The 56,868-nt window shown below is 41.7% G+C and carries 60 protein-coding genes and 2 tRNA genes (1 of these 62 only partly in view); 56 read left to right on the top strand and 6 right to left on the bottom strand.

What is annotated here, in order from left to right; all coding sequences use genetic code 11:
- Positions 1 to 185: hypothetical protein (locus JZO70_RS14925; RefSeq protein WP_207674470.1), on the top strand; the 185-nt coding region annotated here is incomplete at its 5' end.
- Positions 186 to 373: 188 nt separating this feature from the next.
- On the opposite strand, the gene JZO70_RS14930 is transcribed toward JZO70_RS14925, so the two are convergent.
- The 3 genes from JZO70_RS14930 to JZO70_RS14940 form a co-directional block, all read right to left on the bottom strand.
- Positions 374 to 841, bottom strand: coding sequence for a TetR/AcrR family transcriptional regulator (locus JZO70_RS14930; protein WP_207674471.1), 468 nt, complete (start codon positions 839 to 841; stop codon positions 374 to 376).
- Positions 842 to 1,105: 264 nt separating this feature from the next.
- Positions 1,106 to 2,782, bottom strand: coding sequence for a ribonuclease J1 (gene rnjA / locus JZO70_RS14935; protein WP_207674472.1), 1,677 nt, complete (start codon positions 2,780 to 2,782; stop codon positions 1,106 to 1,108).
- Between the two features lies 1 nt (position 2,783).
- Positions 2,784 to 2,996, bottom strand: coding sequence for a DNA-directed RNA polymerase subunit epsilon (locus JZO70_RS14940; protein ID WP_207674473.1), 213 nt, complete (start codon positions 2,994 to 2,996; stop codon positions 2,784 to 2,786).
- Between the two features lie 365 nt (positions 2,997 to 3,361).
- On the opposite strand from JZO70_RS14940, the gene JZO70_RS14945 reads away from it, so the two are divergent.
- The 8 genes from JZO70_RS14945 (at position 3,362) to secG (ending at position 9,638) form a co-directional block, all read left to right on the top strand.
- The gene (locus JZO70_RS14945; RefSeq protein WP_207674474.1) at positions 3,362 to 5,092 is read left to right on the top strand and encodes an ABC transporter ATP-binding protein; all 1,731 of its coding nucleotides are present in this window, start codon (positions 3,362 to 3,364) and stop codon (positions 5,090 to 5,092) included.
- Positions 5,089 to 6,849 (top strand): ABC transporter ATP-binding protein, encoded by a 1,761-nt coding sequence (locus JZO70_RS14950; RefSeq protein WP_207674475.1) that lies wholly within the window; start codon positions 5,089 to 5,091, stop codon positions 6,847 to 6,849. Before JZO70_RS14945 ends, JZO70_RS14950 begins: the two co-directional genes overlap by 4 nt.
- A 133-nt stretch (positions 6,850 to 6,982) precedes the next feature.
- Positions 6,983 to 7,855 (top strand): fumarylacetoacetate hydrolase family protein, encoded by an 873-nt coding sequence (locus tag JZO70_RS14955; RefSeq protein WP_207674476.1) that lies wholly within the window; start codon positions 6,983 to 6,985, stop codon positions 7,853 to 7,855.
- A 22-nt stretch (positions 7,856 to 7,877) separates the two neighbouring features.
- Positions 7,878 to 8,375: a gamma carbonic anhydrase family protein gene (locus JZO70_RS14960; RefSeq protein WP_207674477.1), complete on the top strand. Its 498-nt coding sequence runs from the start codon at positions 7,878 to 7,880 to the stop codon at positions 8,373 to 8,375.
- Positions 8,372 to 8,698 carry a hypothetical protein gene (locus JZO70_RS14965; RefSeq protein WP_207674478.1) on the top strand — a complete coding sequence of 109 codons (327 nt, stop codon included), beginning with the start codon at positions 8,372 to 8,374 and terminating at the stop codon, positions 8,696 to 8,698. The genes JZO70_RS14960 and JZO70_RS14965 overlap by 4 nt, the downstream gene beginning before the upstream one ends.
- Positions 8,699 to 8,769: 71 nt before the next feature.
- A complete protein-coding gene (locus JZO70_RS14970) occupies positions 8,770 to 9,039 on the top strand; it encodes a (4Fe-4S)-binding protein (RefSeq protein ID WP_207674479.1) in 270 nt (89 codons plus the stop codon).
- A gap of 2 nt (positions 9,040 to 9,041) precedes the next feature.
- Positions 9,042 to 9,317 (top strand): GNAT family N-acetyltransferase, encoded by a 276-nt coding sequence (locus JZO70_RS14975; protein WP_207674480.1) that lies wholly within the window; start codon positions 9,042 to 9,044, stop codon positions 9,315 to 9,317.
- A gap of 84 nt (positions 9,318 to 9,401) precedes the next feature.
- Positions 9,402 to 9,638 (top strand): preprotein translocase subunit SecG, encoded by a 237-nt coding sequence (secG, locus tag JZO70_RS14980; protein WP_010760007.1) that lies wholly within the window; start codon positions 9,402 to 9,404, stop codon positions 9,636 to 9,638.
- A gap of 50 nt (positions 9,639 to 9,688) precedes the next feature.
- On the opposite strand, the gene JZO70_RS14985 is transcribed toward secG, so the two are convergent.
- Complete coding sequence (locus JZO70_RS14985; protein ID WP_242703967.1) at positions 9,689 to 10,114, bottom strand: hypothetical protein; 426 nt, start codon at positions 10,112 to 10,114, stop codon at positions 9,689 to 9,691.
- Positions 10,115 to 10,288: 174 nt separating this feature from the next.
- Here JZO70_RS14985 and JZO70_RS14990 point away from each other — a divergent pair, with 174 nt between their 5' ends.
- The 25 genes from JZO70_RS14990 (at position 10,289) to JZO70_RS15110 (ending at position 30,156) form a co-directional block, all read left to right on the top strand.
- Positions 10,289 to 11,038, top strand: a complete 750-nt coding sequence (locus tag JZO70_RS14990) for an alpha/beta hydrolase (protein WP_207674481.1) — start codon at positions 10,289 to 10,291, stop codon at positions 11,036 to 11,038.
- Position 11,039: 1 nt separating this feature from the next.
- The gene (gene rnr, locus JZO70_RS14995; RefSeq protein ID WP_207674482.1) at positions 11,040 to 13,388 is read left to right on the top strand and encodes a ribonuclease R; all 2,349 of its coding nucleotides are present in this window, start codon (positions 11,040 to 11,042) and stop codon (positions 13,386 to 13,388) included.
- A gap of 7 nt (positions 13,389 to 13,395) precedes the next feature.
- Complete coding sequence (gene smpB, locus JZO70_RS15000; protein ID WP_207674483.1) at positions 13,396 to 13,860, top strand: SsrA-binding protein SmpB; 465 nt, start codon at positions 13,396 to 13,398, stop codon at positions 13,858 to 13,860.
- A gap of 288 nt (positions 13,861 to 14,148) precedes the next feature.
- Complete coding sequence (atpB, locus tag JZO70_RS15005) at positions 14,149 to 14,868, top strand: F0F1 ATP synthase subunit A (RefSeq protein ID WP_207674484.1); 720 nt, start codon at positions 14,149 to 14,151, stop codon at positions 14,866 to 14,868.
- Positions 14,869 to 14,903: 35 nt separating this feature from the next.
- Complete coding sequence (atpE, locus tag JZO70_RS15010) at positions 14,904 to 15,119, top strand: ATP synthase F0 subunit C (RefSeq protein WP_010760001.1); 216 nt, start codon at positions 14,904 to 14,906, stop codon at positions 15,117 to 15,119.
- Positions 15,120 to 15,191: 72 nt separating this feature from the next.
- Positions 15,192 to 15,713, top strand: coding sequence for a F0F1 ATP synthase subunit B (gene atpF / locus JZO70_RS15015; protein WP_207674485.1), 522 nt, complete (start codon positions 15,192 to 15,194; stop codon positions 15,711 to 15,713).
- Positions 15,703 to 16,248, top strand: coding sequence for an ATP synthase F1 subunit delta (gene atpH / locus JZO70_RS15020; protein WP_207674486.1), 546 nt, complete (start codon positions 15,703 to 15,705; stop codon positions 16,246 to 16,248). The genes atpF and atpH overlap by 11 nt, the downstream gene beginning before the upstream one ends.
- Positions 16,249 to 16,263: 15 nt before the next feature.
- The gene (gene atpA, locus JZO70_RS15025; RefSeq protein WP_207674487.1) at positions 16,264 to 17,790 is read left to right on the top strand and encodes a F0F1 ATP synthase subunit alpha; all 1,527 of its coding nucleotides are present in this window, start codon (positions 16,264 to 16,266) and stop codon (positions 17,788 to 17,790) included.
- An 18-nt stretch (positions 17,791 to 17,808) separates the two neighbouring features.
- A complete protein-coding gene (locus JZO70_RS15030) occupies positions 17,809 to 18,711 on the top strand; it encodes a F0F1 ATP synthase subunit gamma (protein ID WP_207674488.1) in 903 nt (300 codons plus the stop codon).
- Between the two features lie 22 nt (positions 18,712 to 18,733).
- The gene (atpD, locus tag JZO70_RS15035; protein WP_207674489.1) at positions 18,734 to 20,134 is read left to right on the top strand and encodes a F0F1 ATP synthase subunit beta; all 1,401 of its coding nucleotides are present in this window, start codon (positions 18,734 to 18,736) and stop codon (positions 20,132 to 20,134) included.
- 13 nt (positions 20,135 to 20,147) lie between these two features.
- Complete coding sequence (locus JZO70_RS15040; protein WP_207674490.1) at positions 20,148 to 20,576, top strand: F0F1 ATP synthase subunit epsilon; 429 nt, start codon at positions 20,148 to 20,150, stop codon at positions 20,574 to 20,576.
- Between the two features lie 200 nt (positions 20,577 to 20,776).
- Complete coding sequence (locus JZO70_RS15045; RefSeq protein ID WP_207674491.1) at positions 20,777 to 21,010, top strand: DUF1146 family protein; 234 nt, start codon at positions 20,777 to 20,779, stop codon at positions 21,008 to 21,010.
- Between the two features lie 65 nt (positions 21,011 to 21,075).
- Entirely contained in the window at positions 21,076 to 22,377 is a 1,302-nt protein-coding gene (murA, locus tag JZO70_RS15050; protein WP_207674492.1) for a UDP-N-acetylglucosamine 1-carboxyvinyltransferase, read from the top strand.
- Between the two features lie 11 nt (positions 22,378 to 22,388).
- Positions 22,389 to 22,565 carry a DNA-directed RNA polymerase subunit beta gene (locus JZO70_RS15055; protein ID WP_207674493.1) on the top strand — a complete coding sequence of 59 codons (177 nt, stop codon included), beginning with the start codon at positions 22,389 to 22,391 and terminating at the stop codon, positions 22,563 to 22,565.
- Between the two features lie 440 nt (positions 22,566 to 23,005).
- Positions 23,006 to 23,269 (top strand): membrane protein insertion efficiency factor YidD, encoded by a 264-nt coding sequence (yidD, locus tag JZO70_RS15060; RefSeq protein ID WP_207674494.1) that lies wholly within the window; start codon positions 23,006 to 23,008, stop codon positions 23,267 to 23,269.
- Between the two features lie 364 nt (positions 23,270 to 23,633).
- A complete protein-coding gene (locus JZO70_RS15065) occupies positions 23,634 to 24,812 on the top strand; it encodes an ABC transporter substrate-binding protein (protein WP_207674495.1) in 1,179 nt (392 codons plus the stop codon).
- A gap of 69 nt (positions 24,813 to 24,881) precedes the next feature.
- The gene (locus JZO70_RS15070; protein ID WP_207674496.1) at positions 24,882 to 25,760 is read left to right on the top strand and encodes a branched-chain amino acid ABC transporter permease; all 879 of its coding nucleotides are present in this window, start codon (positions 24,882 to 24,884) and stop codon (positions 25,758 to 25,760) included.
- A gap of 9 nt (positions 25,761 to 25,769) precedes the next feature.
- Positions 25,770 to 26,744 carry a branched-chain amino acid ABC transporter permease gene (locus JZO70_RS15075; protein ID WP_207674497.1) on the top strand — a complete coding sequence of 325 codons (975 nt, stop codon included), beginning with the start codon at positions 25,770 to 25,772 and terminating at the stop codon, positions 26,742 to 26,744.
- Positions 26,725 to 27,501: an ABC transporter ATP-binding protein gene (locus JZO70_RS15080; RefSeq protein WP_207674498.1), complete on the top strand. Its 777-nt coding sequence runs from the start codon at positions 26,725 to 26,727 to the stop codon at positions 27,499 to 27,501. Before JZO70_RS15075 ends, JZO70_RS15080 begins: the two co-directional genes overlap by 20 nt.
- Positions 27,501 to 28,202 (top strand): ABC transporter ATP-binding protein, encoded by a 702-nt coding sequence (locus JZO70_RS15085; RefSeq protein WP_207674499.1) that lies wholly within the window; start codon positions 27,501 to 27,503, stop codon positions 28,200 to 28,202. The genes JZO70_RS15080 and JZO70_RS15085 overlap by 1 nt, the downstream gene beginning before the upstream one ends.
- 3 nt (positions 28,203 to 28,205) lie before the next feature.
- The gene (locus JZO70_RS15090) at positions 28,206 to 28,850 is read left to right on the top strand and encodes a CBS and ACT domain-containing protein (RefSeq protein WP_207674500.1); all 645 of its coding nucleotides are present in this window, start codon (positions 28,206 to 28,208) and stop codon (positions 28,848 to 28,850) included.
- Positions 28,851 to 28,948: 98 nt separating this feature from the next.
- Positions 28,949 to 29,179 carry a DUF2969 domain-containing protein gene (locus JZO70_RS15095; RefSeq protein ID WP_207674501.1) on the top strand — a complete coding sequence of 77 codons (231 nt, stop codon included), beginning with the start codon at positions 28,949 to 28,951 and terminating at the stop codon, positions 29,177 to 29,179.
- 116 nt (positions 29,180 to 29,295) lie between these two features.
- Positions 29,296 to 29,379 (top strand) — tRNA-Tyr (locus JZO70_RS15100).
- 1 nt (position 29,380) lies between these two features.
- Positions 29,381 to 29,452: transfer RNA gene (locus JZO70_RS15105), tRNA-Gln, on the top strand.
- A 527-nt stretch (positions 29,453 to 29,979) separates the two neighbouring features.
- Positions 29,980 to 30,156, top strand: coding sequence for a hypothetical protein (locus JZO70_RS15110; RefSeq protein ID WP_207674502.1), 177 nt, complete (start codon positions 29,980 to 29,982; stop codon positions 30,154 to 30,156).
- A gap of 44 nt (positions 30,157 to 30,200) precedes the next feature.
- Here JZO70_RS15110 and JZO70_RS15115 read toward each other — a convergent pair whose 3' ends face one another.
- Positions 30,201 to 30,809 (bottom strand): TetR/AcrR family transcriptional regulator, encoded by a 609-nt coding sequence (locus tag JZO70_RS15115; RefSeq protein WP_207674503.1) that lies wholly within the window; start codon positions 30,807 to 30,809, stop codon positions 30,201 to 30,203.
- A gap of 178 nt (positions 30,810 to 30,987) precedes the next feature.
- Between JZO70_RS15115 and JZO70_RS15120 the strand changes: the two genes are divergently transcribed.
- Positions 30,988 to 35,238 (top strand): 2-hydroxyacyl-CoA dehydratase, encoded by a 4,251-nt coding sequence (locus JZO70_RS15120; RefSeq protein WP_207674504.1) that lies wholly within the window; start codon positions 30,988 to 30,990, stop codon positions 35,236 to 35,238.
- A 106-nt stretch (positions 35,239 to 35,344) separates the two neighbouring features.
- The gene (locus JZO70_RS15125; protein WP_207674505.1) at positions 35,345 to 36,049 is read left to right on the top strand and encodes a GntR family transcriptional regulator; all 705 of its coding nucleotides are present in this window, start codon (positions 35,345 to 35,347) and stop codon (positions 36,047 to 36,049) included.
- 9 nt (positions 36,050 to 36,058) lie between these two features.
- On the opposite strand, the gene JZO70_RS15130 is transcribed toward JZO70_RS15125, so the two are convergent.
- Complete coding sequence (locus tag JZO70_RS15130) at positions 36,059 to 36,703, bottom strand: YigZ family protein (RefSeq protein ID WP_207674506.1); 645 nt, start codon at positions 36,701 to 36,703, stop codon at positions 36,059 to 36,061.
- A gap of 74 nt (positions 36,704 to 36,777) precedes the next feature.
- Here JZO70_RS15130 and JZO70_RS15135 point away from each other — a divergent pair, with 74 nt between their 5' ends.
- The 20 genes from JZO70_RS15135 to hprK form a co-directional block, all read left to right on the top strand.
- On the top strand, positions 36,778 to 37,074 hold the full coding sequence (locus JZO70_RS15135) for a DUF7662 domain-containing protein (RefSeq protein WP_207674507.1): 297 nt from the start codon (positions 36,778 to 36,780) through the stop codon (positions 37,072 to 37,074).
- Positions 37,075 to 37,118: 44 nt separating this feature from the next.
- Positions 37,119 to 38,429 (top strand): DEAD/DEAH box helicase, encoded by a 1,311-nt coding sequence (locus tag JZO70_RS15140; protein ID WP_207674508.1) that lies wholly within the window; start codon positions 37,119 to 37,121, stop codon positions 38,427 to 38,429.
- Positions 38,416 to 39,084 carry a ComF family protein gene (locus JZO70_RS15145; RefSeq protein WP_207674509.1) on the top strand — a complete coding sequence of 223 codons (669 nt, stop codon included), beginning with the start codon at positions 38,416 to 38,418 and terminating at the stop codon, positions 39,082 to 39,084. Before JZO70_RS15140 ends, JZO70_RS15145 begins: the two co-directional genes overlap by 14 nt.
- A gap of 139 nt (positions 39,085 to 39,223) precedes the next feature.
- Positions 39,224 to 39,772, top strand: coding sequence for a ribosome hibernation-promoting factor, HPF/YfiA family (hpf, locus tag JZO70_RS15150; RefSeq protein WP_207674510.1), 549 nt, complete (start codon positions 39,224 to 39,226; stop codon positions 39,770 to 39,772).
- A gap of 266 nt (positions 39,773 to 40,038) precedes the next feature.
- Positions 40,039 to 42,570, top strand: coding sequence for a preprotein translocase subunit SecA (gene secA, locus JZO70_RS15155; protein WP_207674511.1), 2,532 nt, complete (start codon positions 40,039 to 40,041; stop codon positions 42,568 to 42,570).
- Between the two features lie 94 nt (positions 42,571 to 42,664).
- A protein-coding gene (gene prfB, locus JZO70_RS15160; RefSeq protein WP_207674512.1) for a peptide chain release factor 2 occupies positions 42,665 to 43,775 on the top strand; the annotation gives its coding sequence in 2 pieces (ribosomal slippage) (positions 42,665 to 42,736 and positions 42,738 to 43,775; 1,110 coding nt in all).
- A 94-nt stretch (positions 43,776 to 43,869) separates the two neighbouring features.
- Positions 43,870 to 44,559 (top strand): cell division ATP-binding protein FtsE, encoded by a 690-nt coding sequence (gene ftsE, locus JZO70_RS15165; protein WP_207674513.1) that lies wholly within the window; start codon positions 43,870 to 43,872, stop codon positions 44,557 to 44,559.
- Complete coding sequence (gene ftsX / locus JZO70_RS15170) at positions 44,552 to 45,436, top strand: permease-like cell division protein FtsX (protein ID WP_207674514.1); 885 nt, start codon at positions 44,552 to 44,554, stop codon at positions 45,434 to 45,436. The genes ftsE and ftsX overlap by 8 nt, the downstream gene beginning before the upstream one ends.
- A gap of 128 nt (positions 45,437 to 45,564) precedes the next feature.
- A complete protein-coding gene (gene cls / locus JZO70_RS15175; protein WP_207674515.1) occupies positions 45,565 to 47,016 on the top strand; it encodes a cardiolipin synthase in 1,452 nt (483 codons plus the stop codon).
- A gap of 70 nt (positions 47,017 to 47,086) precedes the next feature.
- Positions 47,087 to 47,935, top strand: a complete 849-nt coding sequence (locus JZO70_RS15180) for a phosphate ABC transporter substrate-binding protein PstS (RefSeq protein ID WP_207674516.1) — start codon at positions 47,087 to 47,089, stop codon at positions 47,933 to 47,935.
- Positions 47,936 to 48,180: 245 nt separating this feature from the next.
- Entirely contained in the window at positions 48,181 to 49,149 is a 969-nt protein-coding gene (gene pstC / locus JZO70_RS15185; RefSeq protein WP_207674517.1) for a phosphate ABC transporter permease subunit PstC, read from the top strand.
- Positions 49,142 to 50,029 carry a phosphate ABC transporter permease PstA gene (pstA, locus tag JZO70_RS15190; protein WP_207674518.1) on the top strand — a complete coding sequence of 296 codons (888 nt, stop codon included), beginning with the start codon at positions 49,142 to 49,144 and terminating at the stop codon, positions 50,027 to 50,029. Before pstC ends, pstA begins: the two co-directional genes overlap by 8 nt.
- A 10-nt stretch (positions 50,030 to 50,039) precedes the next feature.
- A complete protein-coding gene (gene pstB, locus JZO70_RS15195; protein ID WP_207674519.1) occupies positions 50,040 to 50,840 on the top strand; it encodes a phosphate ABC transporter ATP-binding protein PstB in 801 nt (266 codons plus the stop codon).
- Between the two features lie 17 nt (positions 50,841 to 50,857).
- On the top strand, positions 50,858 to 51,613 hold the full coding sequence (gene pstB, locus JZO70_RS15200; protein WP_207674520.1) for a phosphate ABC transporter ATP-binding protein PstB: 756 nt from the start codon (positions 50,858 to 50,860) through the stop codon (positions 51,611 to 51,613).
- A gap of 37 nt (positions 51,614 to 51,650) precedes the next feature.
- The gene (gene phoU, locus JZO70_RS15205; protein ID WP_207674521.1) at positions 51,651 to 52,328 is read left to right on the top strand and encodes a phosphate signaling complex protein PhoU; all 678 of its coding nucleotides are present in this window, start codon (positions 51,651 to 51,653) and stop codon (positions 52,326 to 52,328) included.
- 211 nt (positions 52,329 to 52,539) lie between these two features.
- Positions 52,540 to 53,922, top strand: a complete 1,383-nt coding sequence (locus JZO70_RS15210) for an MATE family efflux transporter (RefSeq protein ID WP_242703968.1) — start codon at positions 52,540 to 52,542, stop codon at positions 53,920 to 53,922.
- Between the two features lie 255 nt (positions 53,923 to 54,177).
- The gene (gene liaX / locus JZO70_RS15215; protein ID WP_207674522.1) at positions 54,178 to 55,716 is read left to right on the top strand and encodes a daptomycin-sensing surface protein LiaX; all 1,539 of its coding nucleotides are present in this window, start codon (positions 54,178 to 54,180) and stop codon (positions 55,714 to 55,716) included.
- A gap of 25 nt (positions 55,717 to 55,741) precedes the next feature.
- On the top strand, positions 55,742 to 56,044 hold the full coding sequence (locus JZO70_RS15220; protein WP_207674523.1) for a PspC domain-containing protein: 303 nt from the start codon (positions 55,742 to 55,744) through the stop codon (positions 56,042 to 56,044).
- Positions 56,044 to 56,406, top strand: a complete 363-nt coding sequence (locus JZO70_RS15225; RefSeq protein ID WP_207674524.1) for a phage holin family protein — start codon at positions 56,044 to 56,046, stop codon at positions 56,404 to 56,406. Before JZO70_RS15220 ends, JZO70_RS15225 begins: the two co-directional genes overlap by 1 nt.
- A gap of 119 nt (positions 56,407 to 56,525) precedes the next feature.
- Positions 56,526 to 56,868: the beginning of an HPr(Ser) kinase/phosphatase gene (gene hprK, locus JZO70_RS15230; RefSeq protein WP_207674525.1), read on the top strand. The gene runs 599 nt beyond the window's last position; 343 of the gene's 942 nt are visible here — the first part of the coding sequence; its start codon is at positions 56,526 to 56,528; the stop codon falls past the right edge of the window.

Consider the following 56,868-nt stretch of genomic DNA (forward strand, 5'->3'; position numbering starts at 1 on the left):
GTCCGCCGGAGGATCAATCCATAGCGATGGTCGAGGAAGCCGAGGAAGAACCCGCAGAAGAAAAACGCGGCTGGTTCCCAAAACGCAAAAAAGGCACCAATCCGTTAGCTGGATTTTCTGCCGATAAACGGAAACGCAAAAAAGCCATCAACCGTTGGAAACGGGAGAAAAATAAAGAGAACTAGCTTATTCTGTACTTCAACTAAAGGAAAACGATCGATTCCTTTAGTTGAAGCAGACAGCTAAGTGTTCACAAAGGATACTTATTTGGACGTGGGAAATTAAGCAGGGTTGAGGTAGAATAAAGCTTCAAGGCTGAACAAGTTTGCGAAGGCACGCTTATCCCGTTTGACTGCCTGCCAATAGTTGGAAATCATCGGTTGTTGGGGTTGTCTTCTGGAACTAAAACTGCTAGTGCGGCTTTGCCGAGGCAATAGGGCCAATAAACAGCAAAAAGTGCTTCGCTATTGGACTGCTCCAACGTACTGAAGATAGTTGAAGTGACTTCCTTGGCCAGTTTAATCGTTTCATCATCCTGCAGGAAAAAGCGATGGAATTCTTCAGGATAATCTGTTGCATAGTCAACGATGAAACGTGTCAGCTGATCGACGGTGCTAGGATTTTGATCCTCAAGAAAATCTTTATATTTGGCAATCACTCTTCTAACCATGATCATTTTAAAATTGGTCATATTTTCAAATTCACGATAGATAGGTTGGGTTGAACAATTAATTTGTTTAGCCACATTGCGGGCATTGAATTTCGAAAATCCTTGTTCAATAATCAGTTGGTAGCTACCTTTAATGATATGCTCTCTTTGGATACGGATACTTCTTACCATAATAATCTTCCCCTAATTGAATTTAATGGGATCAGTGATGTTATAAATAACAACAGTGATTAAACCCTGGTTTTTATTATCCTTATTGTGCAAATTTTTTTTAGTTTTGTCAATCGTCTCTTCACAATTAATCATTGAAAAAAGCCCGTGAACTCGATGGAAATAAGTATTTATAGGGTTGTATCCAATGTTTTTATTTTTTTACTAAAAAATATAGGGAATAATAAAAAAACACTTGCCCAAATTAGAGCAAGTGTCTATTTCTTATTGATCTGGTGTCATAATCATTGGAATAATCATTGGATGACGTTCCGTTTGATCAAACAGGAATGGCTGCAAGGCTGAAACCATCGCATCCTTTAATTTAGCTTCGGTGCAGGCTTTATCGTTTAAAGCTTCCCGCAATGCGTGGAATAAGATACGCTGACCTTCACTAATCATGTCACCGGATTCTCGCATATAAACGAAACCACGGGACAAGATATCTGGACCTGCTAACACTTCTTTTTTATCAATATCAATCGTAGCAACGGCTAAGACCAATCCTTCTTCAGAAAGAATCCGGCGATCTCGTAAAACGACGTTGCCGATGTCTCCAATGCCACTTCCGTCAACATAGACATCGTGGGCATTGAAGTGGCCGGCTGGACGAGCGCTGTCAGCTGTTAAAGCCAATACATCGCCATTTTCCATAATGAAGCAATTTTCTTCTGGGACTCCAGTGTCTTGAGCTAAGCCAGCGTGAATTTTCAACATCCGGAATTCACCATGAATGGGTACGAAATATTTTGGCTTCATTAGACGCAGCATCAATTTTTGTTCTTGTTGGCTGCCGTGTCCAGAAGTATGAATATTGTTTACTTTACCATGAACGACATTAGCGCCAGCTTCTGACAATTGATTGATCAAGTGGTTTACACTGGTCGTATTGCCAGGAATTGGTGAGCTGGAAAAAATCACCGTGTCATCTGGTTGAATTTGAATTTGACGGTGCGTACCGTTGGCAATCCGTGATAGGGCAGCCATTGGTTCCCCTTGAGAACCAGTACATAGAATCAATAATTCGTTGGCTGGAATGCGATTAATCTCATGAGAATCAACAAAGGTTTCATCTGGAATAGTAATGTAGCCTAAGTTTCGACCATTAACAATCGCGTTTTCCATACTGCGGCCGAATACCGCAATTTTACGGCCAGTTGCTACAGCAGCCTCGGCTGCTTGCTGCAAGCGGGAAATGTTGGAAGCGAAGGTAGCGAAAATGATCCGGCCTTCGACTTTTTCAACGATGCGTTGAATCGATATCCCAATATTTTTTTCAGATTTCGTAAAGGTTGGCACTTCCGCATTGGTACTGTCGGATAAAAGACAAAGTACGCCTTCTTCACCAATTTTTGCCATCTTGTGCAAGTCGGCTGGTTGACCGACAGGTGTAAAGTCAAACTTGAAGTCGCCGGTTTCAACAATATTTCCTGAAGGTGTTTTGACTACTACACCTAATGGATCGGGAATACTGTGGGTGGTACGGAAGAAGCTGACAGATGTCTTACGGAAACGAATGATCGTATCTTCATTGATTTCGTGCAATTCAGCATCCCGCAACAAGCCATGCTCGTCTAGTTTGTTTTTGATCAATGCCAGGGCCAAGGCACCTGCATAGACTGGAATATTTGCTTGCTTCAATAAATAAGGCACGCCCCCAATGTGGTCTTCGTGACCATGGGTGATGACGACGGCTTTTACCTTATTAATGTTTTGAATGACATAGCTGTAATCGGGAATCACATAATCAATTCCTAAAAGATCATCTTCCGGGAACTTGATCCCAGCGTCGATGATGATAATCTCATCTTGGAATTGAACCCCATACATATTTTTCCCGATCTCGCCTAATCCGCCAAGTGCAAAAACGCCGGTTTCGTTATTTTTCAGCGAGAGTTTCATATTAAAACTCCGTTAGCTTGAAGTCAGCATTTTCTTTTTCATAAGCTAAATGATTGCCGTCCAATGCTTGGATGTATTCGACATTATATGGGGTGTTGTCACGCATCAAAGTATGAACTTCTTCTTGGTCCTTCGCTTCTACATAAAGTGAAAGAGTCTGTTCACGTTTTGGGTTGCGTTCTTTGCTTTCTTGATAATAAACTTTAAAAATCATAAAAAATCTCCTTTATCTGCTTCCGCAGTTTTTTCCTTTTTTACACAACAAAATGAGGGGGCTGGGCCACCTGAAAATTTATGCTCGAATGCTAGCCAATCTAGCATCGCGAGAGGAAGCCTCGACTTTGCTTCCTGATCTTACAATTATTTTCACCGTACGTTGTGTTGTGAGTACAACAATTACTAGTAGTTTATCACAGAATAAGAAAGAAGTATAGAAACTAGAAAAGGGAAATGTCATGCACTTGAAAATGTTTCAGAAAATTAAATAAAAAGCGATGAGAAATTCAGTAGAAGTACGAGCAAAGCCTATTAATTTATGCTATATTGGAGACATTACGGTATAGAAAGAGGCGAGATTAAATGAAGTTGATGTGGCGTTATACGTTGCGCTATAAAAAGCTCTTATTCTTTGATTTTATCAGTGTTTTTGGATTTATCCTCATTGAATTAGGACTGCCAACTATTTTGGCGAGAATGATCGACCAGGGAATTGGCGATCGAGACTTTGATTATGTGAAAAGAATGGGTATTTTGATGATTGTGATTACAGTAGTGGGGATCATTATGAGCATTTCGCTGCGCTATTTTAGTTCTCAGATCACATCCCGGATGGTAGCTGAAATTCGTGACGACCTGTTCGCGAAAATTCAGTCTTTTTCTCATACTGAATATGAGAGTATCGGAGTATCTTCCTTGATTACTCGTACCACCAACGATGCTTATCAAATTATGCTTTTTATGCAAAATATTTTGACGGCGGGCTTTATGACACCGATGATGTTTGGGATGAGCTTGTACCTAGTTGTTCGTACCAGTCCTAGTTTAGGTATTTATGTGTTGGGGGCTTTGCCGGTCTTGATGCTGGCGATTGCCTTAATTGCTAAATATTCCGAACCACTTTCTACGAAGCAGCAAAAAAATCTGGACAATATCAACAGCATCCTGCGGGAGAATCTTTCCGGTTTGCGAGTGATTCGGGCTTTTGTAAATGAAAAATTTGAAGAAAGCCGTTTCCGTAAAGTAAACAATGATTATGCCAACAGTTCTAAGAGTCTATTTCACTTGATGGCTGTGGCCCAACCAGGATTTTTCTTCCTATTTAATATAGTCATGGTTTTAATCATTTGGAATGGGACGATTCAAATTGACAGCGGCCAGCTGGAAGTTGGTACCTTGATTGCTTTCATTGAATACATTTTCCATGCACTGTTCTCATTTATGATGTTTGCTACGGTGTTTATGATGTACCCACGGGCGAACGTTTCCGCTTTGCGGATTCAAGAAGTCTTCGACCGCGATCCTGAAATCAAGGACAATCCTAAAGGTATTACGATGCCTGCACAAAAAGGTTATGTTGAATTCAAGAACGTCACTTTTGCTTATCCAGGACATTCAGAAAGTCCGGTGATTCGCAATGTCAGCTTTACGGCTAGTCCTGGTGAAACAGTGGCCTTTATTGGGAGTACCGGTTCTGGGAAATCGACGCTGATTCAATTAATTCCGCGGTTTTATGATGTCACAGAGGGCGAAGTACTGGTGGACGGTGTCGATGTTCGGTCGTATCAATTGAAGGACTTACGGGCAAAGATCGGTTACATTCCCCAAAAAGCTCAATTGTTTACGGGGACAATTGCTGAAAACCTGCGTTACGGGAAAGAAGATGCGACACCTGCAGAAATGCGGGAAGCGGCGGACATTGCCCAAGCCTCTGAATTTATTTCGCAAAAAGCGAAGGGCTATGATGAACTATTATCAGAAGGCGGCAGCAACTTCTCAGGCGGTCAAAAGCAGCGTTTAGCAATTGCGCGGGCGATTATTCGTCGACCTGAAATTTATATTTTCGACGACAGCTTTTCCGCATTGGATTACCAAACCGATGCGAAATTACGCGCACGTTTGAAAAAAGAAACCACGGAATCAACTGTGATGATTGTGGCTCAACGGGTTGGAACCATTATGCATGCCGATAAGATTGTCGTCTTGAACGAAGGCGATGTCGTCGGTATTGGAACCCATCGTGAATTATTGGAAACTTGTCCAATTTACTACGATATTGCCGCATCTCAATTATCAGAGGAGGAATTAGCATGAAAAAGACCCTTTCTTCCTTAAAACGCTTGATGCATTATGTCGATCCATACAAAGGCACGTTTGCCTTAACGTTATTTTTAACCTTGCTTACCTTGATCATGAATACGCTGATGCCCTATCTGTCGGGGTTGCCAACGACAGAAATTACCCGCAACCTGCAGCAAGGCGAGGCAATTAATTTCGATTATGTCTTTAAATGCTTAGTTGCGATTATGATCGTCGGCGTCGTTTATTGCGGGGCTCAATTAGGTAGCGGCTGGCTGATGGCCAATGTCGTCCAAGCAGCGATGCGGGATTTGCGGGAGGATATTGAAACCAAGATCAATCGTTTGCCGGTTTCTTACTTTGACCGCAATCAGCAAGGGAATATCTTGTCACGGATTACCAATGACGTGGATGCCGTCAGCAATGCGCTGCAGCAGGCCATTGTGAAATTGGTTAATGCGGTATTGGGAATTATTTTTGCTGTCAGCATGATGTTCTATATCAACCCGCTGATGGCCCTGATTTCGATGATTATGATTCCGGCTTCTCTGTGGATTTCCCGCAAGATCGTTCACATCTCGCAGAAGGATTTCCAATCGATGCAAAATGCTTTAGGGGACATGAACGGTTTTGTTCAAGAAAATATGACGGGCTTCAGTGTCCTGAAGCTTTATGGCCGTGAAGAAGAAACCTTAGACGGCTTTAAGAAAGTGAACCATACGTTACGCCGATACGGCTTCCGGGCTTCTTTTGTATCCAGCTTAATGCAGCCGCTAGTTCAGTTAACGGCTTATGCCACTTACATTGCGATGGCTGTGCTGGGAAGCTGGAATGTCATCACCGGCATTATCGTAGTGGGTCAGCTGCAGGCCTTCATTCAATACATTTGGCAAGTTAGTCAGCCAATGGGTGAAATTACACAGCTGTCTTCCATGATTCAAAGTGCTTCAGCTTCGGCTAAGCGGGTATTTGAAATTTTGGATGAACCAGAAGAGATCGAAAACGCGGTAGATGAAAAACTGCCAGAACCTGTTTCAGGGGATGTCGTATTCGACCATGTGAAATTCAGCTATGATCCGAAGAAACCACTGATTGAAGACTTGAGCTTTGAAGTCAAAGCGGGTGAAACCGTCGCGATCGTTGGACCAACCGGTGCGGGTAAGACTACCTTGATTAATCTGCTGATGCGTTTTTATGACATCGACAGCGGCCGCATTTTGGTTGACGGTGTCAATACGCAAGACATGAATCGCTCGGATGTTCGGGCGCAATTTGGGATGGTTCTGCAGGATGCCTGGTTATATGAAGGAACAATTGCTGACAATATTCGTTTTGGTCGTTTAGATGCTACTGATTACGAAGTAGTTGATGCTGCTAAGACGGCGAATGTGGATCACTTTATCCGCACCATGCCGGGCGGCTACGAAATGTATATCAACTCTGAAGGCGACAATGTTTCCCTAGGACAAAAGCAGCTGCTAACGATTGCTCGGGCGATCATCTCTGATCCGAAAATTTTGATTCTTGATGAAGCGACTAGTTCAGTGGATACTCGACTAGAAGGCTTAATTCAAAAAGCAATGGATCGCGTGATGCAGGGGCGGACCAGCTTTGTAATTGCTCACCGTCTGTCTACGATTCGTGATGCCGACCTGATTTTAGTCATGAAAGACGGTTCAATCATTGAACATGGCACACATGAGAGCTTGTTGGAACAAGGCGGCTTTTACGAAAAACTATACAACAGTCAATTTTCAGAAGAAACCGAATAAAAGTAAGGCTTGCGGAATTTTTCGCAAGCCTTTTTTCCTGCTGTGAAAACCGTACTTGTTGAAAGTTCCGTTTGACACGTCTATCGTAAGCGAATACACTAAATGATAACTACTACGTGAAGGAGCTGAAGGCATGAAATTTTGTACATTTCGTCAACAGGGAGAAGAACAAGTCGGCTTAGTATCCGCTGATGAACAAACTGTTTTTGCTTTAAAGGAGTTAGATGCTTCAATTACTAAAATGGAAGAACTGATTGAAAACTATTCTAGTCTCAAGGAAAAGTTGGAGAAACAAGCCGATCAGCTGACACCTATTCCAATAGATAGAGTCGAGTTGTTAGCGCCAATTCCTCAGCCAAAGCATGATTTGCTGTGTGTGGGACTGAATTATCGGTTGCATGCGCTGGAATCGGCAAAGTTTGCTGGCAGAGAGTACCAAGCTCCTAAGCATCCAGTCTATTTTTCTAAACGGGTGAATCGGGCAGTTGGTCCTAACGGTACGATCCAAGCTCATGGAGATGTTACCGAAAAGCTGGACTATGAAGTTGAATTAGCTGTTATTATCGGCAAGAAGTGTTCCAAGCTTTCTCCCGATGAAGTATTTGATGCCATATTTGGCTACACCGTGGGCAACGATGTCTCGGCGCGGGATATTCAATCCGCGTATGGTCAATTCATGTTCGGCAAAGGCTTGGATGACTTTGCACCATTGGGCCCATGGATTGTTACGAAGGATGAGCTGTCTCAACCACCTCACCTGAACTTGAAAACCTATGTGAACGGCGAGCTGCGCCAAGACAGCAATACGTCAGACCTGATTTTTGATTTGCCGTACATGATCAGCGAGCTGTCTCAAGGAATGACCTTAGAGCCAGGTGATATACTATTGACCGGCACGCCAGCTGGAGTGGGGATGGGCTTTCAGCCGCCTAAGTTTTTACAAGCCGGTGATGAAGTCATTTGTGAAATTGAAGGCATCGGCCAGCTGAAGAATACCATTAGTTAAAGAAAATGATTGAGGTGAAAAAATGACACAATTTATAGCAAATAGTGCCGATGTGTACGGCGATGTTACGTTAGGTGAAGGATCAACCGTCTGGTTTCAGTCGGTTCTCCGCGGCGACAGCAACTCGATTACCATTGGCAAGGTGACCAATATACAAGATGGAACAGTAGTGCATGTGGATCATGATGCACCGGTAGTCATCGAAGATTATGTAACGATCGGTCATGCGTGCATCATCCATGGCTGTACGATTCATTCAGGTGCGTTGATTGGAATGGGAAGTACGATTTTAAATTATGCCGAGATTGGTGAAAACAGCTTAATCGGTGCCGGGTCATTGGTGACTGAAAACACGGTGATTCCGCCAAATTCCTTAGCCTTTGGATCACCGGCTCGAGTGGTCCGGTCTTTGACTCCTGAAGAGATCGAAAGCAACCGCCAAAATGCCCTGCATTACCAAGAACAAGGGGCTGATTATTTAGCCGGGAAGTTTCTCCAGTATGAAGGTCACAAGTCATGAGTGAGGATGGATTTCTCCGCCTTTACTGTGAACTGCAGAAGATTTTTACCGAAGATGATTTGCAAGAACTGCTTATTTATCAAGACAACCAGCAGCGCTTTTTAGTTTTCCATGAAAAGGGTATGTATGTCTTAGAAAATACGACCGAGAAACCTTTTCGCTATTATCCAACACGATTGTTGAAGCCTTGCAGCGTTCATTCCAGTGACGGTCAGTTCCAATTAGTCATTGAAACGATTGGCTGCCAGCAATATAAACTGATTTTTGATGAACAGTCAAAAGCCTATCAAGTCCTGACCGCATTAATGGAAATATTGCACTGATCGTGTCAGCAGACACTTTAGTGTATCTTTTTTGGAATCATTGTTATACTTTAAAAAAAGGGGTGTACGTAATGGATGGCGCTAAATTAAATGGTAAACCTGTAACGCAAGAAACGTTAGAGGAAAAAGGCTACAAACGATACCACGGTGAAGGCATCGACATTTACTACAGTAAAGATATCTGTGCCCACATCGGCAACTGTGTTCGCGGCAACCCAGAGATTTTTGAAGTGGGACGCCGACCTTGGATTATTGCAGACAACGGCACTGCCGAAAATGCTGCTTATGTAGTGGATACTTGCCCAAGTGGTGCGTTGAAATACATTCGAAAGGGAGAATAATCATGGAAATGAAAGAAGAAAAGAATCGATTGGTTCTATTGAACGATGAAGGTCAAGAAGCAGGCGAAATGACTTGGTCTAATGCTGGTGAAGACATCATGATCATCGATCATACTTTTGTGGATCCTGCTTATCGCGGCCAACAATTAGCAGAAGGCTTAGTTCGCAAGGGTGTGGAAATCGCTCGTCGTGACCACAAGGAAGTCATTCCTTTGTGCCCATATGCAAAACGCGAGTTTGAACAAAAATCGGAATACAGCGATGTGTTAAGAAAATAAACAAAAAGCGACTCCCCCTAGTCAAACGCTCAGAATTATGCTAAAGTTATTCTGAGATAGTTTGGGATAAAGGAGGAGCTTTTTTTGTATAATATTATTTTAGGCGTGATTTTGGTATTGTCTGTGATTATTATCATTACGATCATGATGCAGCCAAGCAAACAAAACAGTGCAGCAAGTGCATTTACTGGGGGAGCAGATCAGCTGTTCGGTAAGCAGAAGGCACGCGGTTTTGAAGCGGTTATGCAACGATCAACTGCCATCTTAGGTGCAGTTTGGATGATACTTTTATTCGTATTGATGTATTTATCAAGCAAATAAAGCAAACAAACCTCTCGCTTATTGAGAGGTTTTTTTATTGCGATAAACGGTTAATCTGCCACTAATTCTACTTTTTCGATCGAGTTGCCGGGGATTTGCGGCGGAATGGACATCGTCATAATCGGCAGGCCTTTGAGCGTGCAGGTAACGGTACTTCCAACAGTTAATGCGTCCGGCTCCGTTGACAGTTTCTCGATCGGGACATTTAGAACTACACCGTCTGTTTCAAAAGCCGGTACAATCTTTTCAGAATCGGCAATCGCTTGAACGGATTGCAGAGTGAGTTGAAGAATGGACGAATCTGCTTCGCTGATGACTGATTGCGTAATTTCACCGGTAAAAACTGTTTCCATAGCTTTTTCCTCCGTAGTTTGGTTAGTAGATGATGCAGAAGTAGCACTGGTTTGGTCCTCAGCTGGTCTGCTGCAGGCGGTTAAAAGGGTCAAGGATGCTAACAATAAAAATAGCTGTTTCATAAAAATGGGTTCCTCCTATAGGAATAAAGGTAAGATTTAGTATACGTAATTACTTTACTAAATGACAAGTAAAACCGCCAATAATTAAGAAGCTGTTTAGCATTTTTATTCCCTGAACAGTGAAACTCTAGTATGATCAAAGATATGATAAAATGAAGCGAGGAGTTGATGAACATGAGCCAAACGAAAGCACCGAAACCGATCTTTTTACCTCATGGACCGAAGGCAGTTTTATTGTTGCATGCCTATTCAGGCAGTCCTAACGATGTAAGAATGCTTAGTCGAGCCTTGGAAAAGCTGGATTATACGGTTTATGCACCAATGTATGCCGGGCATGGAACCAGTGACCCTTTAGATATTTTGAACCAAGGACCTGAAATCTGGTGGGAAGAAACCCAGCAGGCCGCTGCTTTTTTACGGGAAAAAGGCTATGAACAAATTGCGGTGTTTGGACTTTCAATGGGTGGTGTGTTTGCAACTCGTTTGTTGACCGAGCAAGAAACAGGCATCATCGGAGGTGGATTTTTCTGTTCACCGATCAGTCCAGTAAAAACGACTGTGGTGGAAAGCTTCCTATTATATGCTAAGCAGGTTTTGGAACAAAGTGAAGCAGCCGAGGTAGAGGAGCGAGTCGCCTCTTACCGTTCGCTGGTGCAAGAGCAGCTTGATCAAATTCAGGAGCAAGCAGGTTTAGCTTATCAGAAATTGCTGGACTTGCAGCAGCCTTATTTTATGGCTCAGGCTGCCAAAGATCGCATGATTGATCCAGCAGGTGTATTCATGACAGCTGAACGACTTAAAAATACCCGGTTCCAATTAAATTGGTACCCAAAAAGTGGTCATGTAATCACTGTCGGACCGGAAAGAAGACAATTAGAGCAAGATGTGGCTGACTTTTTAGCCAGTCTTGATTGGAGAGAATAAAATGACAAGAAAAACAATTAAGGAAGAGATTCTGAACTTCTTGCAAGATGCTAAGAAGAAGAGCTTTTCCATGGAAGAATTAGCCCAGCATTTGGGCATGCAAAATAGCACTGATTATAAATTATTGGTGCAGACAATCGCTCAAATGGAGCGGGAGAAAAGTGTCGAGTTTAACAACAAAGGGAAAATTAAACTGCCCTTTAAGCCTGCAACGGTGGAAGGGATTTTCCGCATGAACGAACGAGGCTTTGGCTTTGTGACGATTGATCCAGAAGAACCGGATGTTTATGTTTCCAGCGATGCCACGAACTATGCCATGAATGGCGATACAGTTATGATCGATATCGTGAAAAATGCTGACCCCTTTGGCGGCAAAGGAGCTGAAGGCCGGGTCGTTTCAATTAAAGAGCGAGCGGTTCAGCAAGTAGTAGGTGAATTTACTGCCTATACCCCGGATGAGGTTGAAGAAACCGATCTGTACGGCGTGGTTACACCAAAGGACAAAAAGAATGCACCCTTCAAGGTGTTTGTAGCTGCTGATGGAATTCAGCCAGTTGACGGCAGTATTGTGGTAGTGGAATTGACTCATTATCCAGAAAAAGGCTATGCCTCAAGTTTAGAAGGTTTAGTTAAAAAAGTCGTGGGACATAAAAATGACCCGGGTATGGATATTTTATCGGTGGTAGTTGCTCAAGGCATTCCTACTAGTTTTCCAGAGGAAGTCTTAGAAGAGGCCGATCAAGTGCCTGATCAAATCACAGAAGAAGATTTAGTTGGTCGTCGGGATTTAAGAGATCAAACAATCGTGACGATTGATGGCGCTGATGCCAAAGATTTAGATGATGCGGTAACGGTTCGCAAGCTGCCAAACGGCAATTACTTTTTAGGCGTTCATATTGCCGATGTTTCTTACTATGTGACTGAAGGCAGCCAATTGGACAACGAAGCTGCTGAACGAGGCACCAGTGTCTATTTGACTGATCGGGTTATCCCGATGATTCCACAGCGCTTGTCTAACGGGATTTGTTCCTTGAATCCCCATGTACCTCGCTTAGCCATGAGCTGTGAGATGGAAATTGATACTAACGGAACCATCGTTGCCCATGAGATTTTCTCAAGTGTCATTCAAACAACCGAACGAATGACTTATTCGGCGGTAAATGGCATCTTGGAAGAAGGCGATACGGAATTAATCCAACGCTATGAACCATTAGTTCCGATGTTTACTTTAATGAAAGAACTTCACGAAATTCTAGAAAGCCGCCGTACCAATCGCGGGGCGATTAATTTTGAAGATCGGGAAGCAAAGATTTTAGTCGACGAAGAAGGCGCACCTTTAGCGATTGAATTACGTTCTCGCGGTGTCGGTGAACGCCTAATTGAATCCTTTATGCTGGCCGCCAACGAAACGATTGCCAAGCATTACAGCGATTTGAAGCTTCCTTTTATTTATCGGATTCATGAACAACCGAAAGAAGAAAAAATGCAGCGCTTCTTTGATTTTGCTGCTGCGTTGGGGATTTTGGTTAAGGGAACAAAAGAGACGATCACACCAAAGGATTTACAACAGGTCATAACGGATGTGGAAGAAAAGCCGGAAGCTGCTGTGATCAATACGATGTTATTGAGAAGTATGCAGCAGGCACGCTACTCTGAAGACAACTATGGGCATTACGGATTAGCTGCGGAGTATTATACGCACTTTACCTCGCCAATTCGTCGCTACCCAGACTTGATTGTCCATCGGCTGATTCGGACTTATGAAGAAAGCCGCAGTGAAAAGGTTCAGGAGAAATGGGCCGAAGCGTTACCGGAAATTGCTAAACACAGTTCTGATATGGAACGGCGAGCGGTTAATGCTGAACGGGAAGTGGACAGCCTGAAAAAAGCCGAATATATGGCTGATAAAGTCGGAGAAGAGTATGATGGGATTATCAGCTCAATTACTAAGTTCGGTATTTTCGTTGAATTGCCAAATACGGTGGAGGGCTTGATCCATCTGAACGAATTAAAGCAGGATTATTTCCACTTTATTGAAAATCAGCTGGCATTAGTTGGTGAACGCACCCGTCAAACCTTTAAAATCGGACAAAAGGTGAAAATAAAAGTAGCCAAGGCAGAACCGGAAACACGGGAAATCGACTTTGAATTATTAGATGCTGAGGAACTTCCAGAGCTGGAAGCACCTGTTCGCAACCGACGCAGAGAGAAGTCTTCCTATAAAAAGGATAAACCCGATAAAAAGAATAAACCTGAGCGGACTAAGCCAGGCAAGAATAAGAAAAAACCAAAAGGCAAAAAGCCTTTTTATAAATCAGTAGCCAAGAAGAAAAAAGGCGGCAGAAAGTAGGGAGAATATGCCAAAAGGTGAAGGTAAACTAGTTGCACAAAATAAAAAAGCCCGTCACGATTATACGATCATCGATACGGTTGAGGCGGGGATTGTTTTACAAGGAACCGAGATCAAGTCGATCCGCAACAGTCGGATCAACTTGAAGGATGGATTTGCCCGGGTTCGTAATGGCGAAATGTACCTATATAATGTACACATCAGTCCATACGAACAAGGGAATATTTTCAACCACGATCCTTTAAGAACGCGCAAGCTGTTGCTCCACAAGAAACAAATCGAGCGTTTAGTGGGAGAAACAAAGAACACCGGCGTTACGATTGTACCGCTTAAAGTCTATTTGAAAGATGGTTATGCAAAGGTGCTGCTGGGGCTGGCTAAAGGTAAGCATCAGTACGATAAACGGGAAGCTTTGAAACGTAAAGACGTGGATCGTCAAATCAGTCGTACACTGAAGAATTACAGCCGTTAAGTGAATATCCTTTTTCGCATATTTGATAAGATTCTCTTTACTTAATTATGAATTTTGATACGATTAGTAATTATCATAATAGCTCTTTGCGGGCTAAAATGCTTGAGGTTATCACCTTTTTTCGCAGGTTGATTTCTATTAGAAAAAGGAATATAAATTATTCGGTTTTTTTCATGAAAATCCTTTGAAATTTGCGAGTGATGGTGGTAACATACGGTAGTATTTTGCCTGGTATGCCAAATACGACGAATACAAGCATCAGGTTACTGGGAAAAGAGGTGAAATGGATTGGATGAGAAATCTTGGGTTTTTCATATTGGTCCAATATGGTTTGACGGAACTGTAACAACAATGATTCTGTTGACTTGTTTGATCGTTTTTCTTCTCGTGTTTTTCTTCACGAGAAATCTTCAAATGAAGCCGACAGGCAAACAAAATGCTATTGAGTGGTTGATCGATTTTACCTCGGGAATAGTTAGCGACAATATGCCGCGAAAAGAAGTGCAGAATTTTAGTCTTTTATCTTTTACACTATTTCTATTCATTTTTGTTGCCAACCAAATCGGTTTGGTCACAAAAATCGTTACACCAAACGAGGTATCCTTATGGAAAAGTCCAACGGCTGACCCCTTCGTTACAATGGGTTTAGCTATGATGGTTTTAGTATTATCAAACCTCCTGGCGTCAGAACGCTTTGGCCTGGCTGGCTATGTTAAGAATTCCTTCTTATCGCCGATGCCAATGCTGTTGCCGATCAAGATCATGGAAGAATTCACGAATGTTATTACGTTGGGACTTCGTCTTTACGGAAACATTTACGCTGGTGAAGTATTGCTGACGTTGATTGCCAGCATGGTAACAAGTCTCGGCTGGATCGCAATTCCGATAGCTATTCCGTTGGAAATGATCTGGATTGCATTTTCATTATTTATTGGTAGTATCCAAGCATTTGTCTTTACCACTTTATCTATGGTGTACATTGGTCACCAGATTGAAGTCGAAGAATAATCAAGAAAACAAACATTTTAGGAGGATTTTTAATTATGAACTTTATCGGTGCGGGAATCGCAATTTTAGGAGCAGCAATTGGTGCTGGCTATGGTAACGGGAAAGTTATTTCAAAAGCAATTGAATCAATGGCACGTCAACCAGAAATGTCTGGTCAAATTCGTTCAACGATGTTTATCGGTGTTGGTCTGATTGAAGCTGTGCCAATCTTGGGTGTCGTATTAGCGATGTTGATGGTCTTTAATGGCTAAGAGCAACGAATTTCGTTGCTACTTTTTTATGTAGTAATGTGAATACTATATATTCAGAAAGGAAGACCGAGTATGCTGAATCTAGTTATCGCTGAAGCTCCCAACACGACGCTCGGTAATTTAATCGTTGTCACAGGAGCATTTTTGATCCTGTTGCTGCTATTAAAGAAATTCGCTTGGAAGAGCGTTATCGAGATTTTAAAGAAACGGGAAGATAAGATCGCCAACGATTTAGACTCTGCTGAACAATCAAGGATCAAAGCAGCTCAATTAGCGCAGGAACGTGAAACGCAATTGCAAAGCTCCCGCAGTGATGCAGCAGATATTATCAAAAGTGCCAAGGAAAACGGCGAATTAAGCCGCCAAAATATCATTAAAGATGCGAAAGAAGAAGCAACTCGCTTGAAGGATCGAACAAAAGTTGAAATCAAAGAAGAGCGGGAAAATGCGTTAACTTCAGTCAAAGATGATGTGGCAGACCTTTCCTTGCAAATCGCTGAAAAACTTTTGAACAAAGAGTTGTCAGGCGATGCGCACGAAGAGTTAATCAATCAATATATTGATAGACTAGGAACAACCAAGCATGAAGCTTGATAAATATACAGTTGGTAAACGTTATGGAAAAGCTTTGTTTGAATTGGCGGTCGAAAAACAGGCAATCGATGACATTTATCAAGACTTATTAACCATCCGTCAAATCTTTAAAAAAGTACCAGACTTAGGCAATATTTTGTCTGATGTCCGTTTGACCGGAGATGAAAAAGAAGCGATTATGCAAAAATTCGCCCAAGGCTTTGAAGGAGTTGTGAATAACTTCCTGTGGGTAGTTTATGAGTACAATCGCGTGGACGACCTTTTATTTATGATTGATGAATACGAGCGCCGTTACGACAGCTTAAATCAAGTTGCTTTAGGGACAATTACCACAGCGGTACCTATCTCTAAAGAAAAACAACAAGAGATCGAAGCGAAAGTCGCTGATATTTTTGGCTACAAAACGGCCAATTTAACCCCCGTAGTCGATGAATCGATTATTGGCGGTGTCATTGTTGAAGCCGATCATCAAGTGATCGACGGCAGCCTCGCCAGCCAATTAAATGGCCTACGAGCAGCACTTAGCAAAAAGTAAGAAGAGGTGAAATGAATGGCCATCAAAGCAGAAGAAATCAGTGCATTGATCAAAGAACAGATCGAAAACTATGATAATAAATTGTCTGTGGAAGAAATTGGCACAGTCACATACGTAGGGGACGGGATCGCTCGTGCCCACGGACTAGAAAATGCAATGAGCGGAGAGCTGTTAGAGTTTTCTAACGGTTCATACGGAATGGCCCAAAACTTGGAAAGCAATGATGTCGGTATTATTGTTTTAGGAGAATTTGAAACCATTCGTGAAGGCGACAAAGTAAAACGTACGGGTAAAATCATGGAAGTCCCTGTTGGCGATAACATGATCGGACGAGTGGTAAACCCACTTGGTCAACCAGTCGATGGACTTGGTCCAATCGAAACCAGCAAAACACGTCCAGTGGAAGCATTAGCTCCCGGCGTTATGCAGCGTAAGTCAGTCAATGAACCAATGCAAACCGGTTTAAAAGCAATTGACGCACTAGTTCCAATCGGACGCGGCCAACGGGAATTAATCATCGGTGACCGAAAAACCGGTAAGACTTCCATTGCGATTGATACTATTATCAATCAAAAAGGTCAAGATATGATTTGTATCTATGTCGCAATCGGTCAAAAAGAATCCACGGTTCGTTCGCAAGTTGAAACGTTGCGTAAATACGGTGCCTTGGATTACACCATCGTAGTTACAGCGGGTGCTTCTCAACCAGCACCACTATTGTATATTGCACCTTACGCTGGAACAGCGATGGGTGAAGAATTCATGTACAACGGTAAACACGTACTAGTTGTTTTTGATGATTTGTCAAAACAAGCCGTGGCTTACCGTGAACTTTCTTTACTATTACGTCGTCCGCCAGGTCGTGAAGCGTACCCAGGGGATGTCTTTTATTTGCACTCACGTCTATTAGAACGTGCAGCCAAATTATCTGATGAATTAGGCGGCGGTTCTTTGACTGCCTTGCCGTTTGTTGAAACACAAGCTGGTGATATTTCAGCGTATATTCCAACCAATGTAATCTCTATTACCGATGGACAAATCTTCCTGGAAAACGACTTGTTCTATTCAGGTATTCGCCCAGCGGTTGATGCCGGCTTGTCGGTTTCTCGGGTTGGTGGTTCTGCGCAAATTAAAGCAATGAAGAAGGTTGCCGGTACTTTGCGTCTTGACTTGGCCAGCTTCCGTGAATTAGAAGCCTTTACTCAATTTGGTTCAGATTTGGATGCGGCTACCCAAGCAAAATTAAATCGTGGACGTCGAACGGTTGAAGTATTGAAGCAAAAATTACATGATCCGCTGCCCGTTGAAAAACAAGTAGTGATTCTGTACGCTTTGACTCATGGCTTCTTAGACAGTATTCCAGTGAATAATATTTTGAATTTTGAAGATCAATTATTTGAATACTTGGATGCAAACAACCAAGAGTTGTTTGACACGATTCGTGAAACGAAGGATTTGCCTGATACGGATCAATTGGATCAAGCAATCCAAGCCTATAAAGACATTTTTGATGCAGCAGCACCGCAACAAAACCCAGCATAAACGAGGTGAGAAAGCTAAATGGCATCCTTAAATGAAATCAAGACGCGCATTGCGTCTACAAAAAAGACCAGCCAGATCACTAATGCGATGCAAATGGTATCAGCTGCGAAACTAACTAAATCGGAAGCCTATTCTGCCCGTTTTCAAATTTATGCCTCAAAGGTGCGGGAAGTACTGACACACTTAACTGCCAGTGAGCTAGAAGAAATTGCGACTTCTGATCATGATATTAATGGGATTAACTACCATAGTATGCTGATTAATCGTCCGGTCAAAAAAACCGGCTACATCGTCATTACTTCTGACGGTGGTTTAGTGGGCGGCTACAACAGTTCTATTTTGAAACAAACAATGACAATGTTAGAAGACGATCATGACTCCCAAGATGAGTATGTTTTATTGGCAATTGGTGGTACTGGAGCCGATTTTTTCAAAACTCGTGGCGTGAAATTAGCCTACGAATTGCGAAATTTATCTGATCAGCCCAGCTTTGATGAAGTACGCAAGATTGTATCTATGACAACCAGCATGTATGAAAACGAAGTGTTTGATGAACTATACGTTTGTTACAATCATCATGTGAATTCGTTGTCTAGTCAATTTCGCGTGGAAAAAATGCTGCCGATTTCGGACTTGGATCCGGATGAAGCAGAAACATATACCCAAGAGTATATTTTCGAACCTTCCAAAGAAGCAATTTTGGACCAATTATTACCGCAATATGCTGAGAGTTTGATTTATGGAGCGATTGTCGATGCCAAAACAGCAGAACATGCTGCCGGAATGACGGCGATGAAGACGGCGACAGATAATGCCAAATCGATTATTGGTGATTTGACCATTTCTTACAACCGGGCACGTCAAGCGGCGATCACTCAAGAAATAACGGAAATTGTCGGCGGGGCTTCCGCATTAGAATAATTTCGAGATTGGAGGAAAAAACATGAGTTCAGGCAAGATTGTTCAAGTAATTGGTCCCGTTGTTGACGTGGAATTTTCATTAGATCAATCCTTACCAGACATCAACAATGCGTTGATCGTCTATAAAAATGATAAAAGCAAAGTCGTACTTGAAGCGGCATTAGAACTCGGCGACGGAGTCATTCGGACCATCGCAATGGAATCGACAGATGGTTTGCAACGAGGCATGGAAGTTGTGGATACCGAAAAACCAATCTCAGTCCCAGTTGGAACCGAAACATTAGGTCGAGTCTTCAACGTCTTAGGTGAAACTATCGATAACGAAGAACCATTTCCTGAAAATGTTGTAAGAAGCGGGATCCATAAAAAGGCACCAGCTTTTGATGAATTAAGCACAAGTAATGAAATTCTGGAAACAGGAATCAAAGTTATCGACCTTTTAGCTCCATATTTAAAAGGTGGTAAGGTTGGTTTGTTCGGTGGTGCCGGTGTTGGTAAAACCGTATTGATTCAAGAATTGATTCACAATATCGCCCAAGAGCATGGTGGTATTTCAGTCTTTACCGGTGTTGGTGAACGTACCCGTGAAGGGAATGACTTGTACTTTGAAATGAAGGAATCAGGCGTTATTGAGAAAACAGCCATGGTTTTTGGTCAAATGAATGAGCCGCCAGGTGCCCGGATGCGGGTTGCCTTGACTGGTTTGACTTTAGCTGAGTATTTCCGTGATGAACAAGGACAAGACGTTCTGTTGTTTATCGACAATATTTTCCGTTTCACTCAAGCTGGATCAGAAGTATCAGCCCTTTTAGGCCGGATGCCATCTGCCGTTGGTTACCAACCAACACTAGCAACAGAAATGGGACAATTGCAAGAACGGATTACTTCTACTAAAAAAGGTTCGATTACATCGATTCAGGCGATTTACGTGCCGGCCGATGACTATACTGACCCGGCTCCTGCTACGGCCTTTGCCCATTTGGATGCGACAACCAACTTGGAGCGTAAATTGACAGAGCAAGGGATTTATCCAGCGGTAGACCCATTGGCTTCTTCTTCTAGTGCCTTAGCTCCAGAAATCGTAGGCGATGTGCATTACCAAGTAGCAACTGAGGTTCAACGTCTTTTACAACGTTACCGGGAATTGCAGGATATTATTGCTATTTTGGGGATGGATGAATTATCTGATCAAGAGAAGGTCGTCGTGTCTCGCGCACGTCGGATTCAGTTCTTCTTGTCACAAAACTTCCACGTAGCTGAACAGTTCACTGGTCAGCCAGGATCTTACGTACCAGTTGAAGATACGGTCAGAGGCTTCAAAGACATTTTAGAAGGAAAATACGATGACCTTCCAGAGGATGCCTTCCGTAACGTAGGGAAAATCGAAGAAGTAGTCGAAAAAGCAAAATCTTTAGGCTACTAGAAAGAGGTGCCCTATGGAAAATAAAGAAGTACTTCATGTAAACGTAGTGACGCCCAACGGACTAGTCTACGATCACCATGCGACAATTGTGGTTGCTAAGACAGTTTCCGGCGAACTAGGGGTTTTACCGAAGCATGCACCGATTATTGCACCATTAGCGATTGATGAAGTGCGTATTCGACGAACCGATGCAGATACTCACGTTGACTGGATTGCAGTCAACGGTGGTATCTTAGAAGTTCGAGACAATACGGTCACAATCATCGCTGACTCGGCTGAACGTGAACGCGACATCGATGTTTCACGAGCAGAACGTGCGAAGCAGCGCGCCGAGCAACGAATTCGAGAAGCCAAAGAACAGCATGACAGCGATCAGCTTCGTCGTGCCGAGGTTGCATTGCACCGGGCTATGAATCGAATTAAAGTATCAAAACATACGTAAAAAATGAAGCACAAATTCTCTTGGCAGAATTTGTGTTTTTTTCTTTTCACATAACCTTCATTTTTGTTTAAAAAAGTAAGAAGAAAAGATTTCTACTTTCTAAAAGTTTTTTTAAAGTCTTATAGGACCGCAAACCATTCTACTTTCTTGAAATCTGTGCTATAATCCGTTTGTTGATTTTTTTTGAAAGGAAGACATAAATGCAAGTATATGGTATAGATGCAATCATTCGAATTGTTTCACATTTTGCTTTTATTTATTTGGCTTTTTGGGCATTGCGCTCGTTAAGGACAGAAAAGCTGTTTAAAGCACACTATGAAACACAGATCCGTATGACGATTATGATGGCTTCTGTAGCACTGGGATTTACATTTAGTACTTTCTTTTTAGAGATCATCGCTATGTGTAAAAATATCTTTTTGAGTTATCAATAATTACAAAAAACTATGTACATATAAAATGTGTAAATCGGTTATAGCGATTTTTTGGAGGGAACGTAATGGAAGAGATCATCGTTCGAGGTGGCAGAAAATTAAACGGTACAGTCAAGATTGAAGGTGCGAAAAATGCGGTGTTGCCGATCTTAGCTGCAAGTTTATTGGCTGAAGAAGGAACAACCAAATTGAGCAATGTACCGATCTTATCTGATGTATTTACGATGAATCAGGTGATTAGTTACTTAAACGCAGAGGTTGAACTAGACGAAACAACGAAAGAAATTACGATAGATGCAACAAAACAATTAGAAGTAGAAGCTCCTTATGAGTATGTCAGCAAAATGCGGGCATCCATTGTTGTTATGGGACCTTTATTGGCCCGTAATGGACATGCAAAGGTAGCTTTGCCAGGCGGATGCGCCATCGGTAAACGCCCAATTGACTTGCACTTAAAAGGATTTCAAGCGTTAGGCGCGAAGATTATCCAAAAAAATGGTTATATTGAAGCAATTGCTGACGAATTAACCGGCAGCAGCATTTATTTGGACTTCCCAAGTGTCGGTGCGACTCAAAACATTATGATGGCTGCTGTAAAGGCTAAGGGAACAACGGTCATCGAAAACGTGGCTCGCGAACCTGAAATTGTTGATTTAGCAAACTTCTTAAATAAGATGGGTGCACGGGTATACGGTGCCGGTACAGAAACAATGCGTATCGAAGGCGTATCTCAATTACATGCAGTATCACATCCAATTGTTCAAGACCGTATTGAAGCTGGTACTTTCATGGTAGCCGCTGCGATGACTGAAGGCAATGTATTAATTGAAGAAGCCATTTCAGAACACAACCGTCCATTGATTTCAAAATTGATGGAAATGGGTGCTGTGATTACTGAAGAAGAAATGGGTTTACGGATTGTCGGTCCTAAACACATCAAAGCAACCGACGTGAAGACCATGCCGCATCCAGGTTTCCCTACTGATATGCAAGCACAAATGACGGCTATTCAAACAGTTGCTGATGGAATCAGCACAACAGTGGAAACAGTTTTCGAAAATCGTTTCCAACATTTAGAAGAAATGCGCCGCATGAACGTTGATGTTAAAATCGATAATAATGTAGCAATTATTAAAGGCAACACAAAATTACAAGGGGCAGAAGTATACGCAACTGACTTGCGGGCAGCAGCAGCTTTAATCTTGGCTGGCTTGCGCTCTGAAGGCATTACCCGTGTGCGCAACTTGAAATACCTAGATCGTGGATACTATCAATTCCACCGCAAATTACAATTGCTGGGTGCGGATGTTGACCGAGTAGACGGCGAAACTGGTGAAACAGTAGAACAACCTACAGTATTTGCTTAAGGAGTGAGACTATGAGTTCAAGTGATCATATTTTACGCAGTTTAATCAAGGTTGTCGGCGTCTTATTAGCAGGAGTCATTCTGTTTATTGTCGGCAGTATGATCGGCTATGGAGTCATGGGTGGCGGCAATCCTTTTGGTGTACTGCTTCCAGATGTTTGGCGTCATATTTTAGATTTTGTTCAGTAAGGAACTGCGAGAGACACATTCTTGATAAATAAGTATCCGGACTACATTAGTATTGCTCCTGCGTTCTTCAGGTGTGTTACTTCAGGTCCGGATATTTTTGTTAGAATGAGCCACAATCCTTTTCACTTTTTAGTAAAGAAAGTATAAGATATTCATAATTAGAAAGCTGATTAAACCAGTTCTAATGGTGTCCAGCTTTACAAACTAGCTTTGTCGGCAATAAGCGAAAATTTTGAGAAACTTGAGGAACACCAAGTAGGTACCAATCAACATCAGCTCCTGCGATCGCTGTGTTTCTTGGCAGTTTATCAAAATTTTAGTCTTATTGCTTTGATACACAACGACTGCCTTAGCAGAGTTGATGTAGAACAGTACCTAATCGGTGCTCCAAAGCTGAGCGAGTTTGCAAAGCTTTTCTTATTGAAAGGAAGTTTAGTTGTATGATTAAGAATGGCTTGATTTTACTTGTGAGAGGCTATCAACGCTTTATATCCCCCTTATTTCAGCCCTCTTGCCGTTATTATCCATCCTGCTCCAGTTATATGATTCAGGCGTTGCGGGTTCATGGAGCCATTAAGGGGCTTTTAATGGGTACTTCACGTATCCTGCGCTGTAATCCTTTTGCTCGCGGGGGTATTGATTACGTGCCGACGCATTTTTCGTTAAAGAAAAATCTAGTGGACGAAGATCCGCCAAACTATTAGAAGAAGAAAACGTGATTCGATTTTTGTACTCTTCTGGAAACTGTTTATGGAATTTGCGGCTGGCGATCCAGAAAATAAGACAGTGGTAGACTATAGTCACATATTGGTTGCTGAAGGTTACCAAGAGCCGATTTATGAGGGTGACAAACAATGAAAAGACCAAATATTTTCAAAGAAATCAGTACATATGCTCCAGCAATGTACCGGTTTCTTTTTTTGTTGCGACGGACTGTAAGCGTTATGAATTATTCAATGTTCGTGAATTATTAAAATATTCAGAAAATTTAATTGACAGTGAGAAAGAAATCGGCTATATTGATACTTATCTTAGCGTTCTATCATTATTTTATTAGGGGGAAATAGGATGAAAAAAAGTGTATTTGTTGCGCTAGCAGCAGGACTATTCTTGTTTGGCGCGTGCGGCTCGCCTTCAGCGAATTCTAACGGAGACAGCGGTGGCGGCAACAGCGCTGACAGCGATACAATCAAGATCGGCGGGAACTTCGAATTATCTGGAGCAACTGCAGCATATGGGGAAGCAGAAAAAGAAGCAGCTGACTTAGCAGTTGAGGAAATCAATGCCGACGGCGGTATTTTAGGCAAACAAGTTGAATTTGTTGCGAAAGACAATAAATCAGACAACAATGAAGCCTCTTCAGTAGCAGCGAACTTAACAACTAACGATAATGTAGTAGCAGTTGTTGGACCTGCAACTTCTGGAGCAGTTAAAGCAACCTTGCCAAACTTGACGAAATCACAGGTTCCAGGCGTAACACCATCCGGAACAGATGACGGAATCACTGTTCAAGGGGACAACGTTCAGCCTTATATTTTCCGTGCCTGCTTCCAAGACAGCTTCCAAGGAATTGTTTTAGCGAAATACGCGCAAGACAATATGGATGCTGATAAAGCAGTTATCTTTGGCGATAGCGCCAGCGACTACGCAGACGGCTTGACTAAAGCCTTCAAGAGTACTTACAAAGGTGAAATCGTTGCAGAAGAAAAATTCACTGCTGGAGACAAAGACTTCCAAGCAATGTTAACAAAAGTAAAAGATCAAGATTTTGACGTAATCTTCATTCCTGGTTACTACACAGAAGCTGGTTTGATTATCAAACAAGCACGTGAAATGGGTATCGAACAACCAATCGTTGGAGCTGACGGATTTGGTGATGAAAAACTAGTTGAAACAGCAGGCGCTAGCAATGTGTCTAACGTTTACTATACTGGTCACTTCTCAACTAAAGCACCAGCAACTGACAAAGTTCAACCATTTATCGACGCATTCCAAGAAAAATATGGTCGTCAACCATCTTCATTTAATGCACTAGGCTATGATGCTGTTTACATGATCAAACAAGCAATTGAAGATCAAGGTGAAGCAACACCAGCTGCAATTACTGAAGGTTTGGCTAACTTGAAAGACTTCGAAGGCGTTACAGGTAAAATTACGATGGATGAAGAACATAACCCAGTGAAATCAGCTGTAGTTCTTGGTCTTACTGATGGAAAAGAATCTTCTGCTGAAACTGTAAATCCTTAAGCGTTTAAGCAGGCAAGGCAAGACAAGCATGCTTGTCTTGCCTTTATTATTTGAAAAGAGAGTGATTAGATGGAAATATTCATCCAGCAATTGGTAAACGGCCTGTTTCTAGGCAGTATTTATGCATTGATGGCTTTGGGATATACCATGGTTTACGGGATTATCAAATTGATCAACTTTGCCCACGGGGATATTTATATGATCGGGTCGTTCATCGGCTATTTTTTGATTAACCAATTTAACATGGGCTTCTTCCCGGCTTTGCTTTTATCGATGATCGGCAGTGCGATTTTAGGAGTTGTTATTGAATTTCTAGCCTACCGACCATTAAGAAATTCTACTCGGATTGCAGCATTAATTACCGCAATTGGGGTATCGTATTTATTGCAAAACACAATGATTTACTTCTTCAGCTCTACGACAAGACCGTTTCCGCAAGTTATTCCGTTGCAAACGTATCGAATCGGTTTCTTGCAAGTATCGAATATTCAATTGCTGATTTTAGGTTTGTCTTTATTATTAATGATCTTATTGAATTTAATTGTACAAAAGACCAAAATGGGAAAAGCAATGCGGGCAGTGAGTGTGGATGCTGACGCGGCCCAATTGATGGGGATTAATGTAAACCGCACCATTTCCTTCACCTTTGCACTAGGCTCAGCTTTGGCTGCTGCTGGTGGGATGATGATTGGGCTTTACTATAACTCAATTGAACCAATGATGGGTTATATTCCAGGTCTTAAATCATTTATCGCGGCCGTATTAGGCGGGATCGGTTTGATTCCAGGTGCGGCAATCGGCGGTTTTGTTATTGGCTTGATTGAGACGTTGACTACAGCATTAGGATTCTCAGATTTCAAGGATGCGGTTGTATATGCGGTCTTGATTCTGATTTTATTAGTACGTCCGGCCGGGATTTTAGGCAAGAACATCAAAGAGAAAGTGTAGGTGAATCAAATGAAGAAGAATTTAAAATACAATTTGATTTGGCTCGCTTTGATTATTATCGGCTATTTGGCTTTGTACATTAGTTATTCAGCGGGAATGGTCAATCTATTTTTGGATAATATCATCATCCAAATCGGTATCAACATTATTTTAGCAGTTGGTTTGAATTTGATTATTGGTTTTGCTGGACAGTTCTCATTAGGGCATGCTGGTTTTATGGCCATTGGTGCCTATGCAGCAGCTTTGATTTCCATGAGCAACCCAACCTATGCCGGATTTTTCCTTGGTATGGCAGTAGGTGTTGTGATGGCAGGTGTAGTAGCGGTCATTGTCGGGATTCCAACGCTGCGTTTAAGCGGAGATTATTTAGCGATCGCGACATTAGGTGTTGCTGAGATTATTCGGATTTTAATCATCAACATGCGAGACATTACAAACGGACCGACTGGTTTGTTTGGTATCTTGCCGTTTGTTGATTGGCAGATGGTTTATGGTTTTGTAGCAGTAACAACATTAATCGTTGTAAACTACATTCATTCAGGAGCTGGTCGTGCAACAACAGCGATTCGTGAAGATGAAATTGCTGCTGAATCTATGGGTGTAAACACCACTAAATATAAAGTTATTGCGTTTGCGATTGGTGCCATGACAGCAAGTGTGGCAGGTGCCCTTTACGCTGGTTACTTGCAAACCATCGCACCAAAAGACTTTGCTTTCACTAAATCAATCGACATTTTGATCATGGTGGTATTGGGTGGTATCGGAAGTGTCACCGGCAGCTTTATTGCAGCTATTCTTTTAGGGATTATTAACATGTACCTGCAGGACTTCGGTGCCTTACGGATGATTATCTACGCTTTGGCCTTGATTATTTTAATGATCTTCAAGCCAGGTGGTTTATTAGGCACGAAAGAATTGTCTGTGAAGAAGCTCTTCAACAAGTTTAAAAAAGGAGATGACCAAAATGCCTCTATTGGAAATTAAAGATTTAACCAAAAATTTCGGTGGGCTGGCGGCCGTCTCTAATGTTAATATGCATCTGGATGACAATCAGCTAATCGGCTTGATCGGTCCTAACGGCGCTGGGAAAACCACCCTCTTCAACTTAATCACTGGTGTCTATGAACCAAGTGAAGGTGATGTACTACTTGAGGATAATGGGCAAGCGGTCCGCTTAAATGGCAAAAAGCCTTATAAGATTGCTGATCTAGGCTTAGGCCGAACCTTTCAAAATATTCGTTTGTTTAAAGATTTAACCGTATTAGATAATGTGCTGATTGCTATGAACAGTAAAAACAGCGAAAACTTCTTTTCAAGTGTGTTTCGCTTGCCTAGCTTTTACAAAAAAGAAGAAGAATTAAGAAAAGAAGCGATGGAATTATTAGCTATTTTTGACCTGCAAGGTAAAGCCGACAATTTAGCTCGCAACTTGCCTTATGGTGAACAGCGTCGCTTAGAAATCGTTCGTGCGTTAGCTACTCATCCGAAGATTTTATTCTTAGATGAACCGGCAGCGGGGATGAACCCGCAGGAAACGGCCGAACTGACTGAATTAATTCGTAAAGTCCAAAAAGAATTCCAAATTACTATCCTTTTGATTGAACATGATATGAGCTTGGTTATGGAAGTATGTGAACGTATCTATGTACTAGAGTACGGCCGGGTACTAGCCGAAGGTACACCTGAGGAAATCAAATCCAACCCTGAGGTAATCAAAGCGTATCTTGGAGGTGACCTATAATGCTGAAAATCGAAAATCTATCTGTGCATTATGGCGTGATTCAAGCCGTCCGTGATGTGAACTTTGAAGTAAACGAAGGCGAAATTGTTTCCTTAATCGGAGCCAATGGTGCAGGGAAAACAACAATCCTGCGGACGATTTCCGGATTAATCCAGCCTTCTGGCGGTAAAATTACCTTTGAAGGTGAAGAAATTCAAAAACGTCAGCCGCAAAAAATTGTTGCTAAAGGAATTTCTCAAGTTCCTGAAGGCCGTCATGTTTTTCCAGGTTTAACCGTTCAGGAAAACTTGGAAATGGGCGCTTTCTTGCGCAAAGACGGCAACCTAAGTGAAGAATATGAAGCAATCTTCCAAAAATTCCCGATCTTGAAGGAACGTCGCGGACAAGATGCAGCTACATTGTCTGGCGGCGAACAGCAGATGCTGGCGATGGGCCGGGCTTTAATGTCTAAACCACGCCTGCTGTTGCTAGACGAGCCTTCTATGGGGTTAGCACCGATCTTTATTAAAGAGATCTTTAACATCATCCGAGAAATTCAACAACAAGGCACCACTGTCTTATTGATTGAGCAAAACGCCAAAATGGCTTTGTCGATTGCTAATCGCGGTTATGTGCTGGAAACAGGTAAAGTTGTTTTACAAGGTACGGGTGAGGAACTCTTGGCTAGTGACGAAGTGAAGAAAGCATACTTAGGAGGATAAAAAATGAGCGTAAAAGATTTTATGTCCGCTAATTTAGTTGTGGTTGATCCAAAAACCAAGATTTTTGATGCAGTGGATTTAATGAAGCAGCACGATATTCATCGTCTGCCAGTCGTAGAAAACAACAAATTGGTAGGCTTGATCACTGAAGGAACCATCCAAGAAGCATTGCCGTCAAAAGCGACTTCTTTAAGTGTTTATGAAGCAAATTATTTGTTGAATAAAACCGTGGTTGCAGATGTAATGATCAAGGATGTTAAAACGATCCATCCAGAGGCTCAGCTAGAAGATGCGGTCTATGCGATGCGTCAAAACAATATTGCGGTATTGCCAGTGCTGGATAATGACCAAATCATTGGAATCATCACCAATAATGATATTTTCGATGCCTTCTTGAAGCTAGCTGGCTACCACGATGGCGGCAGCCGCATTCAGGTTCGCATACAAGAGGACAAAAAGGGCGTCTTGGCAGAAATCGCTAAAGTCTTGGCTGATAACGACTACAGCATTCTAACTGTGATTATTGACCACGTAGATGGCGCTGCTATCGTCGAACTGCAAATGCAAGCGAAGGAACCAGAAAAAATTAAAGCTTTGCTGGAACAAGCCGGATTTAATGTTACGGCAGCTGTTTTAACAAACCCATAAATCATATAGGGCTGAACCACCAGAAGTTTATTTGCTGGTTCAGTCCCTTTGTTTTCGTGGGTAGGTTATGCTACAATGGATTTCGCGAGGTGAAAACAATGGCTAAAAAGAACAAAGACATTCAAGTACAAATTCAAGAAGCTCAAAAACAAGTGAACGGAAAAAATATCGAAGTCGTTCAAGTGATTATCGGCAAAAAAACGATTGGCGAGCTAATTCCTGATGGAAAAAATTTCCAAATGTTTGCTGGCGGTAATTCTTTAGGCGCTGCAAAGTCCCTAGATGACGGTGTTGAAGCGATAATTCGCAATTGGAATCTTCACGATTAAAAAAATGAAGAAAAGTACTTGCATTTTTTTTTGAAATTCGGTATTATAACTGAGTCGGGTTTTTAAGAAACCTTTCGAAGAATGCAAGTTCTACTATTGGAAGTTGTATTAAATATGGAGGAGTAGCGAAGTGGCTAAACGCGACGGACTGTAAATCCGTTCCTTAGGGTTCAGTGGTTCGAATCCACTCTCCTCCACCATTGGGGTATAGCCAAGCGGTAAGGCAAGGGACTTTGACTCCCTCATGCGTTGGTTCGAATCCAGCTACCCCAGTATTTTTAGTCAGACAATTGTGTCTGGCTATTTTTTTTGTCATTCCTACTTTTCGCAGTTTATAAAGATAGAAGACAATTCACCAATTATTTCAACTGCAAAATGATACGAAACGTCTAGTAGGATGATATGCGTACGAAGATAAGACTCATTTTTCCTGTACTTGGAAAAATGAATTCCTAAAAAGGAGTTAGCTGCCAGTTATGCTTTTCGCAGTTTGTCGGAAGCAAAGGAATTTCTATGATTTATCACCTAAACATAGAACGTAAGGTTTAGCATAATGGTATGCGTACGAGAATAGAGTTGATTTTTCGCGGTCTTGGAAAAATCAATTCCAAAGAAGGAGGTAGCTGTCATTCCTACTTTTCGCAATTCACCTAACTGCAAATTCTCGCAGATTCTGCATTCTTCCTCAGTCTTTCTAAATCTCAGCCAATTCCTAGGCTTTAATCGCAAAATTATAGTAGAATAATAATAGAGAGTATATCTCCAGCAATTATTCTTTAAACGATACAGGAGGCGATTATATGGAGAGAGCGAAACGAGTAAAAGATATGGTGACCGAAGCAGCTGAACGTGTATATGACTTGCTTAAAGATAATCAAGTGGAAGTTTCAGTGGATACCAAGGATAAAAAAGGAGTTAAGGTGCGCAAGATGCGTCCAACTCAGCATACCATCAAATGGAAAGCTAAAAATCATTAAACAAAAGTGTCGAACGCCGTAATTGGTGTTCGACACTTTTTTTCTCAATGTTCGATTTCAATTCCCAAAATAGTCAAATGGCCGTTGCCGACAAGTTTAACAACCAATTTTGCTAAATGATCGGCAGGCATCTGCGTATCGCTGGTGATCCACCAATGCAAGGTGCCGACGAAAATGGAGGTCATGTACTCCAAAATAAAATCCATTGGAACTTCAATATCATTTTCGGTAATTTTTAAGCGGTTGAAGATATGAGCATATTTCTCGTCTAAAATTTCTTCGATTTGTTTCCGCAGCATTTCATTAGCTGATCCATCCATGATGGTCAAAAAGAATTTTCGGTTTTCTTGAATCCGTTTGTAGATGTTGGTCAGGACGATTTCGATTTGTCTAACTTTTAGACGATTACCCTGAACAATTTGGTCTGGGTCCAACACAGAAGCGAAGGCTTCAACGGCATTTCGGAAGATAAAATCGTATAAATCTTGTTTGTCTTTGAAATGAGCATAAAAGGTTGCTCGGTTAATCATGGCTTCATCGGCGATCTCTTGTACGGTGATATTTTCGTACCCTTTTTGTTCAACTAAATGGACAAAAGCTTCAACAATCATCTTATGAGTACGCTTTACTCGTAAATCTAATTTTTTTACCATTGAATTTCCTTTCATTTTTAGCGACATGTGACAGCAAACTGTTGCTTATCTCACGAATGTGTAAGTTTTGCTTGTTGCTTTCTAATCAAAATCTTTTTAGAATATACGTGAGTAGTATAACAAACACAATGTAAGATAATCAACATGTGTCGTAAAATAAAGAAGGTAGGAAATAAAAATGACATTACGTGCCGGGATCGATGTTGGCTCAACTACAGTCAAACTGGTCGTCCTAGATGAAGAGAATCGGAGCTTGTTTTCAAAATATGAACGTCATTTTTCAGATGTGAAAGCTGCTACAGAACGTATATTGAGAGAAGCACAGCCAATTGTTGACCAACGGCCACTGAAGATGAACATTACAGGTTCAGGAGGAATGGGTTTAGCTGATGTGCTGAGAATTCCTTTTGTTCAGGAAGTCATTGCTTGTACCCGCACAGTTGAAGAAGTCATTCCGCAAACCGATGTAGCAATTGAGCTAGGCGGGGAAGATGCCAAGATCACCTTTTTTGAAGGTGCAATGGAACAGCGGATGAACGGCAGCTGCGCAGGCGGAACCGGCGCTTTTATCGACCAAATGGCCTCTCTACTGAAAACAGATGCTAATGGTGTTAATGAGCTGGCTAAAAATTATAAGACTCTTTATCCAATTGCCTCTCGGTGCGGCGTGTTTGCTAAGACAGACGTTCAACCTTTAATTAATGAAGGTGCAGCTAAAGAGGACATTGCAGCGAGTATTTTCCAAGCGGTAGTGAATCAGACGATTGCTGGATTGGCAGCGGGACGGAAAATTAAAGGCAACATTGCCTTTTTAGGCGGCCCTTTATTTTTCATGTCAGAACTTCGCAAACGATTTATCGAAACGTTGGATATCGCGCCAGAAAATATCGTTTTCCCTGAGAATCCACAGCTGTTTGTTGCTATGGGAGCAGCATTTTATTCAGAAGATGCCGAAGCAACGACTCTGGAAGCGTTGATTGATCATTTAACTTCAGCCGATGAAGGGCATCTATCACCATCAGATACCTTGGAACCTTTATTTAAAGATGATGCGGATTTAAAAGCTTTTCGAGAACGTCATAATCAGGCGCAAGCTGAAGAGAAGGATTTGCAGCAGCACCAAGGAGTAGCCTTTTTAGGTATCGACGCTGGATCAACCACGACAAAAGTAACCTTGATCGATGATAGTGGTCGCTTAATGTATTCTTTCTACGGAAATAATCAAGGGCAGCCATTGGAAACCACTATGACTGTTTTAAAAGACTTGTATCAAAAGCTGCCTGAAGGTGTCTTCATCGGAAAAGCAGCGGTGACCGGTTACGGAGAACAGCTGATCCAAAATGCCTTGAAGGTGGATATTGGTGAAGTGGAAACGATGGCCCATTACAAAGCAGCCAATCACTTCCAGCCGGGAGTTGACTTTATTTTAGATATTGGTGGTCAGGATATGAAGGCTATGACCATCAAGGATGGTGCGTTGTCTTCGATTCAATTGAATGAGGCTTGCTCTTCAGGATGCGGCTCATTTATTGAGACCTTTGCTAAATCTTTGAACTATAAAGTAGAAGATTTTGCTCAGGCCGCGGTGAAATCACAAGGACCTGTTGATTTAGGCTCTCGTTGTACCGTCTTTATGAACTCTAAGGTTAAACAAGTCCAAAAAGAAGGCGCATCAGTAGGGGATATCTCTGCCGGTCTGTCTTACTCAGTAATTAAAAATGCTATCTATAAAGTAATCAAAGTTCGGCGGCCAGAAGAATTGGGGGCAAAGATTGTCTGCCAAGGCGGAACGTTCTACAACGAAGCTGTGCTGCGAGCGTTTGAACTGGTGGCTGGCCGGGAAGTCGTTCGTCCATCAATCGCCGGATTGATGGGAGCCTATGGAGCTGCTTTGATCGCGTTAGAAAACTATGAAGTTGGCGAAACAAGCAGCACGCTCTCTCTAGCAGACTTGAACAGTTTTACTGCTGAAAAAGAATTCACTCATTGTGGTCTGTGTGAGAACAACTGCATGATGACAGTAACAATTTTCTCAGATGGTCGTGAGTTTATCACCGGTAACCGTTGTGAGCGTGGTGCGCGAATCAAAATTAAGCGGGAAGACCGCAAAGTGAATCTGATTGACTATAAATATCGTCGGCTGTTTAAGTACCGTCCACTACGTAAAAAAGACGTCACTAGAGGAACCGTTGGGATTCCAAGAGTTCTGAATATGTATGAGAATTATCCGTTATGGCATACTTTCTTTACTGAGTTAGGCTTCCGAGTTGAATTATCACCACGATCCAATAAAGAATTGTATGAACAAGGGATGGAAACTATTCCAAGTGATACAGCTTGCTATCCAGCTAAAATTGCCCACGGGCATATCCAAGCTTTAATCAATGAAGGGATTCCGATGATTTTCTATCCTGGAGTTGTGTTTGAGCGAGAAGAATCAAAAAATGCCGATAATCATTTTAACTGCCCAATTGTTCAAAGTTATCCCGATGTTATTCGCAACAATGTGGATGATATTCGCGAAGGGAAAGTAGATTATCGTAATCCATACTTGAACTTGGCTAACGAAGCATCAGTTGCTAAGGTGCTGAGTCGCACGTTCAAAGATTTAGGCATTACTGAAGCAGAAATTACAGAAGCCCTGCATCATGGCTACGAAGAATTAGAAGCTTTCAAACAGGACATTCGTACCAAAGGCGAAGAAACCTTGATGATGTTAAATCAAACGGGTCAACGTGGTGTGGTATTGTCTGGCCGTCCGTATCATTTGGATCCTGAAATCAATCACGGAATTGCCGATGTTATTACCCAAGAAGGCTTCCACGTACTGACTGAGGATAGTGTTTCCCATTTAAGTGATGTTGGCAATCTGCGAGTAGTAAATCAGTGGGTTTATCATTCACGTCTATACGCAGCAGCTCGCGTCGTAGCTAAAAGCAAGAATCTTGAACTGGTACAATTGAATTCCTTTGGTTGCGGTTTAGACGCAGTAACCACTGACCAAGTAGAAGAAATCATGGATCAGTACGGAAAAATTTATACGGTACTAAAAATCGATGAAGGCTCAAACTTAGGGGCGATTCGTATCCGCCTGCGTTCATTGAAGGCAGCCGTGAATGAACGGGTTAAATCAAACTATGAACCGGTTCAGCATCTTGAAGAACCAGCCAAAATTACTTTTACTAAAGATATGCGTAAAAAACATACCTTGCTATTACCAATGTTGAGCCCGATTCACCAAAGTGGACTATTCGATGTGGCGTTAGAGGCTTCTGGCTATAATGTTGTCTGCTTGCCTGCAATGGACCGGGAAGCTGTAAATGTCGGTTTGAAATATGTGAATAATGATGCCTGCTATCCAGCGATCATTTCCATCGGTCAATTGGTGGAAGCATTGCAAAGCGGTGAATATGACTTAAACAATGTCAGTGTGATGATGAGTCAGACTGGTGGCGGCTGTCGGGCAACCAACTACATTCCATTGCTGCGTAAAGCTTTAGCAGATGCTGGCTTTGGCCATGTACCGGTCGTTTCGGTTTCATTAGGAAATAAAGGGGTCGAATCGAATCCAGGCTTCAAATTTACTTTACCAATGATCAAACGCGCGGTGGTAGCGATTCTTTATGGGGATCTGTTCGAACGAGTGGTTTATCGTACGCGACCTTATGAATTAGAAAAAGGCCAAATTGATGCGCTGCATGAAGAATGGTTGAAGAAAGTGGAAAGTAATGTCCGCAACGGGTCCTTAACCCAGTTCAATCGCAACATGAAAAAGATTGTAAAAGATTTTGATACTGTGCCGATTTCTGATGAAGTGAAGCCTAAAGTCGGTGTCGTAGGTGAAATCTTAGTGAAATATTCACCGACGGCTAACAATGATATTGTTCGTTTGCTGGAAGAAGAAGGTGCCGAAGCAGTCGTACCAGATTTAGTCGGTTTTATGAACTATTCTCTATACAACCAAATTTGGAAGTACGACAATATGGGCATGCCGAAGAAAAACAAGAGTATCGCTGAGTTTGTGATCAAATTGATTGAGGTAGTGGAAAAACCGATGGACAAAGCGCTGCGCAGTTCAGAACGTTTTACCGGTATTCACTCAATTTATCAATTAGCCGAAGATGCTAGTAAAATTCTTTCCATCGGTAATCACACTGGTGAAGGTTGGTTCTTGACTGGTGAGATGATTGACTTACTGAAAAATGGTGTGAACAATATTGTCTGCATGCAGCCGTTTGGATGTTTGCCGAACCATGTGGTAGGTAAGGGTGTAATCAAAGAATTGCGTCATCAATATCCAAAATCAAATATCGCAGCGATTGACTATGATCCAGGGGTTTCCATTGTCAATCAGCTAAACCGGATTCGTTTAATGATGGCAACAGCCAATAAAATGTTAAACGAAGAAAAGGTAACACTTAAGAAATAGCAGTATTCAAGGAGGTAGATCATTTTTTTCACAAATGGTCTACCTTTTTTTATTGTGAATTAGGTATATACCAGTTATAATGGAGAAAAAAAGAGGAGCGATCGAAATGGCTAATCAAGTGCCGGTTTACATTCAAATACATGATCAATTGAAAGATGAAATTGAAAAGGGTGTTTGGAAAGTCGGAGATCGTTTGCCGTCTGAACGAGAATTGTCGGTGAAGTTTGGCGTCAGTCGAATGACCTTGCGGCAAGCCATCCAAACCTTGGCAGACGAAGGGATTTTAGAACGAAAAATTGGCTCAGGTACCTATGTCGCCAGTGAGAAGGTACAAGAGAAGATGAGTGGAACCACCAGTTTTACAGATATTATGGAATCTCAAAACCGGACACCTTCTAGTAAGACGATTTCATTTTTCCGTTCACCTGCTAGTTCCAGTGAAGCCGAGAATTTAGGTTTAAAAAAGGGCGACCAAATTCTACGGATGGAACGAATTCGTTATGCAGACAATGTTCCCATCTGTTTTGAAGTTGCCAGTATCCCGGCCGATATTGTCAAAAGTTTCAGCAAAGAAGAAATTACCGACTCCTTTTACCATACATTAAAACAAAAGGGCATGGAAATTGGTCGTGCCAATCAAACGGTTACTGCTATTTTAGCATCGGAACAAATTGCGGATTATTTGGAAGTGAAACGGGGAGATGCTATTTTACGCTTGCGGCAAATCTCGTATCTAGCGGATGGCCAGCCCTTTGAGTATGTACGTACCCAATATGTAGGCAGCCGCTTTGAATTTTACTTAGAAAAATAAAGGAAGCAGTTAGTCTGCTTCCTTTACCAATTGTTCGAAATAAGCGACTTCACCAGTCTCAAAGCTGGCTTGACCGCTTAACAGATCGTTTACCTGGGTTTCAAATTCGGCTTTTTTCGGTTCATCAATCATACAGGTGACAACTACCTGGTCGGTAAATTGGGTATCCTTGACGGCTATCTGCTGGTTTTCGATGAAATTTTCCATTTTGCCCCAATTTGAATAGCTAAGAGCAACCAGGATTTCCTGCTGCAGACGGCCTTCGACGATTCCCGTTTCTCGAATGGCATGAGCTACCGCCCCGGAATAAGCGCGAATAAGTCCGCCAGCACCCAGCTTGATGCCGCCAAAGTAGCGGGTAACCACTGCTGCGACGTTGATTAACTCGTTCTTCTTCAATACTTCCAGCATGGGCACACCGGCTGTTCCGCTAGGCTCGCCATCATCACTGGTTCGCTGGATTTCTTGGCGGTCCCCCAGCACATAGGCACTGCAATTATGGTTCGCTTTCCAGTGTTCCTTTTTGATTGCTTGGATGAAAGCCTTTGCTTCTTCTTCAGTTGTTACGCGCTTTAAAGAACAAATGAACTGGGATTTTTTGATCTCGGTTTCATGGATACTGTCTTGTTGAATCGTTCGATAACTTTGTAACATCTTATCACCTCAAAGTATAGTATAGGGGAAATGCTCCAAAAAAGAAACGGATCACTAAAAAGGAGGGATAGATAATGGCTCGAACCAAGAAATACGATGGAATTACTCATTACTTAAGAAATAATGGCGGTTCGCAAGTAACCTTAACGTTTACCCAATATGATGAATTATTATTCCCCAGCAGTGGGCTGCCTAAGACTGCACGGGAGGATTTAGATTGGTGGGCAAATGATTATCGTCATCCTGAAAAAGGCGCTTATGGCTGGCTGAATGCTAGCTACGAAGTTGTTCATGTGAATCTTCCGAAAGAATATGTGGTCTTCAATCGACTGGTAAAATCAAATTGGCTGTTTAAAAGTGAGGGAAAATAAAATTTCCTTCACTTTTTTTGCGTATCTTTAGTTGAGGTGAAAAAATGAAAGCATATGAAGGTCAACGATTGTTAAAAAGTGAGTGGGAAGCTTTTTATCCCGCAGCCGATTTAACTTACGCAGAAAAAGTTCCAGCCATGATTAATGAAGAGAAGGTCGCAGTTTGTCAACGCTGCGGCACAAAATCCCAAGAGCAGGTGCCTGCTGGTTTTTATTACTGTCCAGCGTGTATTAGTTTAGGTCGAATCAGCAGTAACCAGCAGCTATACACATTTCCTTTAACTCAGTTGTCTAAGCGCAGCGTTTCCTGTCAGTGGACTGGGAGCCTATCGGATGCCCAAAAAGAAATCGCTGATCAGCTGGTAAGTGACCAGAGTCAAGCAGATACCTTTTTAGTGTGGGCTGTCACTGGGGCTGGAAAAACCGAAATATTGTACCCTTTGATTCAGACTTACTTATCTCAAGGGAGGCGAATTGCTGTAACTTCACCGCGAGTAGATGTTTGCAATGAACTGCATTTGCGTTTTACTCAATCTTTTCAGCGGGAAAAAATCAGTTTGTATCACGGCAGTAAGCGTGTAGATGAAGGTAATCAATGGATTGTTTGCACGATCCATCAGCTGTTTCGCTATCATCAAACCTTTGACTTGATTATTTTAGATGAAGTTGATGCCTTTCCGTACGCAAACAATCCCTTTTTGGAACAGGCAATTATGCGGGCCAAGCAGCCGCAAGGAAAAATCGTTTATTTAAGTGCAACGCCCTCAAAAGAACTTCAACGAACAGTTGCGCGTTGCTACCGTTTGCCAGCTCGTTATCATCGGCGGCCGCTGCCAGTACCTAAAGTAGTGCTGAACTTATCACTAAAGAAAAAGTTGTCTCAAAGTAAATTGCCTAACCCGATTATTACGGAATTGGAGCGCCTTTTAGTGAAGAATGATGTGTTAGTGTTTTGTCCCAGCATCCCACTCCTAGAAGTAGTTGCCCAACAATTGTTAGCCAACTTTCCTGAGCTTACTTTAACTACTGTTTTCGCCAATGATGAGGAACGTTTGATAAAGGTAGAAAATATGCGAGACAGCAACTATCAAGTTCTGATCACTACAACTATTTTAGAGCGAGGCGTTACTTTTGAAGGGGTGTCAGTAATGATTTTAGATGCTGCCCATCGTGTCTTTAACAAGGCAGCCTTAGTCCAGATAGCGGGAAGAGCAGATCGAAAAGGACCGTTTCGCAGTGCTGAAGTATGCTATGTAACCAGTGAATGGACCCGAACGATCAAACAGGCAGTGAAAGAGATCAAAGAAAATAATCAATTAGCTATGAAGGCGGGGTTGCTGGATGAAATGCAGTAACTGTCAGAATGAAATAATTGAAAATTTGACCTTAATTGAGTGGTTTATTACGCCAAATATTTTGTGTTTTCGCTGCCAGCAGCAATTTCATCATTTACAGGAGGTGAAGACCTGTCCTGGTTGCGGGAGAGAAAATACAGGAGAACTTTGCCAAGATTGTCAGCAGTGGCAGCGAGCTCAAGGTTATACGCTGCAAAATAAAGCATTATTTTCCTACGATGAAGGATTCCAGCAATGGATTGAAGCTTATAAATTTAAAGGCGACTATCGCTTACGCAGAGTGATCGCTAACGAACTGCAGCAGGAATTAAAGAAATACGCCAATTTTATGATTTGTCCGATTCCGTTGTCCGAAGAACGATTCGCTCAGCGAGGCTTCAATCAAGTTATTGGTTGCTTGGAAGCAGCAGGAATCGAGTACCAAAAATTGCTGCAAAGAAAGGCAGATGGACAACCTCAATCAATGAAGACAAGAGCAGAACGTTTGATGATGCCGCAGCCTTATGTATTAAAAGTAGATGAAATTAAAATTAGAGGTCAGAACATCTTAATTATTGACGATGTTTATACCACCGGTCGAACTTTGTTTCACGCAGCAGAAATTTTATACGAAAAAGGCGCTAGAACAGTGGGAAGTTTAACTTTCGCTCGGTGAAACATTCTCATTTTGACCAAAAAAATGATAGCGATTTACTTTGCAAACGGATTAGAGTTGGTTATAATAGAGGTAAGAAGTGGGGCGAAGAGTGGTCCTTCCCCGTATCTTCAGTTGGTAGACGAAAGGGGCAATTTGTATGTTTAGATATAACGTTCGAGGAGAAAACATCGAAGTTACTGAAGCAATTCGTGATTATGTAGAGAAGAAAGTGGGGAAACTAGAACGCTACTTCACAGATGTGCCTGATGCAACTGCACATGTGAACTTAAAAGTGTACACTGAAAAAACTGCAAAAGTTGAAGTAACGATTCCACTTCCGTACTTAGTGCTACGTGCCGAAGAAACTTCACCAGATTTGTATGCAAGTATTGATTTGGTTGTGGATAAATTAGAACGTCAAATCCGTAAATTTAAAACAAAAATCAACCGCAAAGCACGTGAAACTTCTTTACCAACCCGTGAGGTTGCTGTAGAGTTGAATGAGGATGAAGCAGAAGAAACTTCAGAATTAGAAATCGTGCGTACAAAACGTCTTTCTTTAAAACCAATGGGCAGCGAAGAAGCCGTATTGCAAATGAATATGTTAGGACACAACTTCTTCATTTTTGAAGATGCTGAAACTAACGGAACCAGCATTGTTTACCGTCGTAAAGATGGCAAATATGGTTTAATCGAAACTGATTAATTGAAAAAATGAACCCTTGGCTTAGGCCGAGGGTTTTTTATTTTGGGGGAAATTCAATATAATCAGCCGTTCTTTTACATAAAATATTCTACGATGAGCAGTTTAAGAGGCTGTTTTTGTGCTAAAATCCAAAAAGCAGGTATTACTTTTTGTAAAGATATTCTTTTTATTCCAAGGAGAAGTTTCTTTTCCAGGGGACTAATGATAAAATAGACTAGCAGATTTGTAGACAAATCAAAGAGAGCACAAAGGAGTAAGAAAAACGAATGGCAAACTTTCTGAGAAAGATGATTGAAAACGATAAAAAAGAATTGAAGCGTTTAGACGGCATTGCGAACCAAGTCGAGAGCCATGCTGGAGATATGGAGAAGCTTTCCGATGAACAGCTTCGCGCAAAAACAGATGAATTTAGAACCCGTTACCAAAACGGTGAAACCTTGGATGAATTATTACCAGAAGCCTTCGCAGTAGTTCGCGAAGCCGCAAAACGGGTATTAGGTTTATATCCTTACCATGTACAGTTAATGGGTGGTGTGGTCTTACACGACGGCAACATTCCTGAAATGAAAACCGGGGAAGGTAAAACCTTAACCGCCACAATGCCGGTTTATTTGAATGCTTTATCTGGGGAAGGCGTTCACGTAGTTACCGTCAATGAATATTTGGCAACTCGTGACTCTACCGAAATGGGCGAGCTTTACAATTTCTTAGGCTTAAGCGTTGGTTTAAACATCAACTCAAAAACAGCTGATGAAAAACGCGATGCCTACACTTGCGATATTACTTATAGTACTAATAATGAATTAGGTTTTGACTACTTGCGAGACAACATGGTGGTTTATCGCAGCCAAATGGTTCAACGTCCGTTGAATTATGCAATTGTCGATGAAGTTGACTCCATCTTAATTGATGAAGCTAGAACACCATTGATTATTTCGGGAGCAGCTGAGAAATCTACGGCGTTGTATACACGTACAGATAATTTTGTTAAACGCCTGCGGGAAGACGACGACTATAAGATCGACGTTCAATCCAAAACAATTAGCTTAACTGAACAAGGAATCGAAAAAGCGGAAGACAACTTTGGCTTGGAAAACTTGTACGATCTAGAAAATACCGCTTTAACTCACCACATTGATCAAGCATTGCGTGCGAACTTTATCATGCTTCGCGACATTGATTACGTGGTTCAAGAAGGCAAAGTATTGATCGTTGACCAATTTACAGGTCGTATTATGGATGGCCGCCGTTATTCTGATGGCTTGCACCAAGCGATTGAAGCTAAAGAAAGCGTTGAAATTGAAGACGAAACAAAAACAATGGCGACAATCACGTTCCAGAACTACTTCCGGATGTACAAAAAACTGTCTGGGATGACTGGTACGGCTAAAACCGAAGAAGAAGAATTCCGTGAAATTTACAATATTGAAGTTATTCAAATCCCAACCAACCAACCAGTTGTTCGGGAAGACCATGCTGATTTGCTGTATCCAACCTTGGAAAGCAAATTTAAAGCAGTCGTTCAAGATATTAAGGAACGTCACCGCAAAGGCCAACCAATCTTGGTAGGTACTGTGGCAGTTGAAACTTCTGAACTATTGTCCGATATGCTGAATCAAGAAAAAATTCCGCATGAAGTGCTGAACGCTAAAAATCACTTCAAGGAAGCAGAAATCATTATGAACGCTGGGCAAAAGGGTGCTGTAACTATCGCAACCAACATGGCCGGCCGTGGTACAGATATCAAGTTAGGTCTAGGAGTTGTTGAACTAGGCGGACTTGCGGTTATTGGTACCGAACGTCATGAATCTCGTCGTATTGATAACCAGCTGCGAGGACGCTCAGGTCGTCAAGGAGATCCTGGGGTTTCACAATTTTACTTGTCTCTTGAAGATGACTTAATGAGACGTTTCGGTTCTGAACGAATCAAAGCTTTCTTGGATCGCATGAAGGTTGAAGAAGAAGATGCTGTGATTCAAAGTAAAATGTTAACTAAACAAGTAGAATCTGCCCAAAAACGGGTAGAAGGTAATAACTACGATACTCGTAAAAACGTCTTGCAATACGATGATGTTATGCGGGAACAACGGGAAGTTATCTACAAACAGCGCCAAGATGTAATTATGGAAGAAAAAGACCTTTCTCAACAATTATTAAACATGGTACGTCGCACGATTTCTCGAGTTGTGGACAGCCATACCCAATTGGAAAAGGATAATTGGAACGTAGAAAGCATTGTCGATTTTGCTGGAAATGCTTTAGTCCATGAGGATTCAATTTCAGTTGCTGATTTAGCAGATAAAACACCGGAAGAAATGAAAGACTTATTGTTCGAACGAGCAAAAGAAGTCTTTGAAGCAAAATCTTCACAACTTCACAGCCCAGAGCAATTGCTGGAATTTGAAAAAGTTGTTATTCTGCGGGTAGTGGATACTAAATGGACAGATCATATCGATGCAATGGATCAGTTGCGTCAATCGATTGGTTTACGGGCTTATGGCCAAAACAATCCATTGGTTGAATACCAAACAGAAGGCTACACGATGTTTGAGGATATGGTTGGAGCAATTGAGTATGAAGTAACTCGTCTGTTCATGAAGGCAGAAATTCGTCAAAACGTTCAACGGGAACAAGTTGCCGAACCGACAGAAACCCATCCGGTACAAGCAGATGGCGATCCGAAGAACCTAACCAGCACGAAGAGAATGCCTAAGCAAGTAACAAAAGTTGGACGGAATGATCCATGTCCATGCGGCAGCGGTAAAAAGTACAAGAACTGCCACGGTAAGGGAGAATAATTGTAAATCCTAACTATCGGACGGGACATAGTAGCTAAAAAGCTATGTCTCGTCTTTCTATGTTAATTGATCCAAAAAGAAAGAAGGAATGACTTTGGAAAATGCAGAGATCAGAAACCTATTGGATACCATCCAGGAACAAGTAGACAGCTTTAGGGGGTCTCTTTGACCTAGATCGGCTAGAAGAAGACATTGCTGAAGCCGAGCATCAAATGGCTGATCCCACTTTTTGGGATGATTCAGAGAAAGCCCAAGAGTTAATCAATAAAAATAATTTGGAAAAAGAAACTTTTACCAAATTTAACAGCATCAAGGATGAAGCCGAAGAACTGAATTTGATGGTAGAAATGCAGCAGGAAGAATATGATCCAGAATTGCAGACGGAGCTGGAAGGTCGTTTGTTGAAATTGAAGGATCAAGTAGCCAGCTTTGAATTATCAATGCTGCTGGATGCACCTTATGACAAAAACAATGCTATTTTGGAGCTGCATCCAGGTGCTGGCGGAACCGAGTCGCAGGATTGGGGTTCGATGCTGCTAAGAATGTATACGCGCTGGGCAGAGCAGCACGGCTTTAGTGTCGAAACGCTGGATTATCAGGCCGGTGATGAAGCGGGGATAAAAAGTGTTTCCCTTATGATTAAAGGCTTGAACGCTTACGGTTATCTTAAGTCAGAAAAGGGTGTTCATCGTTTAGTGCGAATCTCACCATTTGATTCAGCTAATCGTCGTCATACTTCTTTCTGTTCAGCGGAAGTTATGCCAGAATTAGACGGCACTATTGAAGTTGATATCAATCCAGATGATTTAAAAGTGGATGTTTATCGAGCTAGCGGTGCCGGGGGTCAGCATATTAACAAGACCTCTTCTGCGGTACGTATTACCCATTTGCCAACTGGGACAGTGGTAGCCAGCCAGGCTCAACGTTCCCAATTTCATAACCGGGAAACAGCTATGACCATGTTAAAAGCCAAGCTGTATCAGATGGAATTGGATAAAAAAGAACAAGAAGCACTGGCTCTTCGCGGGGAACAAATGGATATCGGCTGGGGCTCGCAAATTCGTTCCTATGTGTTCCACCCTTACTCTATGGTCAAGGATCATCGAACAAATTACGAAACCGGAAATGTGCAAGCGGTCATGGACGGCGATCTCGATCCGTTTATCGATGCTTATCTTAAATGGCATTTAGGTCAAAGCAACTAAGTTAAATGAAATCAAATTGTAAACTACTGAAAGCCTGTTGCAATGTTTCCGTGCTATAATAGCTAAGAATTTAAGAGGATATGGAGAGATACCCATGATTGAAATGCAAGATGTGGTGAAAAAGTATCCCAATAAGACTACGGCGGTCCGTGGCCTTACGGTCAATATTGATCAAGGGGAGTTTGTTTATGTTGTTGGTCCCTCTGGGAGTGGGAAATCAACCTTTATCAAATTGATGTACCGGGAAGAAAAAGCAACATCTGGGAAGAAATTAGAAGTTGCTGGACATAATTTATTAAAAATTAAGAATCGCGATGTCCCTTATTTGCGTCGGGATGTCGGCGTAGTCTTCCAGGATTTCAAATTGCTGCCCCGCAAAACCGTGTATGAAAATGTTGCTTATGCGATGCAAGTAATCGGGCGCAAACCTCGCGATATTAAAAAGCGAGTAATGGAAGTTTTAGATTTAGTCGGCTTAAAGCATAAAGTCCGCGTTTTTCCAGGCGAATTGTCTGGTGGGGAACAGCAGCGGGTGTCGATTGCGCGAGCAATTGTCAATACACCGAAAGTATTAATCGCTGATGAACCAACTGGAAACCTTGACCCTGAAACCTCATGGGATATTATGAAGCTGTTAGAACGCATCAATGCCCAAGGGACAACGATTGTCATGGCAACCCACAACAAAACAATTGTTGATACGATGCGTCATCGTCTGATTGCGATTGAGAATGGCTTGATTGTTCGAGACGAAGCGGGAGGGGAATACGAATTCGATGATTAGAAATTTCTTCCGACATTTGCTGGAAAGTATGAAGAGCTTAAAACGTAACGGATGGATGACCTTAGCTTCTGTAAGTGCGGTTACCATTACCTTGACGTTAGCTGGTGTCTTTTTAGCAATCATTATGAATGCAACCAAATTAGCACAAGACGTTGAAGGCAATGTCGACGTGACTGTTTTCGTGGATATTGGTACCACAGAAGACGATTTAAAAGAGATAAAAACAGAATTAGCCGATATTTCTCATGTAGAAAAGGTGCAGTTCTCCAGCAAAGAAGATCAATTGAAAAAAATCCAGGCGACTTTAGGTGATGCTTGGGATCTGTTTGAAGGAGATAACAACCCTCTATATGATGTTTATGTGGTAAGTGCAACAGATTCTCAGTACATTAAGCCGGTAGCTGATCAAGCAAGTCAACTAACCAATGTTAACCGAGCCGATTATGGCGGAAGTTCAGCCGATCGGATTATTACGATGGCTGGTGTTGTCAGAACTTGGGGATTAGCTGCAGCTGCTTTACTAATCTTTGTGGCGATTTTCTTAATTTCCAATACCATTCGGATTACAATTATTTCCCGCAAACGGGAAATCCAAATTATGCGGCTGGTAGGTGCCAAAAACGGCTATATTCGTTGGCCATTTTTCTTAGAAGGCGGCTGGATCGGATTAATCGGATCAATCATTCCGATTCTAATTCTGACTTATGGCTACAAGGAAATTTATGAATTAGCTGCGCAATATCTAGTGGCGTCTAACATGTATTTACTGACGCCCGGCAATATTGTTTGGAAATTAGATATATTGATGGCAGTTGGAGGGTATTTGATTGGATCTTTAGGGTCGATCATCTCCATGCGTCGTTTCTTAAAAATTTAAAAAACAAAGCTAGTGTTGGTGATCTCTTTCGCCAACACTTTTTTAGCGGTTGCTGGATGCTGAAGGGGCATTTACTGTTTACATTCAGTGGCTTCTTCGCTATTCTTTAAAGGAAGGAGTAGTGGGAAATGGTGAATTTTTTGTTGGGACATATGGGCCTTATATTTCTAATCGTAAATACGATCTTATCGCTGGTTATTGTTTTTCGTGAGCGAAAAGATACCGTGACTACTTGGGCATGGCTGTTAATTCTAACCTTCCTGCCGGTGGTTGGTTTTGTCATGTATATTTTTCTAGGCAAAGGAATCTCAAAGGAACGCATCTTTGATTTGAAAATGCAGACCAAAGTCGGTATGAATGTCGAGATCGAACAGCAGCAGCGGGCCTTGGCTCGAGGTCTTTTTCCTAAACCTTCTACCAACCAAGTGGATCCTAAACAGTTAATTTATATGCTGACGATGTTTGAAAGTTCACTATACACGACGAATAACGAGGTTACCCTGTATACTGATGGTAGAGAAAAATTCGACGCACTCTTAAACGACATCCAGCAGGCTACGTTACATATCCATATGGAGTACTATATATACAGAAGCGATGCTTTAGGTGTAGAGGTGCGCGATGCGCTGACTGCTGCAGCCAAGCGAGGCGTGAAAGTCCGCTTGTTGCTGGATGCGTGGGGTTCTACTCAAGTAAATCGCAAGTTCTTTGCTTCGTTGTTGGAAGCAGGCGGTGAAGTAGAATTCTTCTTTCCATTGTTTGTGCCTTACTTGAATCCCCGCATGAATTATCGGAATCATCGTAAAATTGTGGTGATTGATGGGAAAATTGGCTATACCGGCGGTTTCAATGTTGGTGATGAGTACTTAGGTTTGGTGGATCGATTTGGTTACTGGCGGGATAATCATCTCCGGGTGCATGGCGATATTGTTTATTCACTGCAGAACCGTTTTTTGATGGACTGGAATTCTCAGCATAAAAACGAAGTGCTGTACGAACCGATTTATTTTCCGGAAATTGAATCTGAAGGTCGCTGCGCCTTACAAATTGTTACTAGTGGACCAGACAGCGAGCATGAACAAATCAAGATGACTTACTTGAAAATGATTAATTTAGCTAAAAAAGAGATTTTGATTCAAACACCTTATTATATCCCAGACGACTCAATCCATGAAGCGCTAAAATTGGCGTTGCTTTCCGGGGTGAAGGTGCGTATTCAGATCCCCAATAAGCCGGATCATATACTGGTTTATTGGGCTACCTATTCATTTGCAGCTGAGCTGTTAGAATATGGTGCGATAATTGAAACCTATGAGAATGGCTTTATTCACGCGAAAACGGTGATTGTGGATGAAGGAATTGCTTCCGTTGGTTCAGCCAATATTGATGTTCGTTCATTCCAGCTGGATTTTGAAGTAAACACGGTTATTTACGATAGCCAAATTGCCGCTGAGGTCCGGAATGCGTTTTTCAAGGATTCTGAATTATCGCAAGTCTTAACTCAGGAGCGCTATGATCAGCGCGGTTTAGTGATTAAGTTTAAGGAAGGCATCGCGAGACTAATCTCACCATTGTTGTAAAAATACCTCTTGCTCTTTAAAAAGGAAATGGTACAATAAACTAGCTTATTTTATTAAAAGGAGAATCCTCATGAAAAAATGGTTACTGCCCCTCTTAGGGACTGTACTTTTATTGTCCGGCTGTTCTAAATGGATCGATCGTGGCGAATCAATCACAGCAGTTGGATCATCAGCATTGCAGCCGTTAGTCGAAACAGTTGCGGAAGAATACCAAAGTGAAAATCCAGGGAAATTTGTTAATGTCCAAGGCGGCGGTAGCGGAACTGGCTTAAGTCAGGTTCAATCTGGTGCAGTGGAAATTGGTAATTCAGATGTATTTGCTGAAGAAAAAAGCGGAATCAATGCTGATCAGCTGACAGATCATAAAGTTGCTGTAGTCGGTATTACTCCAATCGTTAACAAGAATGTTGGCATTACTGATATTTCTTTAGAAAACTTACGTAAAATCTTTTTAGGCGAAATCACCAACTGGCAGGAAATCGGTGGAACCGATGAAGATATCGTTATTTTGAACCGGGCATCTGGCAGCGGAACTAGAGCAACCTTTGAAAAATGGGTGCTGGATGGACAAACAGCTATTCGTGCTCAGGAGCAGGATTCCAGTGGGATGGTTCGGCAAATTGTTGCCGACACACCAGGAGCAATCAGCTACACAGCCTTTTCTTATGTTAGTGATGATGTGCAAACGTTGAGTATTGATGGTGTTGAACCAACAGATGAAAATGTCACTGAGAATAAATGGCAAATTTGGGCCTATGAACACATGTATACAAAAGGAACGCCAAGCGAGCTAAGCGCGGAATTTTTAGAATATATTCAATCAGATGCAGTGCAGGAACGTGTGGTTCCTCAACTAGGCTATATCCCAATCTCAGCTATGAAGGTGGAACGAGATTGGCAAGGAAACGTAATAAACTGAGGCAGCTGTCCTCAGTTTTTTCTTTTGCAAAAATCTCTGTTTAACTTTCACAATAAAAAGGCTGGATAAAGGTTCAGTCAAGACTCAAACTCACTTTAAAGTCAAAAGGTTAATTACTTCAAGTATCTAAAAAAGTGAGCTAAAATTGGGTGAAAGCCTATTCTTCGACTGAATTTACACAATCTTTACAATTGTCATCCAAGCTTCACACAAGGTTTAACAGAAATTGACGTTCACCTTGTAAAATGAACCCGATAGATTATCGTATAGGAGGAATATCCTTGGAGAATGAAGAAGTAAAAAAAGCACTCACCACAAAATCAAAAAGAGCGCGTATCGAACAACGAGGACGGTTGATCAGTTTTATCTGTATCGCGTTAATTGTGTTTGTTGTAGGTGCTATCTTCTATTTTGTTGCCAGCAAAGGTTTGGCTACATTTTTTGTAGATAAAATTAATGTGTTTGATTTCTTATTTGGAACGGTTTGGAATCCTAGCGCAACTGGACCAGATGGCCAACCGCTAGTCGGAGCGTTACCAATGATTGTCGGATCGTTTATTGTTACTTTTTTGGCGGCGCTTGTTGCAACACCTTTTGCCATTGGTGCAGCGGTCTTTATGACTGAAATTTCGCCTAACAAAGGACAAAAGTTTTTGCAGCCGGTGATTGAATTACTGGTGGGAATCCCGTCAGTCGTTTATGGATTTATTGGTTTGACTGTCATCGTTCCGATGGTCCGTTCGGTTTTTGGCGGAACTGGTTTTGGGATTTTGTCAGGAACCTTTGTATTATTCGTTATGATTTTACCAACGGTAACCACGATGACTGTGGACACGTTGAAGTCTGTACCCCGTTATTATCGTGAAGCTTCCTTAGCTTTAGGAGGAACACGTTGGCAAACTATTTACAAAGTGGTGCTGCGGGCAGCGATTCCCGGGATTTTAACAGCCGTGGTATTCGGTATGGCACGGGCATTCGGAGAAGCCTTGGCAATTCAGATGGTTATCGGGAATGCGGCGTTGATGCCTACCAGCTTGACCACACCAGCTTCAACTTTAACATCGATCTTAACGATGGGCATTGGTAATACTATCATGGGCACTGTAGAGAACAATGTTCTGTGGTCGTTAGCGTTGATTCTATTGTTTATGTCTTTAGTCTTCAATATTTTGATTCGCTACATTGGTAAAAAAGGAGAGATAAAGAATGGATAAAGCCAAACGCGCGGATAAGATTGCTACAGTAGTCTTATATATTATCTCCGGATTGATTGTTTGTATTTTAGCTTTTCTACTATTATATATATTGGTTCGCGGCGTGCCGCATATCTCGTTAGAATTTTTGACTTCACCTTCTAAAGCTTATCAAGAAGGCGGCGGGATCGGGATTCAATTGTTCAACTCAATTTACTTACTGTTCATTACGATGCTAATCAGTTTTCCAATTTCTTTAGGCGCAGGGATTTATTTGTCTGAGTATGCTAAAGATAATTGGGTAACTGGCTTGATTCGTACATCGATTGAAATTTTGAGTTCATTGCCATCAGTGGTAGTTGGTTTGTTCGGTTTCTTAGTATTTGTTATTCAGTTTGGTTACGGCTTTTCAATTCTGTCAGGTGCTTTAGCGCTGACTTTGTTCAACCTGCCGCTGCTAACAAGAAATATTGAGGAATCACTGCGTGCGATCCATTATACTCAGCGGGAAGCCGGACTAGCTTTGGGTCTGTCACGCTGGGAAACAGTCACAAAAATTGTTGTTCCGGATGCATCTCCAGGAATTTTAACCGGGATTATTTTGAGTTCAGGGCGGATCTTTGGTGAAGCGGCAGCTTTGATTTATACCGCTGGACAAAGTGCACCAGCCTTAGACTTTTCAAATTGGAATCCTTTAAGTGTTTCAAGTCCCATCAGCATTTTCCGGCAAGCGGAAACGTTGGCGGTTCATATTTGGAAAATCAACACCGAAGGAACGATGCCAGATGGTGCCAGTGTTTCTGCAGGGGCATCGGCTGTTTTAATTATTGCAGTATTACTGTTCAACTTTGGAGCGCGGGCCATCGGCAAACGTCTCCACAAAAAGATGACTTCAGCATAAGGAGAATTCGATGAAAGAATACAATTGGGAAGAACGCAACATTATCCATATGCCTGGAGATGTCGTTCTCCATACAGAGGATTTGCACGTTTTCTATGGTGAGAACGAAGCAATCAAAGGTGTCGACTTAGAATTTGAAAAAAATAAAATCACAGCCTTGATCGGTCCTTCCGGTTGTGGGAAATCGACGTATCTGCGTTCACTGAACCGGATGAATGATGGGATCAGCAGCGCTAGCGTAACGGGTAAGATCATGTATAAGGGTGTAGATGTGAATGCTGATAACATTGATGTTTACGAAATGCGCAAGCGCATCGGCATGGTGTTCCAGCGGCCAAATCCTTTTAGTAAATCAATCCGCGACAATATTACTTTTGCCTTGAAGCAGCATGGGGAAAAGGATAAGCACAAGTTAGAAGAAATGGTAGAAACCAGCTTAAAACAAGCGGCTTTGTGGGATCAAGTAAAAGACAACTTGGACAAAAGCGCTTTGGCCTTGTCTGGTGGACAACAACAGCGTTTATGTATTGCACGGGCAATTGCCATGAAGCCAGATATTTTACTGCTGGATGAACCAGCCAGTGCCTTGGATCCTATTTCAACTGGGACAGTGGAAGAAACCTTGACGCAATTGAAGGATGACTATACGATCATCATCGTGACCCACAACATGCAGCAAGCAGCACGTATCAGTGATTACACGGCGTTCTTCTACTTAGGGCACGTGATTGAGTATGATGAAACCCGCAAAATCTTCACCCGACCAAAAATCCAGGCTACTGAAGATTATGTTTCTGGTCACTTTGGTTAAGAGACGGAGGAAAATGAATGTCTAAGATTATTACTTCCAAAGACCTGCACCTGTATTATGGGAAAAAAGAGGCCTTAAAGGGAATTGATTTATCTTTTAATGAAAATGAAATCACCGCGATGATTGGACCTTCCGGTTGTGGAAAATCCACATACTTGCGTTGCTTGAACCGGATGAATGATCTGATTCCTGATGTAACAATTACCGGCAGTGTGGATTATAAAAATCGGGATATTTATAGTCCCAAAACTGACACCGTCGAATTGCGCAAGCAAATCGGCATGGTGTTCCAGCAGCCAAATCCTTTTCCATTTTCCATTTACGAAAACATCGTTTATGGGTTAAAATTAAAAGGTGAAAAAGATAAAGCGAAATTAGATCAAGTTGTAGAAGAAAGCTTAAAAGCAGCATCAGTTTGGAATGACGTGAAAGACAAACTGCATCAAAGTGCTTTGTCTTTATCCGGCGGACAGCAGCAGCGGGTATGTATTGCCCGGGTTTTGGCGGTTAATCCAGAAATTATTTTAATGGATGAACCAACTAGTGCTTTAGATCCAGTCTCAACTGGGAAAATTGAAAACATGCTGCTGGAGTTAAAAGAACGCTATACAATTATTATCGTAACTCACAACATGTCTCAAGCTTCACGAATTTCAGACAAGACTGCTTTCTTTTTGCAAGGTGAGCTGATCGAGTTTGATAAAACGAAGAAAATCTTTTTAGATCCCGCCAAACAAGAAACAGAAGATTATATCTCCGGTAAATTTGGCTAAGAAACGATTTTGAAAAATAAAACTAAGGAGGGAAACAATGCTACGTACACAATTTGAAGAGGATTTATTGAATCTCCACAACCAGTTTTATGAAATGGGGATGGTGGTTTCCAGTGCAGTCCACAAATCGGTGCGCTCCTATATTGATCATGATAAGAATCTAGCTCAAGAGGTTATTGACAATGATATTAAGATCAATGATATGGAAGTAAGATTGGAAAAGAAAAGCTTTGAAATGATTGCTTTGCAGCAACCAGTGACAACTGACTTGCGGACGATTATCACCATTATGAAAGCTAGTTCTGACTTGGAACGAATGGGAGATCACGCCGTTTCGGTGGCAAAATCAACCATTCGTCTAAAAGGAATGCCGCGGATTCTAGAAGTGGAAGAAGTCATTTCAGAAATGTCTGATTACGTGAAAAAAATGGTAGATAACGTCTTGATCGCGTATGTAAAAACCGATGAAAAAGACGCTCGCATGATCGCAAAAATGGATGAGCGGGTAAATGAGTACTTCAAACAGATTTACAAAATGACGACGGATACGATGGAAAAACAATCGGAAACCATTATCAGCGGGACCGACTACTTGAATGTAGCCAGCTATTTAGAGCGTATTGGCGACTATGTTACCAATATTTGCGAATGGATTGTTTATCTGGCATCAGGTAAAATTACTGAACTAAACAGCAATCGCGACGAACAATTTTAACATCAAGACACGTCTTCGGGCGTGTCTTTTCCCGTTTATACATACTTTTTTATTGGTTTGTGATTAAAAATAGCAAAATCTGCTTGAAAAAAGCAAATTGATTTTGTAGAATAACGATAACAGAATAATGCTTATTAAAGCCCGTCTTTTGCTATTTTCACGACTTAAAATAGTAAAAGGGGGCTTTTTCTGCGAGAAAGAGGGTTAAAAAATGAAAATGAACAAAATGGCTGAAAAGCCAATGCCGTCGCTTTTATTCGGGATGGCACTGCCACCGATGGTTTCTATGTTGATTCAATCACTTTATAATATTGTTGATAGTATGTACGTAGCGCAAATTAGTGAAGGAGCGCTAACGGCGGTATCGATTGTCTTTCCGATTCAAAGTCTGATTATTTCAGTTTCGGTGGGAATTGGTGTAGGGGTGAACTCTTACATCTCTCGAAAACTTGGAGAGCAAGATAGCAAAGAAGCCAATAGTACAGTTGCACATGGTATGCTGCTGGCGACAATTGCTTCAGGAGTTTTCTGTCTGTTTGGTTTAGTCGGGACCGAACGTTTTTTAGAAATGTTTACCAATGATGCCGCGATTTTTGCGGATGCGGCCAGCTATATGTATATTGTAGTCTACTTCAGCTTTACTAGTTTCTACTATATATTAATAGAAAAGATTTTCCAATCCACCGGGCAAATGAATGTGCCGATGATGATTCAAGTGGTCGGAGCAGTGACTAACATAGTCTTAGATCCGATTATGATTTTCGGCTGGTTTGGCTTCCCAGCACTGGGAGTAGCTGGAGCGGCTATTGCAACAGTGACCGCGCAATTTATTTGCATGCTGTTGTCGTTTTACTTCCTATTGAAGAAAAATCAGGAAGTGACCTTAAAACTGCGAGAATTCAAATACAATTTTGAGACGATTAAACAAATTTTGTTTATTGGTATTCCCAATACTTGTATGAATGCTTTAGGTTCATTTCTAGTAATGGGCTTAAATGCGATTTTGATTTCTTTTTCCACTACGGCGGTTTCTTTATATGGTGTTTACTACAAACTGCAGACCTTCGTATTTATGCCAGTCAGCGGATTGACTCAGGGCGCTATGCCGATCATGGGCTATAATTATGGCCGCAAAGATCCATCGCGACTGCTGCATTGCTTGAAGATGTGTATTGTGGCAGCCTTAGGTATTATGATTGCTGGCGTATTGCTTTTCCAAATTTTCCCAGCTCAGCTGTTGCAGCTGTTTAACGCTTCAGAGGATATGCTGGTAATCGGGATTCCGGCTTTACGCATTATTTCCATCAGCTTCATTCCAGCTACCTTTGGCTTTATTTTGCCCACTTTGTTTCAATCGATGGGCAAAGGCAAAGAATCGCTGGTGGTTTTCCTGCTGCGTCAGTTTTGTATTACTATGCCGTTAGCTTGGGCACTAAGCAAGATTTGGGGCTTAAACGGCATTTGGTTTTCCTTCATTATTGCTGAGACGATTGCTGCGTTGGTTTCCGTCGCCTTCTTCAAACGATTGTCTAAACGGGATCGCATATTAAGCAAGCAAGAGCCGGAAAAAATAGTTACCAGTGAATTCAGCTAGTCTGATAATACTGGAAGATTTTGTGACTTTTTGCTAAACAATTATTTTGAAGCAATCGATTATCATGACAAAAAGCCTTGAATTCGTTACACTTTCAGTAGTTGTAATGAATTCAAGGCTTTTATTTTGGATAGGTCTCGCGAGTTGGAGAAAAAGATAAGCCTTTAGTCCTATGACAAATCACAAAAAACATTGCATAATAGGTACATAAGTTAAGTAACCCAAACGTTTGATTGCTGAAGGAGGCAATTTTTTATGAATGAAAGACAAAGAGTTTTAGAATTAGTGAAAAAAGGAATCATCTCAACTGAAGAAGGTTTAGATTTATTGGAAAGTATGGCGAAAGCCAAAGACGAAGCACAGATTGAACAGGATGCCGATAAGGTTGATTCTTACCACCGTGACCAAGCCGCTAACTTAGTGGATGACTGGGAAAACGGAACGGAAGAAAAATCAGCAGCTGACGAAGAGTTGGAAGATTTAGAAGCCTACTTTGATGAGTTGGCAACTGAAGCCAATCAAATTTCGGCTAAGATCGATGAAATCAATCGTGAAAAGCAAGAAGTCAAAGCTGACATCCGTGAGAAAAAAGAAGTCTTGATGGAACTGAACACCAAAGAAGAGCTAGATGCTCTATCAGAAGAAGACGAAGCGATCCGCGAACGAGTGGAAGCTGAAATCAAAGTTTGGGAAGAACAGCTTATACGTTTAGAAAATCAAGAAATGGAACAAAAAGAAGCTTTAGAATCGATTCGTGAAGATCAAGAAAGCCGCACCAAACGTCCTTACGTGAATTTTGAAATTCCAGAAGATTTGAAGGAACAAGCATCAGAAACCTTCAATCAAGTCGGTGAAAAGCTAGGCGAAGCCGGTGTGCAATTTGGCAAGTTTATGAAACAAGCGATTAAAACAGTTTCCGAAACAGTCGAAGAAAATGTTGACTGGAAAGACATTAATGTTAAAGTTCCTGGCGTTGCAACAACCAAGTTTGAACACCAATTTTTATACAGCGATGTTCAACCAACGTTAATTGATGTAAAATTAGCCAATGGGAAAGTGATTTTTAAGGCATGGGACGAAGAAGATATTAAAGTCGATGCTAAAATCAAGCTTTACGGCAAGATGAATGAAGCGACTCCATTGCAATCCTTTATGGAACGCAGCCAAATCGAAGTCAATGACGAACATATTACCTTCCAAGTACCAAACAAACGAGTAAATGCTTCGTTAGTTTTCTACTTGCCAAGACGTACCTACGATCATGTAGCAGTGAAATTGCTAAACGGCGACTTGCTGATTGAAGAAATGGACGCAAAAGATGTCTATGCTAAATCAACCAATGGCAATATTGTATTCAAACGAATCAATGCCACTATGTTAGAAATTCAAGGTGTGAACGGCAACATTGAAATTCGCGATGGAAAAATTTTGGATTCTATCATTGAAACAGTCAACGGAACAATTTCTTCCAGAGCAACTGTTCAAAACTACGGGATTTCATTAATCAACGGTGATGTAAAACTAACTGTTGGACATGATAGCTTGAAAAAAATTAAAGCAAGCTCGGTTAACGGAAACGTTAAAGTATCCCTACCTAAAGAATTAGGCTTGGAAGGAATTGCCAAGACCAGCTTGGGAAATATTAACCACCGCTTATCAGACTACGAAGTGGTTCGTGAGAAAAAAGAAAAAACCAATCGTTTGCTGCAATTCAGAAGAACCAAGGATGACATGGCACAAATCGATGTTTCGACAACTACAGGAAGTATTTTCTTGAAAGATTTTGACAAATAGGGAATAATAGGAAGGAAGATTATATATGCAAAAGAGACTAACAAAATCAAGGAGCAACGTGGTACTGACAGGTACCTTAGCCGGAATCGCAGAATACTTCGGCATTGATCCTACCATTGTTCGTGTCATTTATGTCTTCTTATGTTTGTCTGGCGCGCCGCTTTTATTATACCCTATATTAGCAGTGCTTATCCCAGCTGGACCAAAGACTAATTCTTATGGTCACAACAACCCTTACTACGGTCGTAACACTAGCCAAAAGAAGACAAAGACAAAAGAACGCAAACACGCAGAACCTGTTGACGACGATGACTGGAGCGATTTCTAATGACCTACTTACAGCGCGTTATAGCTAATACATTGATTTTCATTTCATTGTCCGTAATATTTCCTGCACATATATTTGTAGCAAATATTTGGGTAGCTATTCTCGCAAGCTTTATCTTGTCTATTCTCAATACGCTGGTAAAACCAATATTAACGCTGTTGTCTTTACCGCTAAACTTATTGACCTTTGGACTGTTCAGCTTTGTGATCAGCGCTGGTATGTTACAACTGACTTCCAGCATTGTGGGAAGTTACCGCTTCGGCTTTGCAAGTTTTGGAACGGCTGTATTGGTGGCTGTCGTAATGGCAATCGTCAATGTGATTGTTTCCGAACATTATCTTGATAAATATACAGATCGCTAACCAGAAGACTTTTTCGTCTTCTGGTTTTTCATTTTTGTCTCAGAAAAATGGCATTACCTAGTAACCCTCTTCAATAAATGATAAAATAGAACGGAAACTTAAAAGAAAGAGGGGCTCAAATGTCTGAAACAGTAAAAGTGAAAGAATTAGTTGAAGCACTTTCATTAGAAGTAGTAACCGGCGATGAAGCCAGCTTGGAACGGGTCATCGTAACTGGTGATATTTCACGTCCGGGTTTGGAATTAACTGGATATTTTAATTACTATTCTCATGATCGGCTGCAGCTGTTTGGAAATAAAGAAATTACCTTCGCGGAACGGATGATTCCTGAAGAACGACTCATGGTTATGCGAAGAATGTGCAGTGAAGATACACCAGGCTTTATTGTATCCCGTGGCTTAACACCGCCAGAGGAAATGATCCAAGCGGCTAAAGAACACGGAATTGCTGTCTTGCGCTCAC

This window comes from Candidatus Enterococcus moelleringii (assembly GCF_017377575.1).
Classification (GTDB): Bacteria; Bacillota; Bacilli; order Lactobacillales; family Enterococcaceae; genus Enterococcus_A; species Enterococcus_A moelleringii.

Excerpts from the sequence above, each read along its gene's own strand:
- JZO70_RS14930 (WP_207674471.1), bottom strand. The coding sequence starts at position 841 with ATGGTAAGAAGTATCCGTATCCAAAGAGAGCATATCATTAAAGGTAGC.
- rnjA (WP_207674472.1), bottom strand. The coding sequence starts at position 2,782 with ATGAAACTCTCGCTGAAAAATAACGAAACCGGCGTTTTTGCACTTGGC.
- JZO70_RS14940 (WP_207674473.1), bottom strand. The coding sequence starts at position 2,996 with ATGATTTTTAAAGTTTATTATCAAGAAAGCAAAGAACGCAACCCAAAA.
- JZO70_RS14945 (WP_207674474.1), top strand. The coding sequence starts at position 3,362 with ATGAAGTTGATGTGGCGTTATACGTTGCGCTATAAAAAGCTCTTATTC.
- JZO70_RS14950 (WP_207674475.1), top strand. The coding sequence starts at position 5,089 with ATGAAAAAGACCCTTTCTTCCTTAAAACGCTTGATGCATTATGTCGAT.
- JZO70_RS14955 (WP_207674476.1), top strand. The coding sequence starts at position 6,983 with ATGAAATTTTGTACATTTCGTCAACAGGGAGAAGAACAAGTCGGCTTA.
- JZO70_RS14960 (WP_207674477.1), top strand. The coding sequence starts at position 7,878 with ATGACACAATTTATAGCAAATAGTGCCGATGTGTACGGCGATGTTACG.
- JZO70_RS14965 (WP_207674478.1), top strand. The coding sequence starts at position 8,372 with ATGAGTGAGGATGGATTTCTCCGCCTTTACTGTGAACTGCAGAAGATT.
- JZO70_RS14970 (WP_207674479.1), top strand. The coding sequence starts at position 8,770 with ATGGATGGCGCTAAATTAAATGGTAAACCTGTAACGCAAGAAACGTTA.
- JZO70_RS14975 (WP_207674480.1), top strand. The coding sequence starts at position 9,042 with ATGGAAATGAAAGAAGAAAAGAATCGATTGGTTCTATTGAACGATGAA.
- JZO70_RS14985 (WP_242703967.1), bottom strand. The coding sequence starts at position 10,114 with ATGAAACAGCTATTTTTATTGTTAGCATCCTTGACCCTTTTAACCGCC.
- JZO70_RS14990 (WP_207674481.1), top strand. The coding sequence starts at position 10,289 with ATGAGCCAAACGAAAGCACCGAAACCGATCTTTTTACCTCATGGACCG.
- rnr (WP_207674482.1), top strand. The coding sequence starts at position 11,040 with ATGACAAGAAAAACAATTAAGGAAGAGATTCTGAACTTCTTGCAAGAT.
- smpB (WP_207674483.1), top strand. The coding sequence starts at position 13,396 with ATGCCAAAAGGTGAAGGTAAACTAGTTGCACAAAATAAAAAAGCCCGT.
- atpE (WP_010760001.1), top strand. The coding sequence starts at position 14,904 with ATGAACTTTATCGGTGCGGGAATCGCAATTTTAGGAGCAGCAATTGGT.
- atpF (WP_207674485.1), top strand. The coding sequence starts at position 15,192 with ATGCTGAATCTAGTTATCGCTGAAGCTCCCAACACGACGCTCGGTAAT.
- atpH (WP_207674486.1), top strand. The coding sequence starts at position 15,703 with ATGAAGCTTGATAAATATACAGTTGGTAAACGTTATGGAAAAGCTTTG.
- atpA (WP_207674487.1), top strand. The coding sequence starts at position 16,264 with ATGGCCATCAAAGCAGAAGAAATCAGTGCATTGATCAAAGAACAGATC.
- JZO70_RS15030 (WP_207674488.1), top strand. The coding sequence starts at position 17,809 with ATGGCATCCTTAAATGAAATCAAGACGCGCATTGCGTCTACAAAAAAG.
- atpD (WP_207674489.1), top strand. The coding sequence starts at position 18,734 with ATGAGTTCAGGCAAGATTGTTCAAGTAATTGGTCCCGTTGTTGACGTG.
- JZO70_RS15040 (WP_207674490.1), top strand. The coding sequence starts at position 20,148 with ATGGAAAATAAAGAAGTACTTCATGTAAACGTAGTGACGCCCAACGGA.
- JZO70_RS15045 (WP_207674491.1), top strand. The coding sequence starts at position 20,777 with ATGCAAGTATATGGTATAGATGCAATCATTCGAATTGTTTCACATTTT.
- murA (WP_207674492.1), top strand. The coding sequence starts at position 21,076 with ATGGAAGAGATCATCGTTCGAGGTGGCAGAAAATTAAACGGTACAGTC.
- JZO70_RS15055 (WP_207674493.1), top strand. The coding sequence starts at position 22,389 with ATGAGTTCAAGTGATCATATTTTACGCAGTTTAATCAAGGTTGTCGGC.
- yidD (WP_207674494.1), top strand. The coding sequence starts at position 23,006 with ATGATTAAGAATGGCTTGATTTTACTTGTGAGAGGCTATCAACGCTTT.
- JZO70_RS15065 (WP_207674495.1), top strand. The coding sequence starts at position 23,634 with ATGAAAAAAAGTGTATTTGTTGCGCTAGCAGCAGGACTATTCTTGTTT.
- JZO70_RS15070 (WP_207674496.1), top strand. The coding sequence starts at position 24,882 with ATGGAAATATTCATCCAGCAATTGGTAAACGGCCTGTTTCTAGGCAGT.
- JZO70_RS15075 (WP_207674497.1), top strand. The coding sequence starts at position 25,770 with ATGAAGAAGAATTTAAAATACAATTTGATTTGGCTCGCTTTGATTATT.
- JZO70_RS15080 (WP_207674498.1), top strand. The coding sequence starts at position 26,725 with ATGCCTCTATTGGAAATTAAAGATTTAACCAAAAATTTCGGTGGGCTG.
- JZO70_RS15085 (WP_207674499.1), top strand. The coding sequence starts at position 27,501 with ATGCTGAAAATCGAAAATCTATCTGTGCATTATGGCGTGATTCAAGCC.
- JZO70_RS15090 (WP_207674500.1), top strand. The coding sequence starts at position 28,206 with ATGAGCGTAAAAGATTTTATGTCCGCTAATTTAGTTGTGGTTGATCCA.
- JZO70_RS15095 (WP_207674501.1), top strand. The coding sequence starts at position 28,949 with ATGGCTAAAAAGAACAAAGACATTCAAGTACAAATTCAAGAAGCTCAA.
- JZO70_RS15110 (WP_207674502.1), top strand. The coding sequence starts at position 29,980 with ATGGAGAGAGCGAAACGAGTAAAAGATATGGTGACCGAAGCAGCTGAA.
- JZO70_RS15115 (WP_207674503.1), bottom strand. The coding sequence starts at position 30,809 with ATGGTAAAAAAATTAGATTTACGAGTAAAGCGTACTCATAAGATGATT.
- JZO70_RS15120 (WP_207674504.1), top strand. The coding sequence starts at position 30,988 with ATGACATTACGTGCCGGGATCGATGTTGGCTCAACTACAGTCAAACTG.
- JZO70_RS15125 (WP_207674505.1), top strand. The coding sequence starts at position 35,345 with ATGGCTAATCAAGTGCCGGTTTACATTCAAATACATGATCAATTGAAA.
- JZO70_RS15130 (WP_207674506.1), bottom strand. The coding sequence starts at position 36,703 with ATGTTACAAAGTTATCGAACGATTCAACAAGACAGTATCCATGAAACC.
- JZO70_RS15135 (WP_207674507.1), top strand. The coding sequence starts at position 36,778 with ATGGCTCGAACCAAGAAATACGATGGAATTACTCATTACTTAAGAAAT.
- JZO70_RS15140 (WP_207674508.1), top strand. The coding sequence starts at position 37,119 with ATGAAAGCATATGAAGGTCAACGATTGTTAAAAAGTGAGTGGGAAGCT.
- JZO70_RS15145 (WP_207674509.1), top strand. The coding sequence starts at position 38,416 with ATGAAATGCAGTAACTGTCAGAATGAAATAATTGAAAATTTGACCTTA.
- hpf (WP_207674510.1), top strand. The coding sequence starts at position 39,224 with ATGTTTAGATATAACGTTCGAGGAGAAAACATCGAAGTTACTGAAGCA.
- secA (WP_207674511.1), top strand. The coding sequence starts at position 40,039 with ATGGCAAACTTTCTGAGAAAGATGATTGAAAACGATAAAAAAGAATTG.
- ftsE (WP_207674513.1), top strand. The coding sequence starts at position 43,870 with ATGATTGAAATGCAAGATGTGGTGAAAAAGTATCCCAATAAGACTACG.
- ftsX (WP_207674514.1), top strand. The coding sequence starts at position 44,552 with ATGATTAGAAATTTCTTCCGACATTTGCTGGAAAGTATGAAGAGCTTA.
- cls (WP_207674515.1), top strand. The coding sequence starts at position 45,565 with ATGGTGAATTTTTTGTTGGGACATATGGGCCTTATATTTCTAATCGTA.
- JZO70_RS15180 (WP_207674516.1), top strand. The coding sequence starts at position 47,087 with ATGAAAAAATGGTTACTGCCCCTCTTAGGGACTGTACTTTTATTGTCC.
- pstC (WP_207674517.1), top strand. The coding sequence starts at position 48,181 with ATGAACCCGATAGATTATCGTATAGGAGGAATATCCTTGGAGAATGAA.
- pstA (WP_207674518.1), top strand. The coding sequence starts at position 49,142 with ATGGATAAAGCCAAACGCGCGGATAAGATTGCTACAGTAGTCTTATAT.
- pstB (WP_207674519.1), top strand. The coding sequence starts at position 50,040 with ATGAAAGAATACAATTGGGAAGAACGCAACATTATCCATATGCCTGGA.
- pstB (WP_207674520.1), top strand. The coding sequence starts at position 50,858 with ATGTCTAAGATTATTACTTCCAAAGACCTGCACCTGTATTATGGGAAA.
- phoU (WP_207674521.1), top strand. The coding sequence starts at position 51,651 with ATGCTACGTACACAATTTGAAGAGGATTTATTGAATCTCCACAACCAG.
- JZO70_RS15210 (WP_242703968.1), top strand. The coding sequence starts at position 52,540 with ATGAAAATGAACAAAATGGCTGAAAAGCCAATGCCGTCGCTTTTATTC.
- liaX (WP_207674522.1), top strand. The coding sequence starts at position 54,178 with ATGAATGAAAGACAAAGAGTTTTAGAATTAGTGAAAAAAGGAATCATC.
- JZO70_RS15220 (WP_207674523.1), top strand. The coding sequence starts at position 55,742 with ATGCAAAAGAGACTAACAAAATCAAGGAGCAACGTGGTACTGACAGGT.
- JZO70_RS15225 (WP_207674524.1), top strand. The coding sequence starts at position 56,044 with ATGACCTACTTACAGCGCGTTATAGCTAATACATTGATTTTCATTTCA.